This window comes from Alcanivorax sp. REN37 (genome assembly GCF_041102775.1).
GTDB classification, from domain to species: Bacteria; Pseudomonadota; Gammaproteobacteria; order Pseudomonadales; family Alcanivoracaceae; genus Isoalcanivorax; species Isoalcanivorax beigongshangi.
The window spans coordinates 2058543-2115065 of record NZ_JBGCUO010000001.1 but is presented as its reverse complement, the minus strand read 5'-3'; the positions used below and the strand labels follow the sequence as shown (position 1 = coordinate 2115065).

Below are 56523 nucleotides of genomic sequence, written 5' to 3'. Positions count from 1 at the left end.
GCTGACGCGGCAGACCCGGTCCAATGCCATTGATACCGAGCCGCGCTGGTTGCCGGACGGCCAGTCGCTGATCTTCACCTCCAACCGAGGCGGCGGTCCGCAAATCTACCGACTCAACCTGCGGGATGGGACGGCGCGCCGATTGACCTTCGAGGGCAGTTACAACGCCCGCGCGGATATCACTCCGGATGGTCGCCATCTGGTGTTCGTACACCGCAACGGAGGCCAATTCCGCATCGGGGTCCAGGATTTGAAACGCGGCACATTCAATGTGGTGACCGGCTCGAATATGGATGAGTCGCCCAGTGTTGCGCCCAATGGAACTATGATAATTTATGGCACCCAAAGCGACGGCAAGGGTGTGCTGGAAGCCGTATCCATCGACGGTCGCGTCAAGGTGCGGTTGCCTTCACGGGAAGGCGAAGTCAGGGAACCGGCTTGGTCGCCGTTTCTTTGAAACCACAGACAATCAATCGGGAATTTACAGGAGTTCGTGCAATGCGCCCTCAGATTTCAAAAAAACTGGTTGTAGCTGCTCTGGCAGCCGCCGTCATGGCAGGGTGTTCCAGCAAGCCGACGGATGAGGACCAGTCCTACACCGACACCAATGCGTACGTTGAACAGCCGACCCAGGTTGAGTCTGTGCGTCCGACCACGCCGACCCGTCCGGACTACAGCAACATTCCGCTGACTGCTGACAACTTCCACAACCATCCGTCCCATTACACCGGTACCACGGATTCCCGCATCATCTACTTCGCCTTCGACCGTTCTGACGTGCCGGCGGCGGCGTTCGACACCCTGCGTGCCCACGCCAACTACTTGAAGGGCAACCGCTCTGCCCAGGTGCGTCTGGAAGGTCACACTGACGAGCGCGGCACCCGCGAGTACAACGTGGCGCTGTCCGAGCGTCGCTCTAAGGCAGTAGAGCAGTTCCTGCGCGTGCAGGGCGTTGCTTCTGCCCAGATCACCACCGTGGCATACGGCAAGGAAAAGCCGGCCGCCCGAGGCAGTGATGACCTCTCCATGGCGAAAAACCGCCGTGTGGAACTGAACTACACCTCCGGCCGTCCGTAATATGACCGGCACCCGGCGTGCGTATTGCACGCCGGGTTTCCACGTCATGACGATATAGGAGGTCTCTCAGCGTGAAACGCCTAGTTGCAGGCCTTCTGCTGAGTGGCACGATGGGGTCTGTGTTGGCACAGACCGCCACCGCGCCGGTCTCGGTAGAGGACCGAGTCTATCCCCCCCGTAATGGCAGCCAGACGGCCGCCGCATCCCCGTCTTCCACCGCCGCCGCCGATGCGGATGGCGTCGTGATGCTGATGCAGCAAATGCAGCGTTTCGAGGAAGACATCCAGCGGTTGCAGGGTGAGGTGGAAAAGCTGCGCCATGAGTTAGACGCCGGCCGCACCGCCGAACGCGAGCGTTATCTGGATCTGGATACCCGCATCAATGCCTTGGCAGAAGCCGCCAGTACCACTGTTGCACCGGCTGCCGCTCAAGGTGATGCTGCAACGCCGTCGATGGAAAGCGATCGGGAAGCCTATGTGGCCGCCCGAGAGAAACTGTTGGCGCGGGATTTCGCCGCCGCAGGCAGTGCTTTCGAAAGCTACCTGAAGGATTACCCGAAAGGGCAGTTCCGACCCTTCGCCCATTTTTGGTTGGGCGAGATCTACCGCAGCCAGGACAAGCCGGATGCGGCCAAGGCCCAGGCCCAGTTCCAGAAAGTGGTGGATGATTTCCCCACCCACAGCCAAGTGCCGGCGGCGCTCTACAAGCTGGCCACGTTGCAAGCCGAGCAGGGCGATAAGACCCGTGCTCGGGTGACGCTCAACCGCATCCTCAATGAATACGAGGGCTCGTCGGAAGCGCGTTTGGCGAAGACCATGCTGGAACAACTGAAGTAATCCCGCTCTCCATGCTGTGATAGAATGCCGCCCCCTTCATGGTCGGCGGCAGGTCTGTCCAGCATGGATCTTCGTATCACCGAGATCTTCTACTCTCTTCAAGGCGAAGCACGCAGCGTCGGCCGCCCGACCGTGTTCGTGCGCCTGACTGGTTGCCCCCAGCGTTGCAGTTGGTGCGATACCCCTTATTCATTCCAGGGCGGTGAGAAGCAGTCACTGGACAGCATTCTTGCCACGGTGGCGAGCTACGGCGCTCGGCACGTCTGCATCACCGGCGGCGAGCCGTTGGCACAGCCCAATGTGCACCCGTTGATGCGTCAGCTGTGTGATCTGGGCTACGAGGTCAGCATCGAGACCGGGGGTTCACTGGACATTGGCGAAGTGGACCCGCGGGTTACGGTGGTGATGGACCTGAAGGCGCCGGATTCCGGTGAAGTGCACAATAACCGCTTGGAAAACTTGGCGCTGCTGAAGCCCACTGACCAGATCAAATGCGTGCTCGCCAGCCGCCGTGATTACGACTGGGCGCGCCTGCAACTGGACCAGCACCGGCTGGTGGAGCGGGTGGCGGATGTGTTGTTCTCCCCGGTGTGGGACCAGCTGCCGCCGGCGCAATTGGCGGAATGGATCCTCGCTGACCGGTTGCCGGTGCGCTTCCAGTTGCAACTGCATAAGGTGCTGTGGGACGACGCCCGCGGCCGCTGAACCAGATTGGGAGAACCGCAATGAAACGAGCCGTGGTATTGCTGTCCGGCGGATTGGACTCGGCCACTTGTCTGGCCATGGCGCAGGCTGCTGGCTATGAGTGTCACACGCTGGCATTCGATTATGGCCAGCGCCACCGCACCGAGCTGGAAGCCGCTGCCCGTGTTTCTGTCAGCCTTGGCGCCAGTTCCCACCGGGTAGTGGGTATCAGCCTCGACACCATCGGCGGCTCGTCGCTGACCGATACCTCCATGGCGGTACCGGAGCAGGAAGGCGAAGGGGTGCCAACCACCTATGTGCCGGCGCGCAATACTGTGTTCTTGTCGCTGGGGCTGGGATTGGCGGAAGTGCTGGCGGCGCAAGCGATCTATATCGGCATCAATGCGGTGGATTATTCCGGCTACCCGGATTGCCGCCCGGCGTTCCTGACCGCGTTCCAGACACTGGCTGATGTGGCCACCGTGGCCGGCGTCGAAGGGCATGGCCCGCGCATCGAGGCGCCGCTGCTGTCGATGAGCAAAGCGGAGATCGTCACTGCCGGTACCCAATTGGGGGTCGACTACGGTGCCACCATCTCTTGCTATCAGGCCGATGAAGACGGCCGTGCCTGTGGCCGTTGTGACAGTTGCCGCCTGCGCCGTGCCGGTTTCGAGGCCGCTGGCTTGGCCGATCCGACCCGCTACGTCTGAGCGGTTCGGCGCGGCGATAGAAAAAGTTCGCCAAAGTGCTTGTCATGAAATAAAAAAGCAGTATCATGTGCGCCTCATCCGACGGGTCGTTAGCTCAGCGGTAGAGCAGTTGGCTTTTAACCAATTGGTCGATGGTTCGAATCCATCACGACCCACCATACAAAGCAGCGTTGATACCGCCTTTCTCCATCAACGCCGCGCTGCCACCAAGTGGCCCTGCATCAACACAGCCCATCCCTGCGATGGGCTGTTTTTTTTCGTTGCGTTTTTTATTTTTTCGGACTGCTTGCGGAGTGCTGCGATGACAGCGCACCGTATGGCGGCGGTTGCCGGTCGGCAGCCGTCGGAGGCTGGCTGACACTGCGAGCGCGACCATGACCCCTGCTGCACCCCGTTCCTTGCCTTGGCTATTAATCGGTGCGTTCTTTGCACTCTATTTCATCTGGGGCTCCACCTATCTGGTAATCCGTATCGGCGTGGAAACTTGGCCGCCGATGCTGCTGGCCGGTGTGCGTTTTCTGATTGCCGGGATGCTGCTGGCGGCGTGGGCGCGTTGGCGCGGCTTGCGCTGGCCGACTCGACGTCAATGGGCCGGCGCCGGCGTTTTGGGTGTGCTGCTGCTCGCCTGCGGCAACGGCGGTGTGACGGTGGCGGAACACTGGGGCGTGGGTTCCGGTGTCGCGGCGCTGGTGGTGGCGACGGTGCCACTGTTCGCGTTGCTATTCGCGCGTTTGTTCGGTGATCGCAATAGCGCATTGGAGTGGGGTGGGGTGCTGCTGGGCGTGGTCGGCATCGTGCTGCTTAACAGCGGTGCCAACCTGCAGGCCAGTCCAGCAGGTGCTGGCTTGATTGTGTTCGCTGCCGCGGCCTGGGCGTTTGGCTCGGTGTGGAGCCGGCGCTTGGATTTGCCCGCCGGAGCCATGGCCAGCGCGGCGCAGATGCTAGTCGGTGGCACGGTCTTGCTGTGCGGCAGCTGGCTTGGCGGCGAGTCGATGCAGCAGTGGCCGGATCTGCGCGGCTGGCTGGCGCTGGGCTATTTAGTGGTGTTCGGTTCCATCATTGCGTTCAGTGCTTACGTGTACCTGCTGGCCACGGTGCGGCCGGCGGCGGCCACCAGCTACGCGTTTGTGAATCCGGCGGTAGCTGTGGCGCTGGGAGTGATGTTTGCCGATGAGCAGGTGGGTATAGCAGAAGCGCTGGCGATGGCGGTGATCATTGCCGCTGTGGTGCTGATTGGGTTGCCACAATGGCGTCGCCGTGAGCCCTGAAGGACGGGCGTGCTGCAGGCCGCAGCGCCGAGGCTGTGTTGTTGTGCAATTGTGCTATGATGGCCCCCCGAACGGCCCTGTGCCATAAGCGTAACCTGTTGAAAGAGAAGCAAAACTTCTCTTGGAAGCTGATGACTGCCGAGGCAATTACGCTGGTGCGCCAACACCTGGACCGCATTCAGCCCACTCCCGAACTCGATGACGCCGCCCGCGAGCAATACCGCGCGCGGATCAAGCAATTGCTCACTGAGCGTGACGCCGTGCTGGTGGCGCATTACTACACCGATCCGGAAATCCAATCGCTGGCAGAAGAAACCGGCGGCTGTGTATCCGATTCGCTGGAAATGGCGCGCTTTGGCAAGGAACATCCTGCGTCCACCCTGGTGGTGGCCGGGGTGCGCTTCATGGGCGAAACCGCCAAGATTCTCAGCCCAGAAAAACGCGTGCTGATGCCGACGCTGGAGGCCACCTGTTCGTTGGACCTTGGCTGTCCGGTGGATGAATTCAGCGCGTTCTGCGACCAGCATCCGGACCGCACTGTGGTGGTGTACGCCAACACCTCGGCGGCAGTGAAGGCTCGCGCTGATTGGGTGGTGACCAGTTCCATCGCGGTGGAACTGATCGAGCACCTGGATCGCCAGGGCGAAAAAATCCTCTGGGCGCCGGATCGCCATTTGGGTGATTACGTGGCCCGAAAAACCGGCGCCGATGTGCTGTGTTGGGACAGCGCCTGTATTGTCCACGAAGAATTCAAGGCCAGGGGCGTGCTGGACCTGAAGCAGGCCTGGCCGGATGCGGCGGTGCTGGTGCATCCGGAATCGCCGGCATCAGTGGTGGAATTGGCCGACGTAGTGGGTTCCACTTCGCAGCTGATCAAGGCCGCTGCCGAGCTGCCGCACCAGCGTCTGATCGTGGCCACCGATCGCGGCATCTTCTACAAGATGCAGCAACTGGTGCCGCACAAGACGCTGGTAGAAGCCCCCACTGCTGGCAACAGTGCCGAATGCCGCAGCTGTGCCGCCTGCCCGTGGATGGCCATGAACGCCCTCGACAACCTGTGCCAAGTGTTGGAAGACGATCAAGGTGCCGGCCAAGAAATCCAGGTCGACCCACGCATTGCTGAGCAAGCGATGGTGCCGTTAAACCGCATGTTGGAGTTCGGTCGCGCGCTCAAGCGCTGATCTGATTGCCAGAAAAAAGCCCGCAATTGCGGGCTTTTTTTATTTTTGCTCCTGCGCCGACGCGGCCGATGCGGTAAAAAGACCGCTTTCCCGCGCTGCCTTCTGTGGGTGGTGGCGCTTGTTTGGAGAGCTGTCATGTCTGCCTCGCGGTCCGCGTTTCCTTGGCGCGACTTTTCTGTTTCATCGGTAGTGGCCGGTTTGGTCTCGGTGTTCACTGGTTACGCCTCTGCTGCCGTCATTGTGTTTCAGGCGGCGGCCGCCGCCGGCGCGACGCCGTCGCAGGTCAGTTCCTGGATGTGGGCGTTGGGCATCGGTATGGGCGTCAGTACCTTGCTGCTCAGTTGGCGTTTCCGCATGCCGATCGTCACGGCCTGGTCGACACCGGGGGCGGCGCTGCTGGCCACCAGCCTGCCCGGTGTCAGCCTTAACGAGGCGGTGGGTGCGTTCCTGTTTTCGGCACTGCTGATGACATTGTGCGGTGTCACCGGTCTGTTCCAGCGGGTGATGCACCGTATTCCGTTGTCGCTGGCGTCGGCGCTGCTGGCCGGTGTGTTACTGCGTTTTGGTTTGGATCTATTCACCAGCCTTGAACAAGAACTGCTGCTGGTCAGCGCCATGCTGATCACCTTCGTGCTGTGCAAAAGTCGGCTGCCCCGTAGCGCGATTCCGCTCACTTTGCTGGTGGGGCTGGTGGTGGCGGCGTTGCAACAGCAGCTGCATTTTGGCGGTGTCAGCGTGGCGCTGGGCAAGCCAGAGTGGGTGGCGCCGGCGTGGTCTTGGGCGACCTTGGTCGGCGTTGGCCTGCCGTTGTTCGTGGTCACCATGGCGTCGCAGAACCTGCCCGGAGTGGCGGTGCTGAAAGCCAACGGCTACCAGCCACCGGTGTCGCCGCTGCTGACCACCACGGGTACCACCAACTTGCTGCTGGCACCGTTCGGCGCTTACGCGCTGAACCTCGCTGCGATCAGCGCGGCGGTGTGTATGAGTGCCGATGCCGATGCCGATCCGCGCCGTCGCTACACTGCCGCACTGTCGGCTGGGGTGTTCTATCTGCTGATGGGCATTTTTGGTGCCACCGTGTCCGGCCTGCTCGGTGCTTTCCCGCCGGCGTTGGTGGCGGCCATGGCCGGGTTGGCGTTGGCAGGTACCTTGGCCAACGGCCTAGTGATGGCGCTGCAGGACAGCAGCCATCGTGATGCCGCATTGCTGACCTTCCTCATGACCGCATCCGGCATCAGTCTGTGGGGCATCGGCTCCGCGTTCTGGGGACTGCTGCTGGGCGTGCTGGTGTTGCTGTGCCAGCGGCGCAGTGCGTGATCATTCAGTTGCGCGCGGTGGCGGGTGCCGTGCCGGCGTAAACCGCGCAGCTACCCAACACCAGCGCCATCAGACTCAGCAACGCGCTCAGCGGCAGGGCCGCGCCCCAGGTGGCCACGGCGGGGCCAAGGCTCGCGCCGATGAACAGCACGAAGGTGTACAGCGCCACTGCCATACCGCGACGGCCGTCATCGCTGGCACTGGCCACTTGTGCGATCAATGCCGGCACGCTGACGCCGATGCCGGCCACCAACAGCACACTGCCGCCCAGCAGCAGATCCAAGGCGTCGCTACTGCCGCCAGCACTGACTGCCAAACCGAGAGCGGTCAGTGTCAGCCCGCCACAGAGTATTGGCCGCGTGCCCCAGCGCGTGATCAGCAGGGCTACCGCCAGCGGTGCCAGGAATGCCGGCGCCGCCAGCGCCCGCAGCGCCAATGGCGAGATGCCGGCGGCGGCCAAGCTCGCTCCCAACTCCCGATCGACGCTGATGTAGTAGGCGACGAAGCTCATCAGTAGGAACAGCGCCGGGACATAAGCGCGCCGTAACACGCGGTCGGCCAGCAGCGTGCCAAGCGTGCGGTAGCCGCCCAGAAAGCCGTGCAGTGCAGTGGCGGAGCGGGGCACAGGCGGTTGCCGCCACAACGCGGCGGCAGCGACCAGATACACCGCACACAGCGGCAACAAGGCATTGCCGAAGCCGATACGGCTGGCGATGGCGACGCCATAGATCTGTCCCAGCAGGCCGGCGGACAGGAAGGCGGTACTCATCCAAGCCACGCCCCAGGCGCGTTGCCGGGTTGAGCCGTGTTCGGCTATGAAGGCGATCGCCACCGGCGGGAATGACGCCGCGGCGAAGCCTTGCAGTATCCGTCCCGCCACCAGCAGCGCCGGCGTGGTCACGCTGGCGAGCAGTGCGGTGATGATCGCCAGCGCCAGCAGACCGCCGAGTAGCACAGTGCGACGGCCAAGCCGATCGGACAGCGGGCCGAACACCAAAAAGCCGCAGGCGTAGGCGACGCCAAAGCTGCTCAGCAGGCCGGTGGCACCGATGCCGTGTTGCGCTGAAAGTTGCGTCAGTAGCGGCAATGGCAGGTACAGCAGTGACACCACAGCCAAGGCGCAGCACACCAGCAGTACGCGCAGCGTCAGTGATGGTGCCGAAGATGGCAGAGTATTCATGATCAATGTTCCTTGCTGATATGAAGTTAACTACACATTTGGGCAAAAAAAGCGCCTCAGGGGGCGCTGCGGCGCGGCGGCAGGACGCCGGCTTGGTTCAGTTTCAGCATCAGCCGATCCAGCATGCGCCGTTCTTCGGCATCGAAGTGGCTCATCAGCGCGGCGACCCAGCGGTAGTGCACCGGCAGTGCTTGGCCCAGTGTGTCCTGCCCTGCGGGCGTCAAGGTGATCAACCACGCACGGCGGTCTTCCGGGTGCGGATTGCGGCGGCACCAGCCGTTCTTTTCCATGCGGTCGAGAGTGCGAGTCATGGTTTGCGAGGTGACGGCTACCCCTTCCGCCAAGGCGCCCACGCTCAGCCCCTGCGGATTGCGTCGTAGCAGGATCAGCACGAAGAACTGGGTCTGGCTGAGGCCGCAGTGGTCGGCCAGGTTGGCTTCGAAGGCGCCCAGCATATCGCTGGTGGCGGCGGCCCAGATCAGCCAGCTCTGCAAGCCGTCCACATCCGGGTTGCCGTATTCGGCGCCAAGCGTGACCAAGGTGTCGTAGCTAGGAAGGTCTTTGAGTTCGAACATGGCGGCGGCATCTGACTGGACGAAGGCTGAAATGTAGTGAGCTACATAACTGCCGTCAAGTCGTTGTTCGCAGGTTGTGGTCGGCACCAATGAAAAGAGCGCTGGATCGACTCACAGCGCTCTCGGTCAAGCAGGTCGGCCGCGGCTTAGATCACGGCGCCGGAAGTGGGTCGCCGACGGCGGCGGCGACGGCGCTTGGCGTCGTCCGTGCCAGCACCGGTGTTGCCGTTGCCGGCCGGGGCTGACGCCGCCCGTGGCGGGCGCGCGGCGCTGTTGCCGTTGTCTTGGCGCGGGCGTTGGCCGCCGTTGCTGTTGCCACTAGGCTGGCCGCCACTGCGGTTGCCGGATGCACTCTGACTGCGGCCTCCGGCATTAGCGCCGGCGCCCTGACCACGACCGCCGCTGCTGCTCCGATTGCCCGCTTGCTGCCCGCGACCACCGCCGCCACCGCCACGGTTCTGGCGACCATTGGGGATCGGCTCTGGCACGGCGTTGGGGTCTGGTTCGAAGCCGGGCAGGATGGCTTTTTCCAGCGGCCGGCGAATCAGTTTTTCGATCCCCGCCAGCAGCTTGTGCTCATCCACGCACACCAGGGACACCGCTTTGCCGTCGGAGCCGGCGCGGCCGGTGCGGCCGATGCGGTGTACATAGTCTTCCGCCACGTTGGGCAGTTCGTAGTTCACCACATAGGGCAGTTCGCTGATGTCGATGCCGCGCGCGGCGATATCAGTGGCCACCAGCACCTGCAGGTCGCCGGACTTGAATTCCGCCAGCGCGCGAGTGCGTGCCGACTGGCTTTTGTTGCCGTGGATCGCCATCGCCGGAATGTCGTCTTTGGATAGCTGCTCGGCGAGTCGGTTGGCGCCGTGCTTGGTGCGCGTGAACACCAGCACCTGATACCAGTTGTGGCGTTTGATCAGTTCCGCCAGCAGTTCGCGTTTGCGTTCACGGTCGACCCGGTATACCAGCTGGTCGACGGTATCGGCGGTGGCATTGCGGCGTGCTACTTCGATGATTGCCGGGCGGTTCAGCAACCGCTCGGCCAGCGCTTTGATGTCGTCGGAGAAGGTGGCCGAAAACAGCAAGTTCTGGCGCTCCTTCGGCAGCAGTGCCAGCACCTTGCGGATGTCGTGAATGAAGCCCATGTCGAGCATGCGGTCGGCTTCATCCAGTACCAGTATCTCGATGCCGGACAGGTCCAGGTTGCCTTGCTGGGCGTGGTCCAGCAGTCGGCCGGGGCAGGCCACCAAGATATCCAACGGCTTGCGCAGGCGGTTCACCTGCGGCTGCATGCCGACGCCGCCGAACATCACCATCGAGGTGAGCGGCAGGTGGGTGCTGTAGGAACGCACCGATTCTTCCACCTGGGCCGCCAGCTCGCGGGTCGGCGCCAGCACCAGCGCGCGGATGCGGCCGCGCTTGCGCGGCGGCGTATCGGTCAGGCGCTGCAGCAGCGGCAGGGTGAAACCGGCGGTCTTGCCGGTACCGGTCTGGGCGCCGGCGAGCAGGTCACCGCCGCGCAATACCGCGGGAATCGCTTGTTGCTGGATCGGTGTCGGGGTGTCGTAACCCTGCTCGCGCACTGCGCGCAGGATGGCGTCGTTCAGGCCGAGATCGGCAAAGGACATGGAAGCTCCACTGCAGGACAGAGCCGTGCGCGGCGGCACGGAAGTGGGGCGAGACAGGGCTCGCCCGGTGACAGGTGGCGCGCATGGTAGCTGTCCGCGGGCCGAGTCTCCAGCGCCGCATCAGAATCGTTCGCTGGCGAGGGCTTCCATTTGCCGCAGTCGGGCCCGGATTTGGGCGTTGAGGTCGAAGCGTTCGTTACTCTGCGCCAGTGCATAGCGCATCTGTTCCAGCGCGCGGTCGGACTGGCCCACCGCAAAATACAGCTCGGCGCGGGCAAAGTGGGCACGGGCGAGGTCGTTGTCTTTGCCGGCGGCATCGGCAAGCAGTTGCCACAGCGCCGGGTCGCTGCGCCGGCGCAGCTGACGCTCCAGCACTTGGCGGGCATCGGGATACCGCTGCGCCGAGATCAGGCTGCGCGCCAGCAGCACGCTGGCGGCATAGTGGTCGGGCGTGGTGCGTAGCACGTCCTCAAGAATGGTTACGGCTTGCGCCGGCTGGCCGCGTTCGTTGGCCACTTCCGCCAGCGCAATGCGGTACCAGAGCTGGTTGGGGTCCGCCTGCACCAGCGCATTGAGGGTGCGTTCCGCCAATTCGAACTGCCGTACGCGCGTTGCCGCCACCGCTAAGCCGAAGCCGGCGGCCTGCTGTTCGAGGCTGGTGCCGCCTTTATAGAGCCCCTGGAAATAGCTCAGCCCCTGCTGCGGATTGCTGAAGAAGCGGGCGCGGATGCGCGACTGGGCCAGTTGGAAATCCGGCGTCATGCGCAGCGGCGGGGAGCGCATGGCATTGGCGCGGCTGCGTGCATCCGCCACCCGGTCTTCAGTGAGTGGGTGGGTGAGAATGAATTCCGGCGGCCGCCCTTGGTATTGCACATTACGCAGCAACCGCTCGAAGAAGCGCGACATGGCGCGCGGATCGTAGCCGGCGTTCACCAGTGTCTGCATGCCGACGCGATCGGCTTCCCGTTCGTGATGGCGCGAGTAGGCCAGCTGGTTCTGGATCGCCGCCGCTTGCGTGGAGGCGATGCCGGCCATGCCGGCCTCGGCGTTGCCGGCAATCGCCACCGCCAAACTGGCCAGCATGGCAGCGAACATGGCAGCGTTGAGGCGCTTGCTGTCAGCGTAACGGCGGGTGAAATGGCGCTGGCTGACGTGGGCGATTTCGTGCGCCACCACCGAGGCCACCTCGTCTTCGCTCTCGGCATTGAGGAACAACCCAGCGTTGAGGCCGATCACGCCGCCGGGTACCGCGAAGGCGTTGATATCGCGGCTGTTCACCACGATGATCGCCAGGTCCGGTTCGGCCAGATCGCTGTGCGACGCCAGCCGGTAGACCAAGTGCTCGACATAGTCCTGCACCAGCGGGTCATCCAGAATACCCACCTGGCCGCGCAGTTCGCGCAGCCAGGCACGGCCGAGGCGGAATTCCTGCTCCGGGGTCAGATAGACACTGGTGGGGTCGCCCAGATCCGGCAGGCTCGGCGCCGGCGCTGCCACTGCGGTGGGCAGCGCGGTGACTAACGCCATCACCAAGGCCCCTAGGCGCAACGCGCGGCGGGCCGGTTTAGAACGAGGACTGTGACGTTGAACCATGCAGGCTCCGGATTGCCTGAACTGCGACTGCGGGACGCCCAGCGTGTTGACGCCTGTGGCCTGCGTTGCCCGCTGCCCTTGTTGAAACTGCGCCAAGCATTGCGCCATGCCCCGGCCGGTACCGAACTGTGGTTGTCGGCTGATGATGCTGGGGCGCAGCGCGATGTGCCGGCCTACCTCAGACAGTCCCCGCACCAACTGGTTCGCGATTGGCACGACGGAGCGGCCTGGCACTTTCTGGTGCTGGCAGCCGGCGAAGCTTAGAGCGCCTGCAGCGCTTCCAGCACCGCGGCGGCGTGGCCCGGTACTTTCACCTTGCGCCACTGTTGGCGCAACACACCCTGCTCATCGATGAGGAACGTGCTGCGGTCGATGCCCATGTATTCGCGGCCGTAAAGCTTCTTCAGCTGCATCACGTCGAACAGGCGGCACAGGGTTTCATCCGGGTCGCTGATCAGCTCGAACGGGAAGCCTTGCTTGGCTTTGAAGTTCTCGTGGGTGCGTAGGCTGTCGCGCGAGACCCCGAACACCTCGCAATTGGCGGCGTGGAACTGCTGATGCAGATCGCGGAAGTCGCCGCCCTCGGTGGTGCAGCCCGGGGTATGGTCCTTGGGATAGAAGTAGAGCACGTAGCGGCGTCCGCGCAGCGCCTCGCTGTCGACGGTGACGCCACTGGTGGCGGTGGCGGTGAACGCGGGTACCGGCTGATCCAGAGACAGGGACGAAGTCATCGCGAAGGCTCCTTGACGGTGGATGGGGGCACATAGCTTGGCGGCAAAGCGACGATGGCGCAAAAGGCGGCAATTTTTTGCCATGCCGGGGAACCCCCGGCGTCAGTGGCACTCCATGTCAGGGTCGTTGCCGGCCCGGTGGGCGCCTTGTCGGCACCTTGGGTGGCAAGTACCATAGCTCCCTTGATTTTGGCGCCCCGGCCATCGGCTGCGGGTACGGCACAGAATGAGTTTTCCCGGAGTAAAACGTGGATATTCGCGGCAGTATCGTGGCACTGGTCACCCCTATGCATGCAGATGGCTCAGTGGATTGGGAGCGGTTGCGCAAGCTGGTGGATTGGCACGTCGAACAGGGTACTGATGCCATCGTGGCGGTGGGCACCACCGGCGAATCTGCCACCCTAGGCTTCGAAGAACACGATCTGGTGATCCGTGAAGTGATCTCCGCCGCCGCCGGCCGTCTGCCGGTGATCGCCGGCACCGGCGCCAACTCCACCGAAGAAGCGATCCGCCTGACCCGTGACGCACAGAAAGCCGGCGCCGATGCCTGCCTGCTGGTCACCCCCTACTACAACAAGCCGACCCAAGAAGGCTTGTACCAACACTTCCGCGCCATTGCCGAGGAAGTGGAGATTCCGCAGATCCTCTATAACGTGCCCGGCCGCACCGCCTGCGACATGCTGCCGGACACCGTGGTGCGCCTGAGCCAGGTGCCGAACATCGTTGGCATCAAGGAAGCCACCGGCAAGCTGGAGCGGGTGCAAGACATCCTGTCGCGCACCAAGGACGGCTTCCGGGTGTACTCCGGTGATGACCCCACCGCCATTGAAGCGATCCTGCTGGGCGCCAGCGGCAATATTTCTGTGACCGCCAACGTGGTGCCCAAGTGCATGGCGGAAGCCTGCGCGGCCGCACTGGCCGGTGACGGTGATCGCGCTCACACGCTGGATGCCGGCATGCGCGATCTGCACCAGAAGCTGTTTGTCGAATCTAACCCGATCCCGGTGAAGTGGGCGCTGCAGGAGATGGGGCTGATCGACGCCGGCATCCGCCTGCCGCTGACCCCGCTGTCCACGGACGGTCAAGCACAACTGCGACCGGTGCTGACTGCCGCCGGCCTGCTGGAGGCATAATGATCCGCCTTGTTCCCCTCGGTACCGCATTGCTGGCTGTGGCCGGCTGCAGCTGGCTGCCGGACCGCACCCTGGTCTACCAGGAAGCGGAAACCGCGCCACGCATGGAGGTGCCGGCGGGTACCTGGTTCAGCGGCTTCGACGATCTTTACCCGATCGAGCACGCCGACCAGCGGCTGCAGGTGAAAGACTCCCACCGTGGCCGTTTTGACGCGCCGCAGCCGCCGCGGGTGGTGGCCATGGCGGAACCGGGCACTGATGACAGCACGGTGCCGCCGCCGGCCCAGCCGCGCGCGCTGCTCGGCCGCGATGGCAACGGCTATCCGATTATCATGCTCAACAGCCCGTTCGTGTGGGCGTGGCAGTATGTCGGTGATGCGCTGGCGAAAACGCCGCTGAAGGTGGACGACCGTGATCGTGAACAAGGCGTATTCTTCGTGCGCGTCCCGTCCGATCTCGGTGTGGCGGTGAAGCAGGTGCAGCTCAAACTCAGCCAGACCGTTAACGGCACCCAGGTCGCGGTGCTGAACCAGACTGGCACCAGTCTGGTGGAACAGGACGCCGGCCGCATCATCCTGGAGCGACTGCACAGCGCACTGTGAAACTTGCATCCCTCGGCAGTGGCAGCAAAGGCAATGCCACGCTGATTGCCTCCGGCACGACCTTGGTACTGGTGGACTGCGGGTTCACCATCAAGGAAACCTGCGCCCGCATGGCCCGGCTCGGGCTCAGCCCGGCCGACCTCACCGCCATCCTTGTCACCCACGAGCACGGCGACCACATCCGTGGTGTGCTGCCGCTGGCCCGTCGTTTCCGCTTGCCGGTGCACCTGAGCTTCGGTACCTTGCGCGCAATTTCCCACGCTGGCAGTCGCCATCGCGTGGAGGGGGTCGAACTGGCGGAACTGCGCCCCGGTCGGCGCCTGCAATTGGGTGATCTCGATGTGCTACCGGTACCGGTGCCCCACGATGCGTGGGAGCCGGTGCAGTTCGTGTTCGAGCAGGGCCGGCGCCGTGCCGGTGTGCTCACCGATCTCGGCAGCCTCACCGCCCATGTGGTGGAGGCGTATCGCGATTGCGATGCGCTGCTGCTGGAGTGCAACCACGATCTCGGCATGCTGGCGGCAGGGCCTTATCCGCTGTCGTTGAAGCGCCGGGTGGGGGGCGACCGCGGCCACTTGAACAACCTGCAGGCGGGCAACATGGTGCGGCAACTGACCCAGCCGCGCCTGCAGCATCTGGTGCTGTCGCACCTGAGTGAACAGAACAACACCCCGGACCACGCGCTTGCGGCAGTGGCGGAGGCCGGGCTGGACGACCCGCGTCGCGTGCGCGTGGCCTGCCAGGAAGGCGGCTTCGACTGGCTCGAAGTCCAGTGAGACCCCGGCGCATGCGCCGACGAAACCGACACCCACACAAGTAGGTAGCCACAATGGAAAAACGCAAAGAGCTGTACGCGGGCAAAGCCAAGTCCGTCTACACCACCGACGACGCCGACCGGCTGGTGCTGTGGTTCCGCAACGACACGTCCGCTTTCGATGGCGAGAAGCTCGAGCAGCTGGATCGTAAAGGCGCGGTGAACAACCAGTTCAACGCCGCGATCATGGAAAAGCTGGCGGCGGCCGGCATCCCGACCCACTTCGAGAAACTGCTGTCGCCGCAGGAATCGCTGGTCAAGCGACTGGAAATGATTCCGGTGGAGTGTGTGGTGCGCAACATCAGCGCCGGTTCCCTGTGCCGCCGCATCGGTGTGGAAGAGGGCCTCGACCTGAACCCGCCGACCTTTGAGTTGTTCCTCAAGAACGACCCGCTGCACGACCCGATGATCAACGAAAGCCTGGCGGTCAGCTTTGGCTGGGCCACCGAAGCACAGCTGGCGACCATGAAAGAGCTGTCGCTGAAAGTGAACACCGTGCTCAAAGAGCTGTTCCTGACTGGCAACATGCTGCTGGTGGACTACAAGCTCGAGTTCGGCCTGTTCAACGGCGAAGTGGTGCTGGGCGATGAGTTCAGCCCGGACGGCTGCCGCCTGTGGGACAAGGACACCCGCGAGAAGCTGGACAAAGACCGCTTCCGCCAGGGTCTCGGCGGCGTGGTGGAAGCCTACGAAGAAGTGGGTCACCGGCTGGGCATGACGTTCGATTACTGAGCCCGGCAGCTGCCTAAAGTTGACGCCCCGCCCGGTTCGCCGCGCGGGGCGTTTTGTTTGTCGGCGGTCAGTATCGCGGCTGGCAAGGGTAGTCGTGGTGCGCAGAACCCGCGATGATGTGCGCTTTTGTACAGTCCGGTGACCGACCCTAAGGAGGCAGGATGGCGGCCAGTCTGGTTCTGGTGATCAATTGCGGCAGCTCCTCGATCAAGTTTGCGTTGGTGGATACCGCCGACGGTGAATTCCCACTGCACGGCATGGCGGAGCGCCTCAACAGCCCGCAAGCAGTGATCCACTGGGTGATCGGCGACCAGCGTCGCGACGTGGCGCTGCCGGACGGCGACCACAAGGCGGCGCTGGCGGCGCTGCTGCCGCACGTGCAGGAGTTCGCCGGTGACCGACTAGTGGCGATCGGTCACCGGGTAGTACACGGCGGTGAAGCGTTCACCGAAGCCTGTGTGGTGGATGCGGCGGCTCACCGTGCCATCAGTGCCGCCGCGGCCTTGGCGCCGCTGCACAATCCGGCCAACCTGCTCGGCATCGATGCCGCCGCCGCGCTGTTCCCGGCGCTGCCGCAGGTGGCGGTGTTCGATACCGCGTTCCACCAGACACTGCCGCCGCATGCCTACCGTTATGCGTTGCCGGAAGCGCTCTACACCGAGCAAGGCGTGCGCCGCTATGGCTTCCACGGCACCAGTCACAACTATGTCACCGCCCGCGCCGCCGCCATGCAGGGGGTGCCGGTAGACGCCAGCGCTTGGCTGTCGGCGCACCTCGGCAACGGCTGCTCCACCTGTGCCGTGCTGAACGGCCGCAGCGTCGACACCAGCATGGGCTTCACGCCGCTGGAAGGCTTGGTCATGGGCACTCGCAGCGGTGATGTGGACCCCAACCTGCACGGCTTCCTCGCCCGTGAACTGGGCTGGGACCTTGAACGCATCGACAGCTTGCTCAACCGCGAGAGCGGCTTGTTGGGGCTGTCTGGGTTGTCCAACGACATGCGTACGCTGGAGCAAGCCCGCGCCGACGGCCATGCCGGCGCCACCCTCGCCATCGAGGTGTTCTGCTACCGGTTGGCGAAGTCGCTGGCAGCACTGGCGTGTGCGCTGCCGCGCCTAGATGGCTTGGTGTTTACCGGCGGCATCGGCGAAAACTCGGTGCTGGTACGTGAGCGCACCGTGGCTCACTTGCAGCTGTTCAACCTGCGCCTGGATGCCGAGCGTAATCGCCGCTGCGTGGGCGGAACCTCCGGTCCGATCCAAGCCGACGGCAGCGCCGCCATCCTGGTGGTGCCGACCAATGAAGAATTGCAGATCGCCATGGAGACCCGCGCCTGCGTGCAAGCCATGGCGGCGTGAATGATTCCACTGGAGACAAGCATGCACAGTGATGATGTCCGCGTGCCCACCGCACGCGGTGAGCTGTTCAGCCGCCGCTGGCGCCCGGCCGATGCCGTGCCAGGCGCCGCCCCGGTGCTGCTGTTCCATGACTCGCTCGGCGCGGTGGCGCTGTGGCGTGATTTTCCCGCCCAGCTGGCGGCCGCACTCGGCCGCGAGGTGATTGCCTATGACCGGCTCGGCTTCGGTGCGTCGGATCCCTATCCGGCGGCGCAGATTGGTGCTGATTTCATTGCCGAAGAAGCGCGCTATTCGCTGGCGGCGCTGCAACGGGCCCATGGCTTTGCCGACTTCATTGCCTTCGGCCACAGCGTCGGCGGTGCTATGGCGAGCCACTGCGCGGCCGCCGCCCCGGCCCAATGTCTGGCGCTGATCACCGAATCGTCACAGGCGTTCGTGGAAGATCTGACGCTGGCCGGCATCCGCGCAGCGGCCGAACAATTTGCCCAGCCCGGGCAGCTGGAGCGGCTGGCGCGTTACCACGGCGATCGGGCCGCTTGGGTGCTGGCGGCCTGGATCGACAGCTGGTTGGCGGAGTCGATGGCCGATTGGACCATCGAGCCGGTGCTGGCGCAGGTGCGCTGCCCACTGTTGGCGCTGCACGGCAGCCACGATGAATTTGGCTCGCCCGCCCATCCGGCGCGTTATGCCGGCGGCGTGTCGGGCCACAGTCGCCAGCATCTGCTGGCTGATTGCGGCCATGTGCCGCACCGGGAATACCCCGATACCGTGATCGCGCTGGTGCGCGATTTCTTGGCCGAGGCGTTGGCGCCGGCCACTGACGCAGGCTGACAGGAGTGTCCATGCACATCTATTTCGTTGCCCCCACCGGATTCGGTGTCGGTCTTACTTCGGCCAGCTTGGGGTTGATGCGGGCGCTGGAGCGCAGTGGCCTCAAGGTCGGCTTCGTTAAGCCGGTGGCTCAGCATCATCCCGGCGATGACGGCCCGGAGCGCTCCACCGAACTGGTGGCGCGCACCTTTGGTATGCGACCGCCGCTGCCGCTGCCGCGTGAGGAAGCGGAACGCCTGCTCGGCAACGGCCAGGGCGATGCGCTGCTAGAAGAGTGCGTGCGGCGCTTCCACGAAGCCGCCGACGGCAAAGACGTGGTGGTGGTGGAAGGGCTGGTGCCGACCCGCAAGGTCGGTTACGCCGCTGGCCTCAACACCGATATCGCCAAGAGCCTCGGCGCCAGCGTGATCCTGGTGTCGGCGCCGGACAACGACTCGGTGGATGAGCTGGCCGGGCGGCTTGATATCCAAGCGCAGACGTTCGGTAGCCGGGTGCGCGGCATCATCCTCAACAAAGTCACCGATGCCGAGTTCGTGGTGCGCCTGCGTGAGCGCTTGCCGCGTTCGGTGGCCAGCAGCTTGCACGTGATCGGCGCGGTGCCGTGGAACGACGAACTCACCGCACCGCGTACCTGCGACGTGGCCGAACAGCTCGGTGCCAAGGTGCTGCACGCCGGCGACTATCAAAACCGGCGCATGGGCAAGATCGTGCTTTGCGCGCGCGCGCTGGCCAACACCGTGGAGCTGTTCCAGCCCCATGTGCTGGTGGTCACCCCTGGCGACCGCGATGACATCATCATCGCCGCCTGTTTGGCGGCCAATAATGGCGTGCCGCTGGCTGGGCTGCTGCTGTGCACCGGCTTCGAGCCGGACCCACGCATTATGGCGCTGTGTCAGAGCGCGCTCGATACCGGCCTGCCGGTGATGACGGTGGCCACTGGCTCCTACGACACCGCCACCTCGCTCAACCGCATGAACAACGAGATTCCGGCGGACGATCGCGAGCGGGCGGAGAAAGTCACCGATTTTGTCGCCGAACATCTCGACCAAGATTGGCTGCTACAGCAGTGCGGCCTGCCGCAGGAACCGACGCTGTCGCCGGCGGCGTTCCGCTACCAAATGGTGCAAATGGCGCAGCGTGCCAACAAACGCATCGTGCTGCCGGAAGGCGCCGAGCCGCGCACCGTGCAGGCGGCGGTGATCTGCCACCAGCGCGGCATCGCCCGCTGTGTGCTGCTGGCCAAGCCGGATGCGGTGGAGGCGGTGGCCAAATCCCACGGCATCACGTTGCCGGCAGAACTGGAAGTGATCGACCCAGACAGCATCCGTGGCCACTACGTGGAACCGATGGTGGAGCTGCGCAAAAACCGTGGCCTGACCGCGCCGGTAGCGGCTTCGCAACTGGAGGACACGGTGGTGCTCGGCACCATGATGCTGGCCACCGGCAATGTGGACGGGCTGGTGGCCGGCGCCATCAACACCACCGCCGCCACCATTCGCCCGGCATTGCAGCTGATCAAAACCGCGCCGGGTTACAACCTGGTGTCGTCGGTGTTCTTCATGCTGCTGCCGGAACAGGTGCTGGTGTACGGCGACTGCGCGGTAAACCCGGACCCGACCGCGCCGGAACTGGCCGAGATTGCGCTGCAAAGTGCCGCTTCGGCGCGGGCGTTCGGCATTGATCCGCGGGTGGCGATGTTGAGCTACTCCACCGGCGATTCCGGCACCGGCAGCGACGTCGAGAAGGTGCGCGAGGCGACCCGGCTGGCGCGCGAGAACGATCCCACCTTGCTGGTGGATGGGCCGCTGCAGTACGACGCGGCAGCCATCGAAAGCGTGGGCCGCCAGAAAGCGCCCAACAGCCCGGTGGCAGGCCGCGCCAATGTGTTCATCTTCCCTGACCTGAACACCGGCAATACCACCTACAAGGCGGTCCAGCGCAGCACCCACAGCCTCAGCGTTGGGCCGATGCTGCAAGGGCTGCGCAAGCCGGTGAACGATTTGTCGCGCGGCGCGTTGGTGGAGGACATCGTCTACACCATCGCGTTGACCGCGATTCAGGCCATGGACGACTGACCGTGCTGACCGGGGAGAGCGGCGCTGCTGCGGAACTGTGAGCAGCCGCGCGCTTGTTATCCTCCCAAGCAGTTTGCAGAATGCCAAAGCGCCCATCTGGGCGCTTTTTTTATTGGGTTGATTGATCCGGGGGGGTGCCTAGCGCCCTATACGGCAGTGATGAGCTGCCGCCGCGGTCCGGCGTCGCCGGTGCCGCCACTAAAACAATGATTAGAGGTGAACCATGATCAAGCGCGGACTGCTGTGTGCAGCGCTGCTGTGCCCGGCGCTGGCGTCGGCGGAATTGCTGGTAGGGCTGGGTTACACCAACGGCGTGGTGGGGCCGAACCTGGAGTGGGCCAACGAGCGCTACAGCCTTTACGTGCTGCCCGGCGCGCACCTGCGCAAGGGCGGGTTGGACACGGACGAACTGCGCTGGGTGGTCGGCGCCCGGCGCCCGCTGGAGCGCACCACCATGCAAATGCCGGGGTTTTTTGTCGGCGCCATGTTCGGTGATCTGGGCGAGCGCTCGTACGAGCGGCTTGGCCTCGGCGCTGAGCTGGGCCGCCAGTGGCTGACGCCGTCGGTGCGCTTCACCGTCAGCGCGGGTATTGCGGTGCTGGAAGAAAAAAGCGCTTACGACAAGGACATGGAACCGACGTTGGTGCTCAGCACCACCTTCAGCATGCGTCGCTGAAGCCTGGCAAAGCCCCTAATCGGGCAGGTCACGGCGTGCAAGTACTTGAAGTTTTGCACAGGGTCTGTTGGGCCTTGTGCACCGCAGCGGACAGCACAGAGCTGCCGTCGGTCAGCGAATGATCAGCGCTAAGTGATTGATATCAATAAAAAATAGTGTTGCGTGAATTTTCATCGTTTTGTAGCAAGTGCCCGATTGATGCGGCCTGTGGCCGCTTCTCCCCGCCTTGTTCACAAAGTTATCCACAGAATCTGTGGGTAACTGTGGACAGTGGCAAGTGACCGGTGCGTCACGCATGGCCGGCCGGGGCAGGGGGTGTTTTACGATCTTTGTTGTATAGTCCGACAATGCGGTGACGGTTGTCCGACACCGATCCAGCGACTTTCCAGCGTGGGGTGCCGCCATGCAATTCAAAGCCAACGACAGTCTGTCGGAACAGATCGCCCAGCATTTGGGCCAACAGATCATCCGCGGAGAAATGCTGCCCGGCGACCGCATTCAGGAGCTGCGCATCACCAGCGAGCTGGAAGTGAGCCGTGGCTCGGTGCGCGAGGCACTGCTGATCTTGCAGCGCCGCCACCTGATCGACATCCTGCCGCGCCGTGGTGCGGTGGTGAAAGACTTGTCAGAAAGCCAAGTGCGCAGCCTTTACGAGATTGCCCAGGTGCTGCTCGGGCTGGTGGTGCGCAAGGCCATCAAGGTGATGAAAGAAGAAGACCTAGATGTGTTCATTGAGCTGATTCACCAGCTCAGCGAGCAGGCCGCCAGCCGCGATACCCAGGCATTTTTTGACAGCAGCTTCGCATTCTTCGAAACGCTTTATCCCTATGCCCGCAATGATTTTGTCGAAGACATTCTTGCCAATCTGGACCCCGCCATCCGCCGCGCCTACTACATGGCGATCCACATTGATCCGGACGAAATGAAAGAGTGCCTGGGCTTCTTTAAGGCCACCATCGAAACCATCTTCCGTCGCGATGTGCGTTCGGCGCTGGAGATCATCCGCGAATTTGCCGAGCACCAGTCATCGCTGGTGCAGGAATCGATCCAGCGCGCGCGCCAGATCGAAGCCGCTTGGGGCCGCCGCAAGCAGCGCTGAGTCAACGCTGCACACTGCTGTCGGTATGGCGGCCGGCCGGCGTCACCACCACCGCACCCTGGCTGGCCATGGCCGGCCGTGGCGCCATTCGCTCCAGCCAGAACAGGGTGCCGGCGATCACCGCCACCGGCATGATCACCAAGTTCACCAGGGGCACCAATGACAGCCCGAGGATGATGCCGCCCAGCGACAGCACCGCCAGTCGCCGCTGGCGCAGCCGCGCCAAGACCTCGGCAAAGGGCACCAGGCGGGTGTCGGCGCCGTAGTCGATGTATTGAATTGCCATCATCCATGCGCTCCAGCCGAACCAGAGCGCGGTGCCGAGCAGGTTGAGGCCGGGGATGAACGACAGGATCACCACCAGTATCAGCAGCAGCACGGCGCGCCACAGCCAGTACCAGAATTTGCGCAGCTCGCGCTTGATGGTGCGCCAAGTCATGCCGGCGATGCTCTCTTCCGGCTGCGGCGGGAAGCCCAGCGGACCGGCGTGCATCAGGTCCACCTTGGCGGCGAGGAAGCCCATGAACGGGCTGGCCAGCAATTGCGCCACCGCGGTGAACACCGTCGCCATCAACACCAGCAGCGACAGCCACACCACCACCTGCAGCAGTCCCGACAGCAGCGATAGTCCCGGGTTGAGGAACGCGAAGGTGCCTTCGATGGCCCAGCCGGAGGCATAGCCAGCAATCAGGCCGCTGATCCAGGTGGCAGCAAAGTAATAGGCAGTACCGAACAGCAGGATGTTGACCAGTACGGGTACGACCACCCAGCTGCGCAGCGTGCGACTGCGCGCCAGCGCGGCACTGCGGCGCAGGGTGTCGAGGGCTTCGGCAAAGGGTGCGATCACGGCGGGTCCTTGGCAGCAAATGAACAGCGGTCCGGCGTGGCCGGCCCCGCACAGGATAGCCGACGCAGCGGCCAACGGGCAGGGTGTCAGGCGGCGGTTATTTGAGCGGTCGAGGTTAGTGCGGGCGCGCAAATTTATATACACTCACGGTTTTTCCGTGCCGCTCAACGCCAAGGGAGGCCGGGCTTGCCACGGCGACGCAGGCACCGGACCGGGTGCCCGTGATTCTGTCCGCAGCGTCATGAAACTCCGCACCCCCCACGGGCGTGCCTTGATCAGGTCCAGTCATGCGTCTGAAAAGTATCAAGCTGGCGGGTTTCAAATCCTTTGTGGACCCGACCACCGCGCTGTTCCCGGAGAACCTCACGGCGGTGGTGGGGCCGAACGGCTGTGGCAAATCCAACATCATCGATGCGGTACGTTGGGTGATGGGCGAATCGTCGGCGAAGAATCTGCGCGGCGAATCCATGGCCGACGTCATCTTCAACGGCTCCAATGCGCGCAAGCCGATATCCCAAGCCAGCATCGAACTGGTCTTCGACAATAGCGACGGCAAGATTGGCGGCGAATACGCGCGGTTTGCCGAAATCTCCATTCGCCGCCTAGTTACCCGTGACGGCCAATCGAACTACTTCCTCAACGGCACTAAGTGCCGCCGCAAAGACATCACCGATGTGTTCCTCGGCACCGGTCTTGGGCCGCGCAGTTACGCCATCATCGAGCAGGGCATGATCTCGCGACTGATCGAGGCGCGCCCGGAAGACCTGCGCGTGTACATCGAAGAAGCGGCCGGCATTTCCCGCTACAAGGAACGGCGCAAGGAAACCGAAGGCCGCATGCGCCGTACGCGCGAGAACCTGGAGCGGCTGACCGACATCCGTGAAGAGCTGGAGCGGCAACTGGAGCGGTTGTCACGGCAGGCGGCGGCGGCAGAAAAATACAAGCAATACAAAGAGGAAGAGCGGCTGCTGTCCGCCCAAGTGCGGGCCCTACGCTGGCGCACCCTGAACGCCCAAGTCGAGCAGATCGAGCAGATCATGCGCGAGTTGGAGGTGCAGGTGGAAGCGCGCGTGGCCGAGCAGCGCCGGGTGGATGCCGAGCTGGAACGGCTGCGCGATGGCCACACCGAACTGCAAGACCGCTACAACAGCGTGCAGCAGGAGTACTACGCGTTGGGCGCCGAAGTGGCGCGGCTGGAACAAAGCATTCAGCACCAGCGTGAACGCAAGCACCAGCTCAACGACGAACTCGAACAAATACGGCGTAGCTGGCAGGAATCGGTGAACCACCGCGACACCGACGCCGAGCGGGTGGCGGAACTGGACGCCCAGCTGGATGAGTTGGAGCCGGCGCTGGAAATGGCGCGCGAGCAGGATGCCGAGACCGCCGAGCAGCTAGCGATGGCAGAAGAGACCATGCAGCTGTGGCAGCAGGAGTGGGACCACTTCAACCTCAGTTCCTCGGAATCCCGGCGCCGCGCGGAAGTGGAACAGTCGCGCATCCAGCATCTGGAAACCTCCATCGAACGGCTGTCTGACCGCATTGAGCGCTTGGCGCGCGAGCAGGACACCCTCGACGCCGGCCCGCTGGCCGCAGAAACACGCCAGCTGGAAGAGCAGCACGCACAGCTGCGTGAGCAGTCCGAAGAAGCGGACATGCGCGCCGAAACGGTGCAGGAGCAGATCCTGCAAATCCGCCGCGACAATGGCGAGCGCGGTCGCAAGCTGGAAGAAGACCGTGACCAGCTGCAACTCAAGCAGAGCCGCCACGCCACCCTGGAAGCGCTGCAGAAAGCCGCCCAGGGCGATGACGGCCAACTGGCGCTGTGGCTGGAGCGTCACCAACTGGCACGCAAGCCGCGCCTGTCCGACGGCCTGACGGTGGAGCCGGGCTGGGAAAACGCCGTGGAAATGGTGCTTGGTGATGCCTTGCAAGGCATTTGCCTAGACGGCTTTGAGCAGGTGGAGGGCTGGCTTGGCGATCTGTCCCATGGCCGCTTGTGCCTGGTGACCCCCGGTCCGCTGACGGTGCCCGCGGGTGACACCACGCTGGCCGCGCTGGTCAGCGGCCCGGCGCCCGCTTGGCTCGGCCAAGTGTTTGCGGTGGAGACTTTTGCCCAAGCATTGGCGCGTCGCGCCAGCCTTGGCGTCAGTCAATCGGTGGTGACCCGCGACGGCATCTGGCTCGGGCCGGATTGGCTGCGCGTGGCCGGCGGTGATGACCAAGGTGCCGGCATCCTCGCTCGCCGCCGCGAACTGGACGAATTGGACGAGGCTTTGCCGCTGCTGGAAGAGCAAGTGGCCGAACACCGCTTGGCGCTGGAGCAAGGCCGCGAGCAGGTGCAGGAGCTGGAGCACGAGCGCGAGGAATGCCTGCGCCAAGTAAGCCGCATTAACCGCGAGATGGGCGAGCTCAGCGCCCAGATCAGTGCTCGCCAGGTGCGTTTGGAACAGATCACCATGCGCCGTGAGCGGTTGTCCCAAGAACTGGAAGACAGCCGCGCTCAGCGCGCGGAAGAGCAAGAGCACATCAAAGACGCCCGCGCCACGCTGAGCGAAGCGTTGGATGCCATGGAGCAGGACAGCAGCCAGCGCGAAGCGCTGCTGGCCCGCCGCGATCACACCCGTGGCCAGCTGGAAAGCGCGCGCCAGAGTGCGCGCCAGCAACGCGACCAAGCCCACCAGTTGGCGATGTCGGCCCAGGCCGCACGCACTCAGGCGGAGTCATTGCGCCAAGGTCTGGTGCGTTTGGAAGCCCAGGTGGCGGCGCTGGCGGAACGCAAGACGCTGCTGGAAAACCAGCTCGACGAAGGCGACGACCCGGTGCTGGAGTTGCGCGGACAGCTGGAAGAAAAACTGGAAATGCGGCTCGACGCGGAGCAGCGCCTGCAGCAGGCGCGCCGTGATCTGGAAGGGGTGGATCACGACGTGCGTGGCCTCGATGCCCAGCGTTTGCAGTTCGAGCATCAGGCGCAGGAAGTGCGCACCATGCTCGACAGCAAGCGCATGCAGTGGCAGGAGCTGCAAGTGCGCCGTACCACGGTGCAAGAACAGTTGGCCGAACAACAATTCGATCTGCCCACGGTCCTGCAGAACCTGTCCGAAGACGCCAACGAGAGCGACTGGAACCAGGAACTGGAAGCCATTGCGGGGCGCATCAGCCGCCTGGGCCAGATCAACTTGGCGGCGATCGATGAATACAAAACCCAGGCCGAGCGCAAGGAATACCTGGACAGCCAGAATGCTGATCTGGAAGACGCGCTGCGGACGCTGGAAAACGCCATCCGCAAGATTGACCGCGAAACCCGCACCCGCTTCAAGGAGTACTTCGACCGCATCAATAAAGGGCTGCAGGAGCTGTTCCCGAAAGTATTCGGCGGCGGCCATGCCTACCTGGAATTGACCGGCGAAGACCTGCTCGATACCGGGGTGGCGATCATGGCGCGGCCGCCGGGCAAACGAAACAGCACCATCCATTTGCTGTCCGGCGGTGAGAAGGCGCTCACAGCCTTGTCATTGGTGTTCTCTATTTTCCGCCTCAATCCGGCGCCTTTTTGTATGCTCGACGAAGTGGACGCGCCGCTGGATGATGCCAACGTCGGCCGCTTCTGTAATTTGGTGAATGAAATGTCCAGTGTGGTCCAGTTCATCTATATCACTCACAACAAGATCGCCATGGAAATGGCGCAGGCGTTGATGGGGGTCACCATGCACGAACCGGGGGTGTCGCGCTTGGTGTCGGTGGACGTGGACGAAGCCGCAGAGATGGCTGCACTGTGATGCGCAATAAGTGGGAAGACGGGGGTCTACAAACAAGGACAGAGGCAAGCTCATGGGCCTGAATCTTGAAACCCTGGTTGGCATTTTAGTCATCCTGATCCTGCTGATTGCCGCTGACGGCTTTCGGCGCATGCTGCGCGAGCGGGCCACCCGCCTGCGCATGAGCATTCGGCCGTCACGGCGCAAGGTGCAGGATGATGACGACGACCACAGTAACGATGAACACAATCCGGAGCTGCCCTCCGGCGGCGCCCGACGGGTGCAGCGCCATGTGGCCGCGCCCGGCCCCGACAGCCAGCAGGCGCTGTTCGATGACGAGCCGGACGACGAGTTGTACGCGCAGCTAGAGCCGGAAGAACCGGAGCCAGTGCGCGCCGCGCCCGCCGCGCGTCCGGACCCGCTGGCCGATAAGGTGCCGCCGCGTCCGGCGGCGCCACGCCAAGATCTGCCGCAACCGGCTCCGGCGGCGCGTGCTGAGCCGAGCCGTGCGGCGCGCACGCCCGCACCGGCGGCCGAGCCAATGGAAGTGGTGGTGGTGCATTTGGTTGCCCCCGCGGGTGAGCGCTTTGCCGGCGCTACTTTGCTGGCGCTGCTGCTGGAAAGCGGTCTGCGCTATGGCGAAATGGACATCTTCCACTGCCATCGCAATGAGCAGGGGCGCGACGTGCTGCAGTTTTCCATGGCCAATGCGGTGGTGCCCGGCACCTTCGATATCGACGCCATGGAAGAACAGCTGTACGCCGGCATGACTTTCTTCATGGGCCTGCCCGGCCCGTCGCGGCCAGTGGCGGCGCTGGAGCGCATGCTTGATACCGTGCGCATGCTGGCCGAAGCCCTCGGCGGCGAACTCAAAGACGAGCACCGTAATGTGCTCACCCCGCAAACCATGGAACACCTGCGCGAGCGCGTGCGCGAATTCGAGCGCCGCTGGCACTTGTTGCAGGAACAGTGACCTGACATGGCGCCCTGCGGGGCGCCATGTGCATTCAAGAGCTGTCGTTTATGAGCCAGGACGATCTGTTTGCCGCGCCGGCCGGCGATGCCGAGCGCGCCGCTGCCCTGCGTGCGCAGCTACAAGATTGGAGCTACCGCTACTACGTGCTCGATGATCCGGGCGTGCCGGATGCCGAATACGACCGCGCCTTCCGCGCGTTGCAAGCGCTGGAGCAGCAGCACCCCGAACTGGTGACGCCGGATTCTCCCACCCAGCGCGTCGGCGACCGGCCACTGGAAGGCTTTGCCACCGTCCAGCACGACGTGCCGATGCTGTCGCTCGGCAATGTGTTCGATGACGACGAGTTGGCCGACTTTGACCGCCGTATCCGCGAGCGGCTCGACATCAGCACCGAGGTGGATTACGTCGGCGAGCCCAAGCTCGATGGTTTAGCGGTGAGCTTGCTGTACGAAGACGGCCGGCTGGTGCGCGCTGCCACGCGCGGCGATGGCACCACCGGCGAAGACATCACCCTCAATGTGCGCACCATGCGCTCGGTGCCGTTGGTGCTGCGTGGCCAGGCTCCGGCGCGGCTGGAGGTGCGTGGCGAAGTGATCATCACCCACGCCGGTTTCGAAGCGCTCAACCAGCGTCAATTGGCCGACGGCGCCAAGCCATTCGCCAATCCTCGCAACGCCGCTGCCGGCAGCCTGCGCCAGCTGGACCCGGCGATCACCGCTCAGCGGCCGCTGGAACTGCATGCCTATGCGGTGGCGCAGTTGGACGGGCAGCCGTGGCCGGCGCGCCACAGCGACTTGCTGGCGCTGCTGCGCGACTGGGGCTTTCGCGTCAACAGTCACGTGCGGGTGTGTGCTGGGCTGGCGGCGCTGGAACGCTTCTACCGTGAGTTGCTGGCCGGCCGTGACGGCCTCGGCTATGACATCGATGGCGTGGTGTACAAAGTCGACCGGCTCGACTGGCAGCAAGACCTGGGCTTTGTGTCGCGCGCCCCGCGCTGGGCGGTGGCACACAAATTCCCCGCCCAGGAAGAAATCACCGTGCTGGAAGGGGTCGACTTCCAGGTCGGCCGTACCGGCGCCATCACGCCGGTGGCGCGGCTGACGCCGGTGCAGGTGGGCGGCGTCACGGTCAGCAACGCCACGTTGCACAACATGGATGAAGTACAGCGGCTGGATCTGCATATCGGTGACAGCGTGGTGCTTTACCGCGCCGGCGATGTGATTCCGAAAGTGGTGCGGGTGTTGCCCGAGCGGCGTCCAGCGGATGCCGCCACCATCGTGCTACCCACCGCGTGCCCGGCCTGTGGCAGCGATGTGTTCGTGCCAGACGGCGAAGTGGTGGCCCGTTGCAGCGGCGGGCTGGTGTGCCCGGCCCAGCGCAAGGAGGCCCTGCGTCACTTTGCTTCCCGCCGGGCGCTGGATGTGGACGGCCTCGGCGAAAAGCTGGTGGATGCGCTGGTGGACAAAGGCTGGGTGCAGTCGCCGGCGGACTTATTCGCATTACGGGTAGAGCAGGTGGCGTCGCTGGAGCGCATGGGCGACAAGTCCGCCGAGAACCTGATGCAGGCGTTGGAGCGCAGCAAAGACACCAGCTTGGCGCGGTTCCTCTATGCGCTCGGTATCCGCGAGGTGGGCGAAGCGACGGCCCAAGGGCTAGCCCAGCATTTTGGCCGGCTGGCGCTGCTGATGGCAGCGGACGAGCAGGCGTTGCAAGAAGTGCCCGACGTCGGCCCAGTGGTGGCCAGCAACGTGCAGCACTTCTTCGCCGAGCCGCATAACCGGGCGGTGATCGAAGCGCTGTTGGCGGCCGGGGTACGGTTTGATGAGCACGATCCAGCTGAACGCCCGGCGGCGGACCAACTGCCGTTGGCTGGCCAGACCTGGGTGCTCACCGGCACGCTCAGCCAGCTCACCCGCGATGCCGCAAAAGGACTGTTGCAGCAGTTGGGAGCTAAAGTCAGCGGCAGTGTGTCGAAGAAAACTCACGCAGTGGTGGCGGGCGAGGCGGCGGGCAGCAAATTGGCCAAGGCTGAGGAGCTTGGCATCACCGTACTGGATGAAGACGCCTTGGTTGCGCTGCTGAACGAACACGGGTTAACTGCCAAACCATGAAACTGCTGACGCTGCTGCTCGCGATCCTGACCTTGACCGGCTGCGCCTACCGGCCACCAGACAACGTCGACAACGCCTGCTTGATCTTTGAGCAGCGCAGCAGCCTGTTCAACAACTGGCAGAAGCAGGCCAAGCGGGTGGAAACCGAGTTCGGCGTGCCAGTACCGGTGATGATGGCCACCATCTACCAGGAATCGCGTTTCGTGCCGCGCGCGCGGCCGCCGCGCCGCAAATTGCTGGGCTTCATTCCCTGGCGACGGCCTTCCACCGCTTACGGTTACGCGCAGGCGCTGACCAGCACTTGGGGCTGGTACGAAGAGGAAAGCGGCCGCTCCGGCAGCCGTACCCGCTTCAAGGACGCGATCCACTTTGTCGGCTGGTATCACGACCAATCGCACCGCCGCAACGGCATTGCCAAAACCGACGCTTACAACCTCTACCTCGCCTACTACGCCGGTCACGGCGGCTATGCCCGTGGCACCTACCGCCACAATCGTTCGATGCTCGGTGCCGCCAACCGGGTGGCGCGCATGGCCGCCATCTATGACCAGCAACTGCGGGCCTGTGGCCGACGCTAGCCGCATGGACAGCGAAGCGGTGGTATACGGTTGCATCCGTTTGCCCGCCAGCCCGGACAGGCTGGCGCAGCAGCGCCGTTGCATGCACAATCGGCGCGCGTTGCGCCAACTGCCCCTGGCAGACAGTGGCGCGCTGCTCAGCCGCGAGCTGTTTGCCGTGTCGGGGGATGACGAACACGGCGAAACGCGCAGCCAGCTGATCCATTTCGGCCTCGCCGACACCGGCGTCGAATACGAATGGAGCCACTGGATTCGCCAGTTCGAGGCGCTGTTGCAGCAGATGTACTGGGCCACCGCGGTGGTCCACCTAGATACCGAGACCGCCGGCCGCCACAGTTTCGCTTGGCAAGCGCTGGATGAGTGCCACAGACCCGGAGACGCGCCGCTGACGGTGCGTTGCGAATGGGCCCGTGAGGGGACGGTGGGATGAACAACAACAAGTGGCCACGCCACAGCAGGGAACACAGTCACAGCATGCGTCATTACCCGGAGCCGGCGTCGCAACCGCGGCGGTCCCGCAGTGCCCGGCGCCACAGCGCCGACAGCGAGCAACGACTGTTGCTGCGTTTGCTCACCGCCCGTTTCGGTACGTTGCCAGCGCCGCTGGAGGCGCGCGTGCGCGGCGCCGAGCCGTCGCAACTGGAGCTGTGGACCCACCGCATGCTGCAGGTAGAGCGGCTGGAGCAAGTGTTCGTCGACGCCTGATCCACGGCAGGCTACCGGTGTCGGTGGCTTCCGTTTCTTTGTCTTTGCCTTTCGTTGCTACGGTTGCCGAATGTCTGGCCGGTGTCGGTGTGCTTGCGCTCGACACGCCGCAACGCAGTCTGAGACCGGCCGCGAGGGCCAGCCAGCCACGGCTGACTGGCCCGGGTCGCTTTAGCCGCCACGCACTGCCCGGTAGACCTCGGTTTCAAATTCCAAGTAACCGCCATAGGACGCCGGATCGGCAAACGGCAACACTTGGCTGGCCCAGAAGCCGCCGATGCCGTGGTGGCGGTCGATCCAGTAGTAGAGGTTTGCCAGTCCAGCCCAACCGACGCTGCCGCTCGGGCGTCCGGTGGGAGCATCTTCCTCCAAGGTCATAAAGGTGAATGACCAACCTTTGCGCAGACCGGGGTACATTTCTGCATCGTTCGATAGCGCCGGTATTACTCCAGGCAGCAGCTTGACGCGCTGGTGGGGCAGTAGCTGGTTGCGGGTGGCCATGGCCACGGTATCCGGTTTCAGCACCTGGCCACTGGGCCCGGCGCCGTCGTTCAGCCACATGCGGATGAACTTCATATATTCGGGAATGCTGGCGTACAGCCCGTGCCCGCCGCAGTCCACCTCCGGCTGGTCCGGCAGAAACAGGTTCATGTCTTGCAAGCCGCCGTTGGCTTCGCGTGCGTACACCGCCGCGGTGCGCTCGCGCATGGAGGGGCTGCGGGTGAAGCCAATGTCGCGCATCGCCAGCGGCTCGAACACCCGCTCGCGCAACACTTGGCTAAGGCGCTGGCCGCGCAGCTGCTCCACGATCAATCCAGCCCAATCGATGTTGGTGCCGTACTCCCACTGACTGCCGGGATCAAACAGCAGCGGTGTCTCCAGCGCCGCGCGGGTGCAGCTGATGACACTGGGCTGGCCATGCTCGAGCGCCAGGGTGAGGTATTTCTCGTTGAAGAAATCGTAAGCAAAGCCGCCGGTGTGGGTGAGCAGGTGACGCGCCGTCAAGTCGGTTTTAGGCGCCCGCAGTTGCGGCTGACCCTGCCCATCGAAGCCGTCCAGTACTTGCAGGCCAGCAATGGCCGGCAGGTAGTCCTTCGCCGGCGCGTCCAAATCCAGCAGTCCTTCTTCTACGCACTGCAGCACCGCGGTGCCGGCCACTGCCTTGGTGGTAGAGAACATGGCGAACACGGTGTCCTCGGCCATCGGCGCGGCGCCGGGGCCTTGCACGCCAGCGGCGCCGGAATAAAGGGTCCGATCGCGGTCGGTGACCATGGCCACCACGCCAGGGACCGCTGGGGTGGCTGATACCGCTCGTTGCAGGATGCCGTCAAGGGACGAAGTCGGAAGCTGCATGCCGTTCTCCTGTTATTGGAATGTGGGAAATGGTCTGCCGGCAGCGTGCCGCAGTGCACACCTCCCTGCCATTCCAGAACGGCAGTGGTTGCTCCGGATCGGAAGCGGGCTGTATCAGTTGTGTCGCCGCTGCGCCAAGGTGCGGGACGGTAGCTGGCCGAAGTGCTCGTAGTAGCGCTTGGCCAGCGCGCCCAGATTGACGAAGCCCCAGTCCGCAGCCACGGTGGTGATGGTGTCACCGGGGCGCGCTTGCTGCAGAGCACGATGGAAGCCTTCCAGCCTGCGCTGGCGCAGGAACTGCTGTGGCGTCATACCACGGGTGCGACGGAAGCCATCCGATAGCGCGCGGGTGGACACCCCCACGCGTTCAGCAATGGCGCCGATGGTGGGCGGCTGCGCTGCTTCGGCGGCCATGATCTGCTCGGCGCGGCACACATAATGGGGCGCCGCCGCCGTGGCGGCACGCAGCGGCAGGCCGGCGCGTTCGCTCCAAGCTTGCAGCAGTTCCACACACAACATTTCCTCCAGATGTGCGGCGGCGTTGGTGCCCAGTAGCAGGCTGCCATCGGCTTGGATCGAGCGCACCGCGTACGCCAGCAGTGTGTGCCAACGGGAACCGGTGCCGCCGAAGGCGACGCGCTGAGTCCACAGCTGCGGATCGGGGCGGCCGCCCAGCCAGCGAGTGGCGATGTTTTCCACCACATCATGGGGAATGGTCAGGTTGAGTTGCATGTGGCTGGCGTCGGCGTCCAGCCAGTAGTCGGTGCGCGAGCAGTCCACTACGAAACTGTCGCCGGCGGCGGTGCTGACATGCTGGCCGCCATCTTGTTGATGGCGCAGCGTGCCGCGCAGGGTGTTGAGCACCAAAATGTTGCCGGCATCCGGATCGAAGCGGTCCAGATGCACCGGCACACCGTAGGCAAAGCGAGTAAGGGTGATGCGGCCGATCTGCGCTAAGCGCATGGTGGCCGCCGGCGCTGTGCGTGGCGCCGCTGGCTGCACCCGGAACGGCATGTAGACCTGGCGGCAGAACGCCGCGACCTGATCCCAGTCCTCCGAGAAGGTCGGCCCGTTTTGAGTAAAAGGACGGCCGGCGTCATCCAGCAGCAGGGCTTGATCCAACATCAGGGGACGCATCTCCAAAGCGAAGTGACGGCGCCGAACAGCGGGTTGCGGCAGTCAGGCTTCCACGGAAAGCGCCGCTTTTAAATAAGACTTTGGTGGTCGTCGCTGCGTGCTTGCAGATCAGCGCGGTGCAAGCCGGGGCAGATTCCGGCTGGCGGGCCGGCGCGAAGTTTACCCTCGGCGCCATCCACGGCGCCGCTCACATGGCGGAGACATTGCCGTGTGGCGAGCACTGGCCGCTGTGTTCAACCTCGGCCTGGGCCCAGCAACCGGGGCTTTCCGCGTCGAAAAACACCAGTTCGCGCCGTCCGTTGCCGAACAACCGCTGGGCGCGGCGCATCACCAGTGGGTCGTGGCGGTAGACCGCTACCGCCACCCGTCGCAGTCGCCGCTGGCGACCGAGCTGGGCAACGATGTGGCGGTCCTGGGGCCCCAGACTCCAACCATAGATCACCAGCGATTCCGCCATGTTGGGCAGCACGCCCTCATAGACCTGACGCAGGTAATGGTGGCCGGCTATGGCGCGGCGTTTTTCCGCGGCGGAGCCGGCGCACACCACGCTGCCGTGTTCGCTCAACTGGCCATGGGGAAACACCAGCAGAGTGTTGTCGCCGTCCGGCTGCCAGCCGATCGGGCGTACACTGGGTGCCGGACAGGCCGCCGCCCAGCGCGCGATGGCGTCATAGTTGAGCGTGGCGACGGTGCGGAAGCGGCTGAGGAAACGGCGCAGCCGTGGCAGCAGCGGCGCCAGCGTGGCGTGACTGACGTGGTGCTGTTGCAGCGCCTGCAGCAGATGCAGACGTAGCTGATGGCGCGGCAGCGGATCCTGTGGATGGCGGCGCCGGTGCCAACCCAAGGCGCGCTCGGCGTTGGCGCTGCCGGCGGCTTGGTAGAGCGCTGCCAGTTGCGGTGCACGCTGCTCCACATGTTGGCGCAGCGTGCGGTAATGAAAGGCGGGGCAGACGGCGATGCTGGCGCCGTTGCCGAGAATCAGGCCGTCATCAAAGGTGGATGCCAACTGCGGCCAGGGAACCAAGGTTGTTGCCATGGGTGCTCCGTCGGAACTGACCGGAGCCTGTTATAGCGCCTGATTGTTGCAGTTCGATCACCGCCGCAGCGGCCGCCGGATGCGCTGTCCCAGCGCCACCCCGGCCAAGGCCAGCAATCCCCCCACCAGGTGGTAACCGGCCAGTTGCTCATCCAGCCACAGCATGGCGGCCAGCGCCACGAACACCGGGGTCAGGTTGAGGAACAGACTGGCGCGGCCGGGGCCGAGTGCTTGGATGCTCTTGATCCACAGCAGCGGCGCGCCCACCGAGGCCAGCACCCCGGCATACAGCACCAGCGGCAGCCCGGCAGCAGTGACCGGGGCGGTGGTGGTGACCGCAAACCACGGCGTCAGCACCAGCATGGCGGCCAGGATCTGGATATAGAGCTGCAGCCAGTGGCTGAACGGAAACTGCCAACGCAGTAGCAGCGCTCCGTACAGCGCGTTGGCGGTGACGGCAATCAGCATCAGTGCGTCGCCCGGCTGTGGGCGGGTGTGCAGCAGCGTCAGCGGCGCGCCGCCGGAAATCAGCCACACCACCCCGGCAAATGACACCAGCCCACCGATCACCACGCCCCACGTCAGTCGGTCGGCGGTGAGAGCGCTGCCGATCAGACCGGCCAGCAGCGGCGACAGCGCCAGCAGGATCGCCATGTTGGTGGCACTGGTGGTGGCCGCGGCGTAATAGGCCAGCCCTTGGTACACCACCATGCCGAGCACTCCCAGCACCAGCAGTCGCAGCAGGTGAGGGCGCAATAGATGGCGTTGGCGCCACAGCAACGGCAGCAGTAGCGGCGTCATCAACAGCGCCGCCAGCAGCCAGCGATAAAACAGAATCGCTTCCGGGTCGATGCGGCCGTGGGCGAGTTTGGTCACCAGCGTGTTACCGGACCAGATCAGAACCGTGGTCAGCGGCAGCAGATAGTGCCAGCGGGTGGGGGAGACGGGATCAGCCATGGGTGGCTCCGTTCGGCAAGGCAGGGGCGCAGTGTAGCGGAGTGCCGGAGATGGCAAAAACCAAGTGGTGCGGCGAATTGGCGATACGCCAGCGCGCTGGTTGTTAGGCTGGGGCGTTCGAATACGAAGCGCCCATGTCGCGGGTGGGCTGCTTAGTCCTTAGCAAGGGATGGCGTTGATGAATGTTATTCATGTTCTTGGGCGGCATGATTGCGGGCGCAACGGCAAAATGCCGCGTTGTGCTAGTGATTGTCGATAAGGCACTATCTCGCGGTTGGATTGATTGATGAGGAAGATTCATGCTCGAACGTCGCCATCTGGAAACGCTCAGCGCTATCCGTCAGCACGGCAGTCTGGTGGAGGCCGCAGAGCATCTGCATGTCACCCAGTCGGCGCTGTCACACCAGCTCAAAGAGCTGGAAGGGCGGCTCGGTTTGCAGTTGTTGCACCGGCGCACGCGACCGCTGCGCTTCACTAATCCGGGGTTGAAAGTGCTGGAGCTGGCCGATCAAGTGCTGCCGCAGATGCAGGCGCTGGAGCGTGAACTGCGGCGTATGGCCGCCGGCGAAAGCGGGCGCATGCATGTGGCGATTGAGTGCCACTCCTGCTTCCAGTGGCTGATGCCGGCGCTGGACCGCTTCCGTGGCCTATGGCCAGGCGTAACGCTGGACCTGTCGGCGGCATTCTCGTTCGCGCCGCTGCCGGCACTGGTGCGCGGTGATCTGGATCTGGTGATCACCTCCGATCCAGACACCACCGAAGCCGTGCAGTGGGCGCCGTTATTCCGCTATGAACTGGTGCTGGCGGTGGCCAACGACCACCCGCTGGCGCGCCGGCGCAATGTGGCGCCGGAGGATTTGGCCGGTGTCACCCTGATCACCTACCCGGTGGAACGCGATCGGTTGGATGTGTTCACCGCCTTCCTGGATCCGGCCGGCGTCACCCCGAGCGCCGTTCGCACCGCCGAACTGACGCCGATGATGATCCAGCTAGCGGCCAGCGGCCGCGGTGTGGTGGCGCTGCCGAACTGGGCGCTGACCGAATACTTGGAGCCGGGCTTAGTGACAGCAGTATCGTTGGGTGAAGCCGGCGTCTGGCGCACGCTCTATGCCGGTGTGCGCAGCGAGGACGCCGACTCACCTTATTTGCAGGATTTCATCGGACTGGCGCGCGAACATTGCTTCCGCTCTTTGGCCGGAATTCGCGCGCCGGAGTGAGGAGCTGCCCGGCGTAGTCGTCGGATGGGCATAGAAAACGCCAGCCGTTGCCGGGCCGCTGAATAGCGATTAGCCGCCGCGCTTGGGGAGTAATCAGCCCGCTCAGTGCTGAGTGATGCGGTAGTTTCGAACGCGGCACCGATCCGGCCGGTGCCGCTTCCGTTTTAACGCGCCCGCGCTGCCATCAACTTGGCCACCAGCGCTTGTTCTTCACTGAACACCGTGACAAACGACGCCCGCGCGCGTACCCGTTCACCGTGGGCGGCCAGTGCTGGCCACCGCGCCGCATCCACTTGTTCTTGGCCATACCCGAAATTGACCAGCTGGCAGGTGATGGCCAGGTCCGCCACGCTCAGGGCGTTGCCGGCCAGCCACGACTGCTGCGCCAAACGCGCTTCGAATAGATCAAACAGCGGTGGCAGGCGCTCGTTGAGGGCCTTCTGGATAGCGTCTTCATCGGGCGACTGGCCCTTCAACGGCAGCAGCACCCGTTGGCGGAATACCGTGAAGGTGCTCCACGGCGCCACTTCATAATCGGCCAGCTTTTCGTACCACAGCGCTCGCGCGCGCTCTGCCGGGTCGACGGGATACAGCGCCGGCTGCGGGTAGCGCTGTTCCAGGTAGTCGCAAATCACTGCCGAATCGGCCAGCGTCAGATCGCCATCCACCAACGCTGGAATGCGCTTAAGCGGGTTCAACTGCGGATAATCCGCCGGCGGATTGAATGGGTCGATGTGCACGACCTCGTGGGCCAGCCCTTTTTCGGTGAGGGCCAGGCGCACTTTGCGCACGAACGGGGAGATCAAAGCGCCATACAGCGTGAGGGCCATCGTGGTGTCTCCAGATTGGTTGCCGAGGGCACCGATCAGAGACCAGCCGCTGGGCAGCGTCAATTGCACAGCCGCTCAAACCGCCTGGGTGTTGAAAAAAGCGGCAGTCGTGCTGTTGGAATAGTGTTTTCGCTTGACGTCGCAGCGGTTGCTGCTAGACTCTGCGCCCGTTCCGGTGATGCCGGAGCAGTCCAGGGTCCCCATCGTCTAGAGGCCTAGGACACCGCCCTTTCACGGCGGTAACAGGGGTTCGAATCCCCTTGGGGACGCCATTAAGCGGGAATAGCTCAGTGGGTAGAGCGCAACCTTGCCAAGGATGAGGTCGCGAGTTCGAACCTCGTTTCCCGCTCCAAATTCACATCGGTCACCAAACCGATGTTCAAAAAAGAGGCTGCGGCCTCTTTTTTTGTGCCTGCTTGGCGGCCACTGGGCGCCGCATCTTGCATCCTGTTTTGCCACAGCGCATAGTGCCGCCCGCAACTTGTCGCACCGCTCCAGCTACCCGCCGGAACGGGGCCCAAGTCGCTGTCCCGGCGGACTGATCGTCCGCCGGACTTGTTCAATTTTGAGTCCGGTTGCGGTGATCCCGCACGGTGGAGTGCTGTAATGACCCTCTCTTTGTGGCAGCTGTTGCTGTACATCCCAGCGTGCTTTGCGCTGAACATGATTCCCGGTCCCAATAACCTGTTGTCAGTGCACAACGCGGCGCGCTATGGCTTGCGTGCGGCCTGCGTGGCGGGCTTCGGGCGTATTATCGCGTTCGCGATCATGATCGCGTTGACAGTGGTGGGGCTGGCGGCGTTGCTGACCACTTCGGCGGCGTTCTTCTGGGTAGTGAAAATTGCCGGTGGCCTGTACCTGCTGTGGATGGCCTGGCAACTGTGGCGGGCGCCGACGGTGGATTCCGTCATCAGCCGTGCCACCAACGAGCCGGCGCCGCTGTGGGCGTTGGCGCGCCAGGAGTTTTTGGTGGCGGCTGGCAATCCCAAGGCGATCCTGATCTTCACCGCGTTTCTGCCGCAGTTTGTGACCCCGGGCGGTGACGTGAGCCTACAACTGATGCAAATCGGCACCCTGTTCCTGATGCTGGAACTGGTGGCGATCGCGCTGTATGGCTATCTCGGCGCCAACCTGCAGCGTCTGCTGGCGAGCGCGCGCAACAAGCAGCGCTTTAACCGTATCTGCGGCACCTTGCTGGGTGTGGCAGGGGCCAGTGTGTTGGCGGCGACGCGGTTGTGATTCTCTGCCGTCGTTGTGGCACATGGTGAATATTAGCCGCCGCTCGATGGTTTGAATTGCTAGAGGGCCTGAATCCGGTGCTGTGCTGGGTTCGGGCCTTTTTGTTTTCAGCGGATTATTGGGAGCCTCGGGTTCGGTGACTAGAACTCGGCAGACGTAGCGCGGGATGCGCAGCCGATCATCGACGGCGCCAAGCCACGGCGTGTTCATCTGCTGGACAGGCCGCGCCGACCCTCGGCCGTTGAAAACATGCCCACCATGTTGATGATGGCGAGAGGCGCAACCGTCATTGCTGTATAGATGGTGAACAATGCCACGCAGCATCATCGGAATTCGGAAGTTGGCTTTTATTTCTTCAGCTAGAGGCTTCGGCAGCCGGACTTCGCTGCGGCGGGCTGACCAGTAGGGCGGGCAGGCTAGGCGCCGCGACGGAAGATTGCTGGAAACCTCGGGTCAGTGCTGCATTCGGCTACGAATGCCGTGCCGATCGGAACGGAAGGGAAAACATGGATGTCTTAGCCTCGTCGGATTTAAAAACCATTCTCCACTCCAAGCGCGCTAACCTTTATTACCTGCAGCATTGCCGGGTATTGGTGAAAGGCGGTCGGGTCGAATATGTCACCGATCAAGGTAAGGAGTCGCTTTACTGGAATATCCCCATTGCCAATACCACCTCGGTGTTATTGGGCACCGGTACGTCGATTACCCAGGCGGCAATGCGCGAACTGGCCAAAGCCGGTGTGTTGGTGGGCTTTTGTGGTGGCGGTGGCACGCCTTTGTTTTCAGCTAATGAAGTGGATGTGGAAGTGGCGTGGTTTTCGCCGCAGAGCGAATACCGGCCCACCGAGTATCTGCAAGCTTGGGTGCGCTTTTGGTTTGATGACGCCTGTCGGGTCGAAGCGGCACGCCTGCTCCAGCAGCGCCGACTCGAACGGGTGCGACAGCAGTGGTCCAAGCGCTCTTTGGTAGCGGCCGGCTTTGCTGTAAATGTCGAGCGGTTGGATGCTCTGCTAACGGCGAGTGCGACGCGCATTCAATCGTCAGCGGACACCACAGCGTTGCTCACAGAAGAAGCACGCCTGACTAAAGCACTGTTCAAATTGGCGGTGGACACTGTGGGATACGGCGACTTCACGCGCGCCAAGCGCGGTACGGGAGCGGATCCGGCTAACCGCTTTCTCGATCATGGCAATTATCTGGCTTATGGCTTGGGCGCCACCGCCACTTGGGTGCTGGGGCTGCCCCATGGCTTGGCGGTGCTGCACGGTAAAACCCGTCGCGGCGGACTGGTGTTTGATGCCGCCGACTTGGTCAAAGATGCCAGCATCCTGCCGCAGGCTTTCCTGTCTGCCATGCGTGGTGATGAGGAAGCGCAGTTCCGCCGTCACTGCATTGAAGCGCTGACTCGCAGTGAGTCGTTGGACTTCATCATCGATAGCTTGAAAGACATCGCCCTGCAGGTGTCAGGCTCTATGGGCCCGGCCCAATGAATATTCTGCTGATCAGCCAGTGCGACAAACGCGCGCTCACCGAAACCCGCCGTCTCATTGATCAATTCGCCGAGCGACGCGGTGACCGTACTTGGCAGACACCCATTACCCAGGAGGGGCTGCGGACGCTGCGGCGCTTACTGCGCAAGACTGCTCGCAAGAACACCGCCGTGGCGTGTCACTGGCTTCGCGGACATGACCATTCTGAGTTGCTGTGGATCGTTGGTGATGCCCGGCGTTTCAATGCCGAGGGCGCGGTGCCGACCCATCGCACCGGCCGTGATGTATTACGCCGCGACGACGAAAATACCTGGCACCACTTACCACTGATGCAGGCACTGACCGCCTTGGCGGCGCTGCTGCATGACGTGGGCAAAGCCACCGAGGCGTTCCAGCAGATGCTGACCGCGGCGATGGGTGGGGTGATGCCTGGGACAACTCACTATCGTCATGAGTGGGTGTCAGTGCGTTTGTTCCAGGCCTTTGTGGGTGGAGACGATGACGCGGCTTGGTTGCAGAGGTTGGTTGCGGCGGCGTCGCGAACTGACGACGGCGCTTGGCTGTCCGAATGGCTTAGCGCGGAGCGTCTGCAATGCGATGGCCTGCCATCGCTGAACAGCTCCGCCACGCGGGCTGGCTCGTTGTTTGACAGCTTGCCGCCCTTGGCACAGGCGGTGGCTTGGTTGGTACTCACCCATCACCGCTTGCCAGCTTTGCCGGTGCGCCGTTCAGCACAGGCCGAGCAGTCCGATAGCTCTCGATCTCCATTCTTGGCACACGGTGCGCGGCCGGACTCATTGAACCCGGAGCAGCTCAGCGGCTTGCTTGCGCAAATCGACGCGGACTGGAACCAGCCGCCGCAGTGCCGCGGCGACGTCGACCTCGGCGCTTACTGGCGTTTCCCGCACGGGCTGCCGGTTACTGACCGCGACTGGCGCAAACAAGCGGCGCGGCAGGCTAAAGCGTTGTTGCCGTGGACGCAGCGGGGCGAAACTTGGTTGCAAGATCCGTTTGTGATGCACGTATCAAGGCTCTGCCTGATGCTGTCGGATCACTATTACTCCAGTCTTACCTTCGAGCGCAGCGCGGAGTGTGCTGCCTGGCAGCCGGCTCCCGAGCGCCAACGCTACCTGAAGCCGCAGGCTCGACTGCAGGCCAATACCGCCCGCTGTGACGGTCAGTACCGTTACAACCAAACTCTCGATGAACATCTGCTCGGCGTGCACGCCACCGCCAACCGCGTCGTGCACGGCCTGCCCTCATTGGTACGCAGTTTGCCGGCGCTGCAGCGTCACCGTGGCTTGAGTCGCCGCACCACTCGCGAGGCATTTCGCTGGCAGGACAAGGCGGTTGACCTGGCCCGGTCGGTGCGTGAACGCACGGTTGAGCAGGGTGCCTTCATCGTCAATATGGCCTCCACCGGCTGCGGCAAGACCCTCGCCAACGCCCGCATCATGTATGCCTTGGCGGAACCGACCCATGGCTTGCGCTGCGCCTTTGCCATCGGCCTGCGCACGCTGACCCAGCAAACCGGCCGCAGCTTCCAACGCGATCTCACGCTGGATGACGATGAGCTGGCGATTCTGGTGGGCGGTGCCGCCAGTCGGGCGCTGTTCGAGCACCACGAAACCAAGGAGGAAGCCCGTGGCTCGGCGTCGCGCCAAGCGTTGCTGGATGAGGACAGCCATGTGCTATACGAAGGCGACGACCGTCATCCGCTGCTGCAGCGGCTGACCCGCGACGCCCGCAGCCGTCGCCTGATTGCCGCGCCGGTGTTGGTGTGTACCGTCGACCACCTCACGCCGGCCACTGAAAGCTTGCGCGGCGGGCGCCACATCGCGCCCATGCTGCGGTTGCTGACTGGGGACCTGGTACTGGACGAACCAGACGATTTCGATCTCGACGACTTGCCGGCCCTGACCCGCTTGGTGCACTGGGCTGGTCTGCTTGGCGCGCGCGTGCTGTTGTCATCAGCGACGTTGCCGCCAGCGCTGGTGCAGGGACTCTTTCAGGCCTACTGCGATGGCCGTACTCATTGGCAGCATCATCGCGCCCAGCGGCCAAATGAGCTGTTGCGGATTCCATGCCTGTGGGTGGATGAGTTCAGCTGCCGGCACGCCGAGTGCAGTGATGAGGCCGTGTTTCTAGCGGCCCATGACAGCTTTGCCGAGGCCCGCATCCGCCGATTGGCGGCGGCGCCAGTGCGCCGCATCGCCGAGTTGTTGCCGGTGGACTTCGGCGCCGTGCCGAAAGCCGAGCGCCCGGCACACTGGGCGGCGCTATGGCGAGACGCGGCGCTGCGTCTGCATCGGGATCCGCAGAACCACAATGTTGATCCGGCCAGCGGCAAACGGGTCAGCTTCGGGCTGATCCGCATGGCCAACATTGGGCCCTTGTATAAGGTGGCCCAGGCCTTGTTCGTCTTGGGAGTTCCGCAGGGCATACGCGTGCACTTGTGCGTTTATCACTCACAATTCCCGCTGTTCTTGCGTTCGGCAATAGAACATCGCTTGGACACTGCACTGGACCGCCGGCGCTCGTCGCTGGCGGACCCTGATCCGGTGTTTTCACGCGCGCAGGTGCGTCAGGCATTGGACGCCCATCCGGAGCCGGACCAATTGTTCGTCGTACTCGGCAGCCCGGTCACTGAAGTGGGGCGCGACCATGACTACGACTGGGCAGTGGTGGAGCCATCGTCCATGCGGTCGCTGATCCAGTTGGCCGGGCGGGTGCGTCGGCATCGCCCGGGTCCGGTCGACCGGACAAACGTGTTGGTGGCGGATCACAACGTCCACTTTTTCGAACGAAGTGACGTTAAGGAGGCGGTCTATTGTCGACCGGGCTTCGAGGACGTTAAGCGCTGCCAGGCTAACTCGCCCGAACGCAGCGCGCGTTATCCCAACTTCCACCTAAGCACCCATTCCCTGCGAGAACTGTTGGCCGATCAGCTCGACCAGCACGGCCGCTGGGTGCTGGATGCAAGCCCTCGTCTACGTCTGCCCCAGGGGCGCCGGTTGATGCCCACCGGTCACTTGGCGGATTTGGAGCACGCGCGCCTGCGCCATGCCATGCGTCCCACTCTTCCCGGTCAGGGGGAGCGCGCACAGGCTGCCGCCCCCTGGATGCTCAATGCCAGCAGCCATTGGAACGTGCCTTTGGCTTGGCTCAGTGGGGTGCTGCCACAAGCCCAGCGCTTCCGGCACGACTCTACGGCGCGCTGTGACGCGGTGATGCTGCCGAACGACGACGAGGATGCCCTGCTGCTGCATCGTCTCACCGGCAGCGGCCGGCGCAGAGCGCCGCTGTATACCCCGGAGGAGGAAAGCTGCTGGCACCTGCCGGATGAGGTGGTGGCGGGCCCTGGCATTGCGCCTTGGGGGCAGGTTGATCCGCTGGCTGCGCTGGCCGAGCTAGCGGAGGCTCGGGGCGAAGATCTGCGTCGCTGCGCCGAGTCCTTCGCCACCGTCAGCCTGCCCCGGTCGGAGCAGGGCTGGTGGTTTCACCCGGTGTTGGGGTTTTGCAAGAAGGGCTGACTGCCTATGCGGCAGAGAAAGTTTGGGAATTAACGTTGGCACTATTTTCTGAGCTGCTTTTTCAGCAGATGGCGAAGCCCCACGCAACAATTTGCATGGATAAATTAATGTAGGCACTATGGATGCCCATGTCGAGCAGACAGATGACGTGCCTAGCCCGACTTTGCTTTCCGATTCAGAGCTTTGATCCAGAAACTGATCGACATGGTCTCGAGGCACTCTTCAGATGAGTCGGTTGAGAGGAAGCAGCTCTTGGATCAGGCCGCCACCTGATCCAAGTCCGTAACTTCAGTGAGCACAACAGTCGTCAAAGACGGCAGGAGGGTATCTCAGTGGTTGGCCGCTACGCGCCCAGAAGAGCCATCTAAGCGGAAGCCTCTCCAACTTAAGCGGAGGCCTCTTGAGCTAAGGGACTGCCCGAGTGCCGTGTGTCGACTCGGGCAATTCTAACAGCATCTTATGCTACGGAAAGGAATTCTCGTGAATAACAACCCAATGGATGAAACAGCGCCGAGTTTCCGCGCGGCTGTCGATCGCTTCATACAGGAGCGGCGCGACGCCAAGCTCGACAAACTCAAAGATGATGATCCCAAGCGGGCCGATATCTTGACTCAGCACCAGCGTGATCCTTGGCTGGATGACGCCGCCCGCCGTGTCCGGCAAATCCAAGCGGTCACCCACTCGTTGAAGCCCATCCATCCCGATGCGCGCGGTACCAACCTCTATGTCATGCCCTCCGTCATGGCGGCGCTGGATGAGGTAGGCAGCCATGTCCTGGGCGAGCAGTTCGTGAGTGACGTAGTAGGCAACGCCGCTGCGCTAGATGTGTACAAGCTGCTGCGGCTGGAAGTGGATGGCCAGAGCCTGTTGCAGGCGTTGGAAATCGAAAGCACCGACGCTTTGTCGGCGTTGAGTGATGATCCGCTGCGGGCCAAAACGCTGCGTGATGCGTTCGTCAGTCTGACCGGTGCCCGCGAGGAATCTCCTGGCAGTCATACCCACGCTAAACAGCTTTATTGGCTGATCGGTGATGATCCGGTCGACGACGCCCAATACCACCTGCTGGCGCCGTTATACGCGACGTCGTTGGCCCATAACGTTCACGCCGTATTGCAGGAACACCGCTTCGGTGACGCTAACAAACAGGCACGCCAAGCCTATCGGGACCGCAACCACCACGACGGCACTTTCCATCATTACCCCAACATAGCGGTACAAAAGCTGGGGGGGACCAAGCCGCAAAATATCTCCCAGCTCAATAGTGAACGGGGCGGCATCAACTACCTGCTGTCCTCATTGCCGCCCACATGGAAGGCGTCCGAGTTTCGCGTGCCGATTCACACGCGCTCTGTGTTCGAGCGGATCTACGCCGGTCGTCCGGCAGTGCGCCGTACCGTGCAACGGTTGCGCACGTTACTGGAAAGCGATCCGGAGCGTAACAGCACCACTCGCGACCGCGTGGAGGCCTTGGTCGAGCGGCTGATTGATGAGCTGAACATCATGGCTGCCGGTTTCCTGCAGGCGCTGCCGCCCGGATGGAGCCGGGGGCAAGACTGCCAAGAGTTGGTGCGGGAGGAACAGCTGTGGCTGGATCCGCTGCGTGCGGAACTGCCCGACGAAGCGGAGTTCGCTCGGGAGTGGTTGTGGATGGATTGGCCAGACGCTGTCGGCCATCGCTTCGGGCAGTGGCTGAATGCACGGTTGGAAGGCAAGCACGTGTTTGGTGATGCCGAGCTGCGACATTGGAAGAAACAGCTACGGGTCGATGAGAGCGACGCAGGCTGGGCGCATCAGCTGCATTGTCTGCGCCAGAAATTGGAAGTACCGCAGGCGGGCGATCAAGGTTCCATCGGCGAGGTGTCCGCATGAACGAAATTCCTCTCAGCAGCGCCCAAGGGCTGTTAGTAGTGCCACACCTGCGCGTGCAAAACGCCAACGCGATCTCCAGTCAGATGACCCATGGATTTCCCTCCATCACCGCGTTCGTCGGCCTGATGTGGGCGCTGGAGCGCAAACTGGCGGCAGAGCCAGTACCGCTGCGGCTGCTGAAAGTCGGCGTCATTTGTCATGCTCAGCAGGAGCAGGTGAACAGTGGCTACGTCAAGACTTTCCGCCTGACCCGCAACCCGGTGGGCCGCGACGGTGGCACCGCCGGCATTGTCGAGGAAGGACGCACCCACCTGGAGCTGACGCTGGTGTTTCTGGTGCAACAAAAGCGTGTTGCCAACGTTGAACCGGTTCTGCTGACGCAAGTCGGTGATGACGTGCTCAATGGCTGGGCTCAGCACGCTGCCGACACCCTTGCTGGCATGCGTGTGGCGGGCGGCAGTGTGTTGCCGCCGGTGGTGGGTCCTGGGCGCATGGTGCGGCCTTGGTTACGGCTGTTGGCGGATGACCCTGATAAGCGCGCGCGCCAGTTTCGCCAATGGCGGCGGCAGTGGCTGCCCGGTTTTGCACTGGTGGGGCGCGATGACGTGCTCGCCGAATGGCTGACGCAATTGCAGACCAGCGATCCGGACGCCACCGCGCTGGACGCCTGGTTAGAGCTGTCGCGCTTCAATTATCGCGCTGACCCACACGACGCCAACGCAACCGCAGTGAAAGGCAGCGTCCGCTGGCGTGATCCACAGCGCGGCAAAGGCAGTGGCTGGCTGGTGCCGATTCCAGTGGGCTATGTCGGCCTGTCCGCGCTGCATGGCGCCGGGCAGGTGCGCCATGCACGGGACGAGCGCACGCCGCTGCGGTTTGTCGAGTCGGTGTACTCCATCGGCGAGTGGGTGAGCCCGCACCGGATCACCGATGTGGAAGCGTTGTTGTGGCAGCCAGAGGTCGATCATGCGAAAGCGCTGTACCGCTGCCGCAGCGGCTACGGGCTGGCGGCGGCGGACGATCCCGACGATGACTTTTATGACTACGACTGAATTGTCTTTGACCTAATAAAATGAAAAAGGAATTCCATGATGAGTAAAGCACCGCTGAAAACCGCTAGCGTTCTGGCCTTTGAGCGCAAACTTGATCCCTCCGATGCATTATTTCATGCCGGCGACTGGCAACAGCAAGACACTGCCGCCCAGTGGGCGCCGGTGGCCGTGCGCGAGAAATCGGTGCGCGGCACTATTTCCAACCGCCTCAAAGCCAAGGACCAGGATACGGCCAAGCTGGATGCTTCTATCACAAGCCCAAACCCGCAAACGGTAGATACCGCCGCGCTGCCGGCTGCTGCCGACACCTTGAAAGTGACCTTCACAGTGCGCGTGCTGCCCGGCGCGGGCGCACCATCGGCCTGCAACAACGCGGAGTATCAAGCCAAGTTGTCGCAAGTCGTCGACGGCTATACGGCTGAACACGGCTTTGCTGAGCTGGCCATTCGTTACGCCGCCAACTTGGCCAATGGCCGCTTCCTATGGCGCAACCGCATCGGTGCTGAGCAGGTGCAGGTGCGCGTGGCACGCATGGAAGCCGGGCAGCAGGCCCAAGAGTGGCGCTTCGATGCGTTGGCGCTGAGCCTGCGCCAGTTCAGCCGTGACGACGCCAGCGTGGTGGAGCTGGGCCATGTCATTGCCGAAGGTCTGGCCGGCACCCGACATCTGCTGTTGCAAGTGACTGCTTTTGTGCGCCTCGGTGGTGGCCAAGAAGTATTCCCATCACAAGAACTGATCCTTGAGCGCGGTCGTGGTGACAAGAGCAAGACGCTTTACCACGTTGATGGTGTGGCGGCGATGCACTCCCAAAAGATCGGCAATGCGCTGCGTACTATCGATACTTGGTACCCCGAAGCCGATGAAAACGGCCCGATTGCAGTGGAACCCTATGGCTCGGTGACCACCCAAGGGCGTGCCTATCGTCAACCCAAGGACAAACTGGATTTCTATAATTTGCTGGATGGTTGGGTGCTCAAGGACAAGGCGCCGGACACCGATCAACAGCACTTCGTTATGGCCACCTTGATCCGCGGTGGCGTGTTCGGTGACGCGGGGTGACGGCATGACAACCCATTATCTGGATCTCAAGGTCATGCCAGACCCGGAAACCAGCGGCACGCAGTTGCTGGGTGCTTTGTACGGCCGGCTGCACCAGCTATTGGTGCAACAGCGCTGGGACGACGTGGGCGTCAGTTTTCCTAGGCATAGCTTGCAACCGCGCTCGCTGGGACAGGTGCTGCGGCTGCATGGCAGTGAAGCTCGGTTGCGCCAGATGGCAGCGATGGATTGGCTTAAAGCCCTGCGCGATCACGTGCAAGCCACAGATATTGCGGCGGTGCCTGACGGCTGCAAACATCGCACCGTCCGTCGCCAGCAATTCAAGACTAATGCTGAACGTCTCCGCCGTCGTCGCATGCGCAGGAAGGGCGAAACCGCCGAAGCCGCCGCAGAGGCGATTCCGTACAGCATCGAGCGGCGCCCGACGCTGCCGTATGTCCACCTACGTAGCCAAAGCACCGGCCAGTCGTTTTGCCTGTTTATCCATCATGGCGCCCTGCAAGACCAGCCCACCAGCGGAGTGTTCAACAGCTATGGGTTGGGCGGGGAGGGCAGTGTGCCGTGGTTCTGACCCTTTTTTTGGGCGCCCTGTGAAGATCCCTAATATCAATGGGTTATCGCAGCGATGTTAAAAAGGGGTAGGGCCTAAATTCTATAGGAATTAAAGATTAATCAGTCTGTTAGTCAGTTTTAGCTCTAGTTCGCTGCCGCGCAGGCAGCTCAGAAAATACTGGCCGGGGTGTGGGCGAGCAGCCCACGGTTCGCTGCCGCGCAGGCAGCTCAGAAATAAACAACGCTCAGCAGGCATTCAAGCTCTACGTTCGCTGCCGCGCAGGCAGCTCAGAAAGGGAGGCAGCCGGGGCAGGCGATGAAACCACCGTTCGCTGCCGCGCAGGCAGCTCAGAAACGCAAGATCGCCAACGAGCACTACTACTACGTGTTCGCTGCCGCGCAGGCAGCTCAGAAATGTGCCGTGTCAGGTTCCAGTCGTCGATGTAGGTTCGCTGCCGCGCAGGCAGCTCAGAAACTAGGGTTACTGACACCCAAGTCGGACAGCTCGTTCGCTGCCGCGCAGGCAGCTCAGAAACATCCACTCAACAAACGCTGCCCAATCCCCGGCGTTCGCTGCCGCGCAGGCAGCTCAGAAAAAGCGGTGGCCGGGGGCAGCCCCGGAGCCGTCGTTCGCTGCCGCGCAGGCAGCTCAGAAAAGCGCTGCCGTCAGCCGTCACTCAATCCCCCGGTTCGCTGCCGCGCAGGCAGCTCAGAAAAGCATGTCCAAGCAAGCCAAAGTGTCCCGAAAAGTTCGCTGCCGCGCAGGCAGCTCAGAAAAGCGCTGCCGTCAGCCGTCACTCAATCCCCCGGTTCGCTGCCGCGCAGGCAGCTCAGAAAAGCATGTCCAACCAAGCCTAAGTGTCCCGAAAAGTTCGCTGCCGCGCAGGCAGCTCAGAAAAGCGCGTCAGCACCGGCGAGCGCTGCCCTTTCGTTCGCTGCCGCGCAGGCAGCTCAGAAAAGGGAAATGCGCAGCGGGGGAATATGGAACAGGTTCGCTGCCGCGCAGGCAGCTCAGAAAGATAGCGCCCGCGATCAACACTGGATCAAGGGGTTCGCTGCCGCGCAGGCAGCTCAGAAACGCGATCGGGGGAAGTCCGGTACACGACAGCTGTTCGCTGCCGCGCAGGCAGCTCAGAAATGTTCGACGCCTCCAACTACGACGGCATCCTCGTTCGCTGCCGCGCAGGCAGCTCAGAAACGCACCCAGCCGGCGCCCGCTTCGTAAGCCTCGTTCGCTGCCGCGCAGGCAGCTCAGAAACGCGCCGCACCACCTGCGAGCGCGGCCCTTTCGTTCGCTGCCGCGCAGGCAGCTCAGAAACGCGCCGCACCACCTGCGAGCGCGGCCCTTTCGTTCGCTGCCGCGCAGGCAGCTCAGAAACGCACCCAGCCGGCGCCCGCTTCGTAAGCCTTGTTCGCTGCCGCGCAGGCAGCTCAGAAACTACAGCCCTTCAGACGGCGCTTTCGCCGTGAGTTCGCTGCCGCGCAGGCAGCTCAGAAAGGGAGGCAGCCGGGGCAGGCGATGAAACCACCGGTCGCTGCCGCGCAGGCAGCTCAGAAAGGGTGGGAGCCGGGGCAGGCGATGAAACCACCGGTCGCTGCCGCGCAGGCAGCTCAGAAAGGGTGGGAGCCGGGGCAGGCGATGAAACCACCGGTCGCTGCCGCGCAGGCAGCTCAGAAAGGGTGGGAGCCGGGGCAGGCGATGAAACCACCGGTCGCTGCCGCGCAGGCAGCTCAGAAAGGGAGGCAGCCGGGGCAGGCGATGAAACCACCGTTCGCTGCCGCGCAGGCAGCTCAGAAAGGCAGCTCCGCCCACAGCGCGACTACGCGCCTGTTCGCTGCCGCGCAGGCAGCTCAGAAATAAACACCGCTCAGCAGGCATTCAAGCTCTACGTTCGCTGGCGCGCAGGCAGCTCAGAAAGGGAGGCAGCCGGGGCACGCGATGAAACCACCGTTCGCTGCCGCGCAGGCAGCTCAGAAAGGCAGCTGCGCCCACAGCGCGAATACGCGCCTGTTCGCTGCCGCGCAGGCAGCTCAGAAAAGTAGGTGGTCCAGGCTTGTTCGTAGCACTGCGTTCGCTGCCGCGCAGGCAGCTCAGAAAATAAGCCGTCGGCGCGGCCAACATTTTGAACCGTTCGCTGCCGCGCAGGCAGCTCAGAAAGACCGGATCGGGACAGTTCCGTTCGAGATGTTGTTCGCTGCCGCGCAGGCAGCTCAGAAAACTTAGTGCCATGGGTGGCACAAATGCCGGATGTTCGCTGCCGCGCAGGCAGCTCAGAAACACAACCCGCGCCAGCGTGACGCTGGACCCGATGTTCGCTGCCGCGCAGGCAGCTCAGAAACGGCCCGACGATTGAAACATTCGGGCTGTAACGTTCGCTGCCGCGCAGGCAGCTCAGAAACGCGGGGAATCTGAGAGCAGCGCGGAGCAGAGCGTTCGCTGTCGCGCAGGCAGCTCAGAAAGAACAAGCGGCATCAGGTCCACGCCCGGACCGGTTCGCTGCCGCACAGGCAGCTCAGAAACATCAAGGAACTAGATCATCCAGGGCTCTCTGCCGCATAGGCATTCCAAAACGCTGCTTCAGCGGATCCGATTAACGTCTTTCGCCACATCACTGCCACGTGAGGCTAGGCTGAATGGCGCCTCCTTAGTCAGCCCCCGACGCCGCTAAAATCCGCTCTGCTCGCCGTATCACCGGCGCATCTACCATGGCGCCATCGAGCTGGAACGCGGCGCCCTGATGCGCTGCTGCGCCGGCCAGTACGCGGCGGGCCCAGTCTTGGTCGGCGGGGTCAAAGCCGAAGCCTTGATGGGCGGCGTTCACTTGAGCGGGGTGGATGCAAAGCATACCGTCGAAGCCTATGTCGCGGGCGCGGCGGGCCCAGTCTTGCACCACGGTGGGGTCTTTGAATTCCGGACACACGGTTTCCAGCGGCGGCGGCAGGTCGGCGGCGCGGCTGTGCAGCACCAGTTGCAGGCGCACGCCGTCCAGTTGGGCACGGGCGCCGTCGGTGTCGGGTGTCAGGCCGAGGTCAACGCCGAGATCGAGGCCGCCGTAGCCCAGCTGGCGGACGCCGGGAGCGCTGGCAATGGCGGCCAGGTTCAGCAGGCCGCGGGCGGTTTCGATCAGCGGCAGCAGTGGGCGGTCGCAATTCAGCGCCGCCAATTCGGCGGCGGATTCGGCTTTCGGCACCATCACCCAACTCAGTTGCGGGTAGCGCCGTACCAGCGCCAGGTCGTCGGCCTGCCAAGGGCTGTCGGCGCCGTTGATGCGCACGCCGAGTGGCAGTGCCGGGTGGGCATCCAGATGCGCGGCGAGGGCGGCGCGGGCGCGGGCTTTGTCGTCCGGCGACACCGCATCTTCCAAATCCACCACCACCCGGTCAGCGCCGCTGGCGAGCGCTTTGGCAAAGCGTTCTGGGCGGCTGGCGGGCACGAACAACACTGAGCGGCTGCGGGTCATGTCAGATCACTCCTTGGCGGCCGAGGTCGGCGATGGCGCCGTCATCGTAACCGAGCTCGGCGAGGATGGCGTGGCTGTGTTGGCCGAGCGCCGGCACCGCGTCCATGCGCGGCTGCCACTGGTTGCTGGTGCCGGGCGGCAGCAGCGCCGGGATCGGGCCGCCGGGGCTGTCCACCTCCACCCAGCGCTGGCGCGCCGCCAGTTGCGGGTGCTGCCACAGTGCCGCCATGTCGTTGACGTGGGCGTTGGCAATGGTGGCAGCGTCGAGGCGGGCGATCACTTGTTCGGCGCTGAGGCGGCTGAAGCAGTCGAGAATCAGCGCGCGCAGCTGATCGCGGTGGGCGACGCGCTGGGAGTTGCTGGCAAAGCGCGGGTCGTTGGTCAGGGCCGGGTCTTCCAGCACCTGATCGCAGAACAGGGCCCATTCACGTTCGTTTTGCAGGCCCAGCATCACGGTCAGGCCGTCGCCGGTGGCAAACGGGCCGTAGGGATAGATGGTGGCGTGGGCGGCGCCGGTGCGCGGCGGCGGTGTTTGGCCTTGATAGGCGTAATAGAGCGGGTAGCTCATCCATTCGGCCAGGCTTTCCAGCATCGACACGTCGATGCGGCTGCCGAGGCCGGTGCGGCCGCGTTGCAGCAGTGCCGACAGAATGCCGGTGTAGGCGTACATGCCGGCGGCAATGTCGGCGATGGAGTTACCGGCTTTGACCATGTCGTCCGGGGTACCGGTGACCGACAGGAAACCGGCTTCGCTTTGCACCAGCAGGTCGTAGGCTTTGCGCTGTTCGTAGGGGCCGCCGGCACCGTAGCCGGAGATGTCGCACACGATCAGTTTCGGGTGCTGTTCATGCAGCGCGTCGAACGACAGCCCCATGCGCGCCGCGGCGCCGGGGGCGAGGTTTTGCACCAGCACGTCGGCCTGCGCCAGCAGCTGCGCCAGCACTTGCTGCGCGGCCGGCTGCTTGAGGTCCAGCGCCAAGCTTTCTTTGGAGCGGTTGGTCCACACAAAGTGAGAGGCCTCGCCGTGCACGCGCTCGTCATAGCGGCGGGCAAAATCGCCGACGCCGGGGCGTTCGATTTTGATCACCCGCGCGCCCAGGTCCGCCAGTTGGCGGGTACAGAACGGGGCAGCGATGGCGTGCTCAAGGCTGATGACAGTGATGCCGTCCAACGGCCGGGGCAGGCTCATGAGGCTCTCCTTCAGAATTGGCCGCGTAGGCTGGGCAGCGTGCGCAGCGCCCAGCAACGGTCGATCAGGGTGTCGGTGGTGGCGGTGTCCAGTTCGCCGGCGAATGCCACTAATCGGCGGAACTTATCTTCCAACTCGGCGCGCGACAGACCGTTGCCGGGGTCGCCCTTGGGCTCATCAATGGCGCCGCTGAGAGTGCGGCCGTCGGTGGTGACCACGGTGACACGGCCGAGCCAGCGCGCCGGATAGGCGCTGTCCACTTCGTCGCTGTGCACCATGGTGACGCGCTCGCGCACCGCCGCCACACGCGGGTCGGTGAGCGCATGGTCACGGAACTCAGTCAGCCCGGCGTTGCCGTACACCGCGATCAGGCCCAGTACCGCGCCCATGGAAAACTTCGCTTGGTGAATGCTGTGCGGCACCGTCACCCGGCCCAGCACATCGAGGGCGCCTTGGTGTACGTGGGTGGTCACTTGCGCCAGGTCATCGTGGGTCAGCCGTTCGCGTTGCATCAAGTCCAGCAGCGCATCGGCGGCCGGGTGGGTGTGGCGGCAGGAGGCGTGGAACTTGAACGAGGTTTCCAGCAGCGCCCAGCGCTCACCGAGGCGGTCATGGAGCCAGCGCGGATCAGCATCGCTGGACATGCCCGCGGCCAGTCCTTGCGGACCTTCGAGAATATTGCGTGCGCCGGTGAGGCCAGCACGGGTCAAGTAGCCGATGTTGACGCCGGTGGCGGCGGCATGGGCGGTGTGCAGTTGCTTTGAATCCGCCGCATCGCGCAGAAACTCCCACAGGCCGGCGGCTTGAGTGCCGGCGCTGCCGAGCAGGTTGGTGAAGCCGTCTTCATCCAGTTGCAGCAGGCTGCCCACCGCCACGGCGGCGGCCAGCGTGCCGACGGTGGCGGTGGTGTGGAAGGTGCGGTAGTGGGAGCGGCCCATGAATTCGCCGATGCGAATGCCGGCTTCGTAGCCGGCCACGCAGGCGCGCAAGAACTCGGCACCGCTGGCGTCAATGTCCTGCGCCACCGCCAGTGCCGCCGGGAATACCACCGTGGCCGGGTGCAGCACCGAGCTGTTGTGCAGATCGTCCTGCTCCACCACGTGGGAGGCGGCCGCATTCACCAGCGCGGCAAAATACGGCGAGCTGGTACGACCGGCGTTGATGCGTTGGCTGGGGCCGCTGGCCGGGCCCATCTGGTCGGCCAGCGCTTCAAACAGTGGGATCGGGTGCTCGTGGCGGCCGGCCAGCAGTGACGCCAGCCAGTCGAGGAACAGCTCTTCGGTGCGGTCCAGCACCTCATCCGGCAGCGTCTGCGTCGGCAGCGTGGCAAGGAAACGGACCAGGTCACGGGTGGCGTTCATGGCAGTTCCTCAGAACGAGCGCGGCAGGCCGAGCAGGTGCTCGGACACATAGGACAGGATCAGGTTGGTGGAGATCGGTGCCACCTGATACAGCCGCGTTTCGCGGAATTTACGCTCCACGTCGTACTCGCAGGCAAAGCCGAAACCGCCGTGGGTTTGCATGCAGGCGTTGGCCGCTTCCCACGACGCTTTGGCGGCCAAGTACTTGGCCATGTTGGCGGCGGCGCCGGCGGCGGAACTGCCTTGGTCGTACAGTTGGCAGGCCTGCCAGCGCATCAGGTCGGCGGCTTCCACTTCGATGTGCGCTTCGGCGATCGGGAACTGCACGCCTTGGTTCATGCCGATCGGGCGCCCGAACACCACCCGTTCATTGGCGTAGCGGCTGGCCTTGTCGATGAACCAACGGCCGTCACCGATGCACTCGGCAGCAATCAGCGTGCGCTCGGCGTTGAGGCCATCGAGGATATAGCGGAAGCCTTTGCCTTCCTCGCCGATCAGCGCGTCCGCGGGGATTTCCAAGTTGTCGAAGAACAGCTCATTGGTGATGTGGTGCACCATGTTTTCAATCGGCTGCACCGTCAGGCCGTTGCCGATTGCTTGGCGCAGGTCGACCAGGAAGATCGACATGCCGTCGGTCTTGCGCGCCACGTCGGCCAGCGGCGTGGTGCGTGCCAGCAGGATCATCAGGTCGGAATGCTGGATGCGCGAAATCCATACTTTCTGGCCGTTGATCACGTACTTGTCGCCGTGGCGCACGGCGGTGGTCTTGATCTTGGTGGTGTCGGTGCCGGCGGTGGGCTCGGTGACGCCCATTGATTGCAGCCGCAGTTCACCGCTGGCCAGCTTCGGCAGGTAGTACTGCTTTTGTGCTTCGGACCCGTTCCGCAGCAGCGTGAACATGTTGTACATCTGGCCGTGGATGGTGCCGGAGTTACCGCCGCTGCGATTCACTTCTTCCAAAATCACCGAGGCTTCCGCCAGCCCGAGGCCGGAGCCGCCGAACTGCTCGGGGATCATGGCGCCGAGCCAGCCGGCCTCGGTCATGGCTTTCACGAACGCCACCGGGAACGCTTTTTCTTGGTCCACTTGGCGCCAGTAGCTGTCGTCGTAAGCGCTGCACAGGTCCCGCACGCCGTCGCGGATGGCCGACAGTGCCTCTTGGTCGTAGTACGCATTCATCAAGGATTCTCCAAAAAGTGCAGTCGGCCGACTTGGATCGGCCCGTGGTCGTTGTCAGTGAAAATCTCGGCTTCACCCGGCGCTAACAGTCGCCCGCCGCTGCGCATCGGCCGCCCGGCGATCAGCGGGCGCAGGCCGCGAAACTGCAGGAACGTCGGCTGTGCTTGCGGATGGGCGTCAGTGAACGCTTGCAGCATCAGCGTCGCCATCAGCGGCCCCTGCACCACCAGGCCGGCATAGCCTTCTTCAGCGGTGGCGTAGGGCAGGTCGTAATGAATGCGGTGGGCATTGAAGGTGACGCCGGCATAGCGCATCAGCAGCGGCGGTTGCGGCTGGTGGTGCGCGGCCCAGTCGGCATCGGCCAGCGGCGTCGGCGTGCCGGCCACCGGTGCCGACGGGCGGCGGTAGACGATGTCCTGTTCTTCCTCGATCGCCAGCGCGCCGTGCTGCAGATAGCGGTGGCGCAGGGTCACAAACAGCAATGCGCCGCTGCGGCCCTGTTTCTCGTTGACGGCGATGATCTCGCTGTCGCGCCGGGCCGGCGTGCCGACGTGCAGCGGTTGGTGGAACCACACCCGGCTGCCGGCCCACATGCGCGGGCGACCCGGCGCCGCCGGCAGGAAGTCGCCGGTGAGCGGATGACCGTCTGGGCTCAGCTGCGCGCCGGGCGCAGGGGTTTGAAAGAACGCCCAGTGCCACAGGCCTGGCAGCGCGTCGCCGACGCCGGGCGCCGGCCGGTCGAGGGTGGCGGCGATGCGAGCGGCCAATAACGGGTCGAGCCGATCTTCGCAGTGTTCGCGGCGACCGAGAGCAGCGTCGCTCATGACACCGCTCCGCTGGCGCGCAGCGCGGCGATACGCGCCGCATCGCAGCCAAGCTCGCCGAGGATGGCATCGGTGTGCTCGCCCGGTGTGGGCGCGTGGCGGTGCTCAAA

Annotated in this window: 50 protein-coding genes, 3 tRNA genes and 1 CRISPR repeat array (2 of these 54 running past the window's edge); of the genes, 35 read left to right on the top strand and 18 right to left on the bottom strand. The window is 63.9% G+C overall.

The features are described from left to right. The 6 genes from tolB to AB5I84_RS09620 all read left to right on the top strand — a co-directional run. Positions 1-457, top strand: partial view of a Tol-Pal system beta propeller repeat protein TolB gene (tolB, locus tag AB5I84_RS09645; protein WP_369455642.1) — the final stretch only. 824 nt of this gene lie to the left of the window's left edge; the window shows 457 of its 1281 coding nt (coding positions 825-1281); its start codon lies off the left edge, out of view; it ends in the stop codon at positions 455-457. 95 nt (positions 458-552) lie between these two features. After that, the gene (gene pal / locus AB5I84_RS09640) at positions 553-1077 is read left to right on the top strand and encodes a peptidoglycan-associated lipoprotein Pal (protein ID WP_369455641.1); all 525 of its coding nucleotides are present in this window, start codon (positions 553-555) and stop codon (positions 1075-1077) included. Between the two features lie 110 nt (positions 1078-1187). Next, complete coding sequence (ybgF, locus tag AB5I84_RS09635) at positions 1188-1913, top strand: tol-pal system protein YbgF (protein WP_369455640.1); 726 nt, start codon at positions 1188-1190, stop codon at positions 1911-1913. Between the two features lie 63 nt (positions 1914-1976). Next, positions 1977-2618 carry a 7-carboxy-7-deazaguanine synthase QueE gene (gene queE, locus AB5I84_RS09630; protein WP_369455639.1) on the top strand — a complete coding sequence of 214 codons (642 nt, stop codon included), beginning with the start codon at positions 1977-1979 and terminating at the stop codon, positions 2616-2618. 20 nt (positions 2619-2638) lie between these two features. Then, complete coding sequence (gene queC, locus AB5I84_RS09625; RefSeq protein ID WP_369455638.1) at positions 2639-3307, top strand: 7-cyano-7-deazaguanine synthase QueC; 669 nt, start codon at positions 2639-2641, stop codon at positions 3305-3307. An 83-nt stretch (positions 3308-3390) separates the two neighbouring features. Next, a tRNA-Lys gene (locus AB5I84_RS09620) sits at positions 3391-3465 on the top strand. Here the strand turns inward: AB5I84_RS09620 and AB5I84_RS09615 are convergent. Continuing rightward, complete coding sequence (locus AB5I84_RS09615) at positions 3453-3683, bottom strand: hypothetical protein (RefSeq protein ID WP_369455637.1); 231 nt, start codon at positions 3681-3683, stop codon at positions 3453-3455. The two genes, AB5I84_RS09620 and AB5I84_RS09615, sit on opposite strands and share 13 nt — an antisense overlap. On the opposite strand from AB5I84_RS09615, the gene yedA reads away from it, so the two are divergent. The 3 genes from yedA (at position 3682) to AB5I84_RS09600 (ending at position 7073) form a co-directional block, all read left to right on the top strand. Then, positions 3682-4575 carry a drug/metabolite exporter YedA gene (yedA, locus tag AB5I84_RS09610; protein WP_369455636.1) on the top strand — a complete coding sequence of 298 codons (894 nt, stop codon included), beginning with the start codon at positions 3682-3684 and terminating at the stop codon, positions 4573-4575. The two genes, AB5I84_RS09615 and yedA, sit on opposite strands and share 2 nt — an antisense overlap. A 131-nt stretch (positions 4576-4706) precedes the next feature. Beyond that, positions 4707-5756 (top strand): quinolinate synthase NadA, encoded by a 1050-nt coding sequence (gene nadA, locus AB5I84_RS09605; protein WP_369455635.1) that lies wholly within the window; start codon positions 4707-4709, stop codon positions 5754-5756. Between the two features lie 135 nt (positions 5757-5891). After that, entirely contained in the window at positions 5892-7073 is a 1182-nt protein-coding gene (locus AB5I84_RS09600; protein ID WP_369455634.1) for a benzoate/H(+) symporter BenE family transporter, read from the top strand. 4 nt (positions 7074-7077) lie between these two features. On the opposite strand, the gene AB5I84_RS09595 is transcribed toward AB5I84_RS09600, so the two are convergent. The 4 genes from AB5I84_RS09595 to AB5I84_RS09580 all read right to left on the bottom strand — a co-directional run bounded on the left by AB5I84_RS09595 (position 7078) and on the right by AB5I84_RS09580 (position 12049). Beyond that, positions 7078-8253 (bottom strand): MFS transporter, encoded by a 1176-nt coding sequence (locus tag AB5I84_RS09595; RefSeq protein ID WP_369455633.1) that lies wholly within the window; start codon positions 8251-8253, stop codon positions 7078-7080. A 56-nt stretch (positions 8254-8309) separates the two neighbouring features. After that, a complete protein-coding gene (locus AB5I84_RS09590) occupies positions 8310-8828 on the bottom strand; it encodes a MarR family winged helix-turn-helix transcriptional regulator (protein WP_369455632.1) in 519 nt (172 codons plus the stop codon). A gap of 146 nt (positions 8829-8974) precedes the next feature. Next, positions 8975-10456, bottom strand: coding sequence for a DEAD/DEAH box helicase (locus AB5I84_RS09585; protein ID WP_369455631.1), 1482 nt, complete (start codon positions 10454-10456; stop codon positions 8975-8977). Positions 10457-10576: 120 nt separating this feature from the next. After that, a complete protein-coding gene (locus AB5I84_RS09580) occupies positions 10577-12049 on the bottom strand; it encodes a M48 family metalloprotease (protein ID WP_369455630.1) in 1473 nt (490 codons plus the stop codon). 12 nt (positions 12050-12061) lie between these two features. Here AB5I84_RS09580 and AB5I84_RS09575 point away from each other — a divergent pair, with 12 nt between their 5' ends. Continuing rightward, the gene (locus AB5I84_RS09575) at positions 12062-12313 is read left to right on the top strand and encodes a sulfurtransferase TusA family protein (protein ID WP_369455629.1); all 252 of its coding nucleotides are present in this window, start codon (positions 12062-12064) and stop codon (positions 12311-12313) included. Here the strand turns inward: AB5I84_RS09575 and AB5I84_RS09570 are convergent. Continuing rightward, the gene (locus AB5I84_RS09570; protein ID WP_369455628.1) at positions 12310-12780 is read right to left on the bottom strand and encodes a peroxiredoxin; all 471 of its coding nucleotides are present in this window, start codon (positions 12778-12780) and stop codon (positions 12310-12312) included. The two genes, AB5I84_RS09575 and AB5I84_RS09570, sit on opposite strands and share 4 nt — an antisense overlap. A gap of 248 nt (positions 12781-13028) precedes the next feature. Here AB5I84_RS09570 and dapA point away from each other — a divergent pair, with 248 nt between their 5' ends. From dapA to AB5I84_RS09525, 9 genes are all read left to right on the top strand, one after another. Then, positions 13029-13913: a 4-hydroxy-tetrahydrodipicolinate synthase gene (gene dapA, locus AB5I84_RS09565; RefSeq protein ID WP_439650200.1), complete on the top strand. Its 885-nt coding sequence runs from the start codon at positions 13029-13031 to the stop codon at positions 13911-13913. After that, the gene (gene bamC / locus AB5I84_RS09560) at positions 13913-14515 is read left to right on the top strand and encodes an NlpB/DapX family lipoprotein (RefSeq protein WP_369455627.1); all 603 of its coding nucleotides are present in this window, start codon (positions 13913-13915) and stop codon (positions 14513-14515) included. The genes dapA and bamC overlap by 1 nt, the downstream gene beginning before the upstream one ends. Continuing rightward, complete coding sequence (locus AB5I84_RS09555; protein ID WP_369455626.1) at positions 14512-15291, top strand: MBL fold metallo-hydrolase; 780 nt, start codon at positions 14512-14514, stop codon at positions 15289-15291. The genes bamC and AB5I84_RS09555 overlap by 4 nt, the downstream gene beginning before the upstream one ends. 53 nt (positions 15292-15344) lie before the next feature. Next, a complete protein-coding gene (gene purC, locus AB5I84_RS09550; RefSeq protein ID WP_369455625.1) occupies positions 15345-16061 on the top strand; it encodes a phosphoribosylaminoimidazolesuccinocarboxamide synthase in 717 nt (238 codons plus the stop codon). A gap of 161 nt (positions 16062-16222) precedes the next feature. Further along, a complete protein-coding gene (locus AB5I84_RS09545) occupies positions 16223-17419 on the top strand; it encodes an acetate kinase (protein ID WP_369455624.1) in 1197 nt (398 codons plus the stop codon). A 21-nt stretch (positions 17420-17440) separates the two neighbouring features. After that, entirely contained in the window at positions 17441-18250 is an 810-nt protein-coding gene (locus AB5I84_RS09540) for an alpha/beta fold hydrolase (protein WP_369455623.1), read from the top strand. Positions 18251-18261: 11 nt separating this feature from the next. Continuing rightward, a complete protein-coding gene (pta, locus tag AB5I84_RS09535) occupies positions 18262-20325 on the top strand; it encodes a phosphate acetyltransferase (RefSeq protein WP_369455622.1) in 2064 nt (687 codons plus the stop codon). Between the two features lie 223 nt (positions 20326-20548). Then, on the top strand, positions 20549-21001 hold the full coding sequence (locus tag AB5I84_RS09530; protein ID WP_369455621.1) for a hypothetical protein: 453 nt from the start codon (positions 20549-20551) through the stop codon (positions 20999-21001). 403 nt (positions 21002-21404) lie between these two features. Continuing rightward, entirely contained in the window at positions 21405-22100 is a 696-nt protein-coding gene (locus tag AB5I84_RS09525) for a GntR family transcriptional regulator (protein ID WP_369455620.1), read from the top strand. Position 22101: 1 nt separating this feature from the next. Here AB5I84_RS09525 and cysZ read toward each other — a convergent pair whose 3' ends face one another. Beyond that, positions 22102-22947: a sulfate transporter CysZ gene (gene cysZ / locus AB5I84_RS09520; protein ID WP_369455619.1), complete on the bottom strand. Its 846-nt coding sequence runs from the start codon at positions 22945-22947 to the stop codon at positions 22102-22104. Between the two features lie 287 nt (positions 22948-23234). On the opposite strand from cysZ, the gene smc reads away from it, so the two are divergent. Genes smc through AB5I84_RS09490 form a run of 6 tightly spaced genes read left to right on the top strand, consistent with a single transcriptional unit; the run spans position 23235 to position 31075 of the window. After that, positions 23235-26726 carry a chromosome segregation protein SMC gene (gene smc / locus AB5I84_RS09515; protein WP_369455618.1) on the top strand — a complete coding sequence of 1164 codons (3492 nt, stop codon included), beginning with the start codon at positions 23235-23237 and terminating at the stop codon, positions 26724-26726. A gap of 52 nt (positions 26727-26778) precedes the next feature. Then, the gene (gene zipA, locus AB5I84_RS09510; RefSeq protein WP_369455617.1) at positions 26779-27678 is read left to right on the top strand and encodes a cell division protein ZipA; all 900 of its coding nucleotides are present in this window, start codon (positions 26779-26781) and stop codon (positions 27676-27678) included. 50 nt (positions 27679-27728) lie between these two features. Then, positions 27729-29792: an NAD-dependent DNA ligase LigA gene (ligA, locus tag AB5I84_RS09505; RefSeq protein WP_369455616.1), complete on the top strand. Its 2064-nt coding sequence runs from the start codon at positions 27729-27731 to the stop codon at positions 29790-29792. After that, positions 29789-30370, top strand: coding sequence for a transglycosylase SLT domain-containing protein (locus AB5I84_RS09500; protein WP_369455615.1), 582 nt, complete (start codon positions 29789-29791; stop codon positions 30368-30370). The genes ligA and AB5I84_RS09500 overlap by 4 nt, the downstream gene beginning before the upstream one ends. Further along, positions 30357-30800: a hypothetical protein gene (locus AB5I84_RS09495; protein ID WP_369455614.1), complete on the top strand. Its 444-nt coding sequence runs from the start codon at positions 30357-30359 to the stop codon at positions 30798-30800. Before AB5I84_RS09500 ends, AB5I84_RS09495 begins: the two co-directional genes overlap by 14 nt. Then, positions 30797-31075 (top strand): DUF4351 domain-containing protein, encoded by a 279-nt coding sequence (locus AB5I84_RS09490; RefSeq protein WP_369455613.1) that lies wholly within the window; start codon positions 30797-30799, stop codon positions 31073-31075. The genes AB5I84_RS09495 and AB5I84_RS09490 overlap by 4 nt, the downstream gene beginning before the upstream one ends. A 171-nt stretch (positions 31076-31246) precedes the next feature. Here the strand turns inward: AB5I84_RS09490 and acmB are convergent, their stop codons facing one another. The 4 genes from acmB to AB5I84_RS09470 form a co-directional block, all read right to left on the bottom strand. Continuing rightward, complete coding sequence (gene acmB / locus AB5I84_RS09485; RefSeq protein WP_369455612.1) at positions 31247-32428, bottom strand: methyl acetate hydrolase AcmB; 1182 nt, start codon at positions 32426-32428, stop codon at positions 31247-31249. Between the two features lie 114 nt (positions 32429-32542). After that, the gene (locus AB5I84_RS09480; RefSeq protein WP_369455611.1) at positions 32543-33553 is read right to left on the bottom strand and encodes an AraC family transcriptional regulator; all 1011 of its coding nucleotides are present in this window, start codon (positions 33551-33553) and stop codon (positions 32543-32545) included. Between the two features lie 199 nt (positions 33554-33752). Beyond that, a complete protein-coding gene (locus tag AB5I84_RS09475) occupies positions 33753-34601 on the bottom strand; it encodes a DUF4917 family protein (protein ID WP_369455610.1) in 849 nt (282 codons plus the stop codon). Positions 34602-34658: 57 nt separating this feature from the next. Further along, a complete protein-coding gene (locus tag AB5I84_RS09470; RefSeq protein WP_369455609.1) occupies positions 34659-35558 on the bottom strand; it encodes a DMT family transporter in 900 nt (299 codons plus the stop codon). Between the two features lie 299 nt (positions 35559-35857). Between AB5I84_RS09470 and AB5I84_RS09465 the strand changes: the two genes are divergently transcribed. Then, positions 35858-36775 (top strand): LysR family transcriptional regulator, encoded by a 918-nt coding sequence (locus AB5I84_RS09465; protein WP_369455608.1) that lies wholly within the window; start codon positions 35858-35860, stop codon positions 36773-36775. A 164-nt stretch (positions 36776-36939) separates the two neighbouring features. Here the strand turns inward: AB5I84_RS09465 and AB5I84_RS09460 are convergent, their stop codons facing one another. After that, positions 36940-37605 (bottom strand): glutathione S-transferase family protein, encoded by a 666-nt coding sequence (locus AB5I84_RS09460; protein ID WP_369455607.1) that lies wholly within the window; start codon positions 37603-37605, stop codon positions 36940-36942. A 196-nt stretch (positions 37606-37801) separates the two neighbouring features. On the opposite strand from AB5I84_RS09460, the gene AB5I84_RS09455 reads away from it, so the two are divergent. The 9 genes from AB5I84_RS09455 to cas6f all read left to right on the top strand — a co-directional run bounded on the left by AB5I84_RS09455 (position 37802) and on the right by cas6f (position 48418). Continuing rightward, positions 37802-37877 (top strand) — tRNA-Glu (locus AB5I84_RS09455). A gap of 4 nt (positions 37878-37881) precedes the next feature. Beyond that, positions 37882-37957, top strand: a tRNA-Gly gene (locus tag AB5I84_RS09450). Positions 37958-38211: 254 nt separating this feature from the next. Beyond that, entirely contained in the window at positions 38212-38844 is a 633-nt protein-coding gene (locus tag AB5I84_RS09445; protein ID WP_369455606.1) for a LysE family translocator, read from the top strand. A gap of 506 nt (positions 38845-39350) precedes the next feature. Further along, entirely contained in the window at positions 39351-40334 is a 984-nt protein-coding gene (cas1f, locus tag AB5I84_RS09440; RefSeq protein ID WP_369455605.1) for a type I-F CRISPR-associated endonuclease Cas1f, read from the top strand. Next, entirely contained in the window at positions 40331-43867 is a 3537-nt protein-coding gene (cas3f, locus tag AB5I84_RS09435; protein WP_369455604.1) for a type I-F CRISPR-associated helicase Cas3f, read from the top strand. Before cas1f ends, cas3f begins: the two co-directional genes overlap by 4 nt. A 480-nt stretch (positions 43868-44347) precedes the next feature. Then, positions 44348-45736: a type I-F CRISPR-associated protein Csy1 gene (gene csy1, locus AB5I84_RS09430; protein ID WP_369455603.1), complete on the top strand. Its 1389-nt coding sequence runs from the start codon at positions 44348-44350 to the stop codon at positions 45734-45736. After that, positions 45733-46788, top strand: a complete 1056-nt coding sequence (csy2, locus tag AB5I84_RS09425; RefSeq protein WP_369455602.1) for a type I-F CRISPR-associated protein Csy2 — start codon at positions 45733-45735, stop codon at positions 46786-46788. Before csy1 ends, csy2 begins: the two co-directional genes overlap by 4 nt. A 39-nt stretch (positions 46789-46827) precedes the next feature. Further along, positions 46828-47847 carry a type I-F CRISPR-associated protein Csy3 gene (gene csy3, locus AB5I84_RS09420; protein WP_369455601.1) on the top strand — a complete coding sequence of 340 codons (1020 nt, stop codon included), beginning with the start codon at positions 46828-46830 and terminating at the stop codon, positions 47845-47847. A 4-nt stretch (positions 47848-47851) separates the two neighbouring features. After that, a complete protein-coding gene (gene cas6f, locus AB5I84_RS09415; protein WP_369455600.1) occupies positions 47852-48418 on the top strand; it encodes a type I-F CRISPR-associated endoribonuclease Cas6/Csy4 in 567 nt (188 codons plus the stop codon). A 128-nt stretch (positions 48419-48546) separates the two neighbouring features. After that, positions 48547-50919: direct repeats of the CRISPR family, unit length 28 nt; unit sequence GTTCGCTGCCGCGCAGGCAGCTCAGAAA. 125 nt (positions 50920-51044) lie between these two features. Here cas6f and AB5I84_RS09410 read toward each other — a convergent pair. The 6 genes in view from AB5I84_RS09410 to AB5I84_RS09385 are tightly spaced (at most 11 nt apart) and all read right to left on the bottom strand, a layout consistent with a single transcriptional unit that may run on beyond the window. Continuing rightward, positions 51045-51860 (bottom strand): HpcH/HpaI aldolase/citrate lyase family protein, encoded by an 816-nt coding sequence (locus tag AB5I84_RS09410; protein WP_369455599.1) that lies wholly within the window; start codon positions 51858-51860, stop codon positions 51045-51047. Position 51861: 1 nt separating this feature from the next. Further along, positions 51862-53049 (bottom strand): CaiB/BaiF CoA transferase family protein, encoded by a 1188-nt coding sequence (locus AB5I84_RS09405; RefSeq protein ID WP_369455598.1) that lies wholly within the window; start codon positions 53047-53049, stop codon positions 51862-51864. 11 nt (positions 53050-53060) lie between these two features. Continuing rightward, complete coding sequence (locus AB5I84_RS09400) at positions 53061-54410, bottom strand: MmgE/PrpD family protein (RefSeq protein WP_369455597.1); 1350 nt, start codon at positions 54408-54410, stop codon at positions 53061-53063. A gap of 9 nt (positions 54411-54419) precedes the next feature. Next, on the bottom strand, positions 54420-55589 hold the full coding sequence (locus tag AB5I84_RS09395) for an acyl-CoA dehydrogenase family protein (RefSeq protein WP_369455596.1): 1170 nt from the start codon (positions 55587-55589) through the stop codon (positions 54420-54422). Further along, positions 55589-56413, bottom strand: coding sequence for an HTD2 family dehydratase (locus AB5I84_RS09390; RefSeq protein ID WP_369455595.1), 825 nt, complete (start codon positions 56411-56413; stop codon positions 55589-55591). The genes AB5I84_RS09395 and AB5I84_RS09390 overlap by 1 nt, the downstream gene beginning before the upstream one ends. Next, on the bottom strand, positions 56410-56523 hold the final stretch of the coding sequence (locus AB5I84_RS09385; protein ID WP_369455594.1) for a CaiB/BaiF CoA transferase family protein. Its footprint extends 1047 nt past the window's final position; 114 of the gene's 1161 nt are visible here — the last part of the coding sequence; its start codon lies off the right edge, out of view; the stop codon is at positions 56410-56412. The genes AB5I84_RS09390 and AB5I84_RS09385 overlap by 4 nt, the downstream gene beginning before the upstream one ends.

Coding starts and splice junctions, on each gene's coding strand:
- pal (WP_369455641.1), top strand. CDS start 553: ATGGCAGGGTGTTCCAGCAAGCCGACGGATGAGGACCAGTCCTACACC.
- ybgF (WP_369455640.1), top strand. CDS start 1,188: ATGGGGTCTGTGTTGGCACAGACCGCCACCGCGCCGGTCTCGGTAGAG.
- queE (WP_369455639.1), top strand. CDS start 1,977: ATGGATCTTCGTATCACCGAGATCTTCTACTCTCTTCAAGGCGAAGCA.
- queC (WP_369455638.1), top strand. CDS start 2,639: ATGAAACGAGCCGTGGTATTGCTGTCCGGCGGATTGGACTCGGCCACT.
- yedA (WP_369455636.1), top strand. CDS start 3,682: ATGACCCCTGCTGCACCCCGTTCCTTGCCTTGGCTATTAATCGGTGCG.
- AB5I84_RS09615 (WP_369455637.1), bottom strand. CDS start 3,683: ATGGTCGCGCTCGCAGTGTCAGCCAGCCTCCGACGGCTGCCGACCGGC.
- nadA (WP_369455635.1), top strand. CDS start 4,707: ATGACTGCCGAGGCAATTACGCTGGTGCGCCAACACCTGGACCGCATT.
- AB5I84_RS09600 (WP_369455634.1), top strand. CDS start 5,892: ATGTCTGCCTCGCGGTCCGCGTTTCCTTGGCGCGACTTTTCTGTTTCA.
- AB5I84_RS09595 (WP_369455633.1), bottom strand. CDS start 8,253: ATGAATACTCTGCCATCTTCGGCACCATCACTGACGCTGCGCGTACTG.
- AB5I84_RS09590 (WP_369455632.1), bottom strand. CDS start 8,828: ATGTTCGAACTCAAAGACCTTCCTAGCTACGACACCTTGGTCACGCTT.
- AB5I84_RS09585 (WP_369455631.1), bottom strand. CDS start 10,456: ATGTCCTTTGCCGATCTCGGCCTGAACGACGCCATCCTGCGCGCAGTG.
- AB5I84_RS09580 (WP_369455630.1), bottom strand. CDS start 12,049: ATGGTTCAACGTCACAGTCCTCGTTCTAAACCGGCCCGCCGCGCGTTG.
- AB5I84_RS09570 (WP_369455628.1), bottom strand. CDS start 12,780: ATGACTTCGTCCCTGTCTCTGGATCAGCCGGTACCCGCGTTCACCGCC.
- bamC (WP_369455627.1), top strand. CDS start 13,913: ATGATCCGCCTTGTTCCCCTCGGTACCGCATTGCTGGCTGTGGCCGGC.
- purC (WP_369455625.1), top strand. CDS start 15,345: ATGGAAAAACGCAAAGAGCTGTACGCGGGCAAAGCCAAGTCCGTCTAC.
- AB5I84_RS09545 (WP_369455624.1), top strand. CDS start 16,223: ATGGCGGCCAGTCTGGTTCTGGTGATCAATTGCGGCAGCTCCTCGATC.
- AB5I84_RS09540 (WP_369455623.1), top strand. CDS start 17,441: ATGCACAGTGATGATGTCCGCGTGCCCACCGCACGCGGTGAGCTGTTC.
- pta (WP_369455622.1), top strand. CDS start 18,262: ATGCACATCTATTTCGTTGCCCCCACCGGATTCGGTGTCGGTCTTACT.
- AB5I84_RS09530 (WP_369455621.1), top strand. CDS start 20,549: ATGATCAAGCGCGGACTGCTGTGTGCAGCGCTGCTGTGCCCGGCGCTG.
- AB5I84_RS09525 (WP_369455620.1), top strand. CDS start 21,405: ATGCAATTCAAAGCCAACGACAGTCTGTCGGAACAGATCGCCCAGCAT.
- smc (WP_369455618.1), top strand. CDS start 23,235: ATGCGTCTGAAAAGTATCAAGCTGGCGGGTTTCAAATCCTTTGTGGAC.
- zipA (WP_369455617.1), top strand. CDS start 26,779: ATGGGCCTGAATCTTGAAACCCTGGTTGGCATTTTAGTCATCCTGATC.
- ligA (WP_369455616.1), top strand. CDS start 27,729: ATGAGCCAGGACGATCTGTTTGCCGCGCCGGCCGGCGATGCCGAGCGC.
- AB5I84_RS09500 (WP_369455615.1), top strand. CDS start 29,789: ATGAAACTGCTGACGCTGCTGCTCGCGATCCTGACCTTGACCGGCTGC.
- AB5I84_RS09490 (WP_369455613.1), top strand. CDS start 30,797: ATGAACAACAACAAGTGGCCACGCCACAGCAGGGAACACAGTCACAGC.
- acmB (WP_369455612.1), bottom strand. CDS start 32,428: ATGCAGCTTCCGACTTCGTCCCTTGACGGCATCCTGCAACGAGCGGTA.
- AB5I84_RS09480 (WP_369455611.1), bottom strand. CDS start 33,553: ATGTTGGATCAAGCCCTGCTGCTGGATGACGCCGGCCGTCCTTTTACT.
- AB5I84_RS09475 (WP_369455610.1), bottom strand. CDS start 34,601: ATGGCAACAACCTTGGTTCCCTGGCCGCAGTTGGCATCCACCTTTGAT.
- AB5I84_RS09470 (WP_369455609.1), bottom strand. CDS start 35,558: ATGGCTGATCCCGTCTCCCCCACCCGCTGGCACTATCTGCTGCCGCTG.
- AB5I84_RS09465 (WP_369455608.1), top strand. CDS start 35,858: ATGCTCGAACGTCGCCATCTGGAAACGCTCAGCGCTATCCGTCAGCAC.
- AB5I84_RS09460 (WP_369455607.1), bottom strand. CDS start 37,605: ATGGCCCTCACGCTGTATGGCGCTTTGATCTCCCCGTTCGTGCGCAAA.
- AB5I84_RS09445 (WP_369455606.1), top strand. CDS start 38,212: ATGACCCTCTCTTTGTGGCAGCTGTTGCTGTACATCCCAGCGTGCTTT.
- cas1f (WP_369455605.1), top strand. CDS start 39,351: ATGGATGTCTTAGCCTCGTCGGATTTAAAAACCATTCTCCACTCCAAG.
- cas3f (WP_369455604.1), top strand. CDS start 40,331: ATGAATATTCTGCTGATCAGCCAGTGCGACAAACGCGCGCTCACCGAA.
- csy2 (WP_369455602.1), top strand. CDS start 45,733: ATGAACGAAATTCCTCTCAGCAGCGCCCAAGGGCTGTTAGTAGTGCCA.
- csy3 (WP_369455601.1), top strand. CDS start 46,828: ATGAGTAAAGCACCGCTGAAAACCGCTAGCGTTCTGGCCTTTGAGCGC.
- cas6f (WP_369455600.1), top strand. CDS start 47,852: ATGACAACCCATTATCTGGATCTCAAGGTCATGCCAGACCCGGAAACC.
- AB5I84_RS09410 (WP_369455599.1), bottom strand. CDS start 51,860: ATGACCCGCAGCCGCTCAGTGTTGTTCGTGCCCGCCAGCCGCCCAGAA.
- AB5I84_RS09405 (WP_369455598.1), bottom strand. CDS start 53,049: ATGAGCCTGCCCCGGCCGTTGGACGGCATCACTGTCATCAGCCTTGAG.
- AB5I84_RS09400 (WP_369455597.1), bottom strand. CDS start 54,410: ATGAACGCCACCCGTGACCTGGTCCGTTTCCTTGCCACGCTGCCGACG.
- AB5I84_RS09395 (WP_369455596.1), bottom strand. CDS start 55,589: ATGAATGCGTACTACGACCAAGAGGCACTGTCGGCCATCCGCGACGGC.
- AB5I84_RS09390 (WP_369455595.1), bottom strand. CDS start 56,413: ATGAGCGACGCTGCTCTCGGTCGCCGCGAACACTGCGAAGATCGGCTC.